The sequence below is a fragment of the Natronohydrobacter thiooxidans genome, from assembly GCF_001884735.1.
Taxonomy (GTDB): domain Bacteria; phylum Pseudomonadota; class Alphaproteobacteria; order Rhodobacterales; family Rhodobacteraceae; genus Roseinatronobacter; species Roseinatronobacter thiooxidans_A.
On sequence record NZ_MJAP01000034.1, the window covers coordinates 1 to 55,473 of the forward strand.

The following is a 55,473-nucleotide window of genomic DNA, read 5'->3' on the forward strand; positions in this document are numbered from 1 at the left end:
CTCAGGCTCAGGCTCAGGCTGTGCCGCGTCGAGCGCTGCTAGCTCGGAGATATCGTCGGGTGCCGCGACTTCTGAAGCAACGGCTTTCGCGCCATCAAGTGCCGCGAGATCCGCGATCTCGCCGTCGGGATCTGCGACCGGCTCGGCCACGGCCTCGATATCCCAGTCCGGCGCGTCATCGGTGATCGGTGCAAGCGCGGCGACATGGCGCACGCCTTGTTCCTGAATGAGCTTCTGCACGCCGCGGATGGTCATGCCACGGTCATGCAGCAGCAGCTTGATGCCGGACAGCAGGTCAATATCGGCAGGGCGGTAATAGCGCCGCCCGCCCGCGCGTTTCACGGGCTTGACCTGCGGAAACTTGCTTTCCCAGAAGCGCAGCACATGCGCCGGGGTCTGTAACGCATCCGCCGCCTCGCTGATGGTGCGGAACGCGTCAGGTGCCTTGCGCATGGCGATTCCTATCTGCGGTTGCCCTCGGCCACGCGTTCTTTCATCAGATGCGAGGGGCGGAAGGTCAGAACCCGGCGCGGCGAGATCGGCACTTCCTCGCCCGTCTTCGGGTTGCGTCCGACACGGGCATTCTTGTCGCGCACGGAGAATGTCCCGAAAGACGAGATCTTCACCTGCTCGCCGCTGACCAGCGCATCGGACACATGCTGCAGCACCGAATCGACCAGAGTCGCGGATTCATTCCGTGACAGCCCGACCTCGCGAAAAACCGCTTCGGTCAGGTCCATGCGCGTCAAGGTCTTGTTGGACATTGTTACCCCCTCATTTGCGGGGCAGCATGGGGGAAAGCGATTTTCGAGTCAATATCAGTGGGTTGTCAAGCGGCCTGAAAGCGCCGATCGCGCTACCAGCGCAGCGCCACGGCGCCCCAGCTCAACCCCCCGCCGATCGCTTCGGTCAGGATCAGGTCGCCCGGTTTGAAGCGCCCTTCGGCATTGGCAACCGACAGGGCCAGCGGAATCGAGGCCGCGGATGTGTTTCCGTGGTCCTGCACGGTCACGACCACACGCTCCATCGGCAGACCCAGCTTCTGGGCCGTGCCCTTGATGATGCGCAGATTGGCCTGATGCGGCACGATCCAGTCGACATCCGCCGCCGTCAATCCGGCCTTGTCGAGGGCGGTCATCGCCGTGGCCGCAAGCTTCTCGACAGCATGGCGGAATACCTCGCGCCCCTGCATCCGCAGATAGCCAGCCTGGCCCGTGCGCGAGACGCCGCCATCGACATAAAGCAGATCACGGTAGCGCCCGTCCGAGTTCAGATCGCAGGCCAGCACGCCGCGGTCGGTACTGGCCCCGGTGCCTTCCTGCGCTTCCAGCACCAGCGCGCCCGCGCCGTCGCCGAACAGAACCACCGTGCTGCGGTCGGTCGGATCCATGATGCGCGAGAAGGTCTCGGCGCCGATGACCAGCACGCGTTTTGCCTGACCGGCTAGGATCAGCCCGCTCGCATTGGCCAGCGCAAAGACAAAGCCCGCGCAGACTGCCTGAATGTCGAAAGCAAAGCCCGAGATGATGCCCAGATTGGCCTGAACCTGGGTTGCCACCGCCGGGAAGGTGTAATCCGGCGTCGAGGTCGCCACGATCACCGCGTCAATCGTGTCGGCGGTGACACCGGCATTCTCCAGTGCTGCGCGCGCCGCATATGTCGCCAGATCCGAGGTGTATTCATCCTCTGCCGCAAAATGGCGCCGCTTGATCCCCGAACGGGAGACAATCCAGTCATCGCTGGTATCCAGCGTCTTCGCAAATTCTGCGTTCTCGACCACGCGTTCTGGCAGGTAGTGGCCAGTGCCACGGATGACAGGACGGATCAGGCTCATGCTTGCCCCATGTCTTGCGTGTCTGCGGCGCTCTCTTCCGCAGGCAGGGCCGCTTCCTGGCGGCTCAGGACGCGCTCTTGCAGCGCATCGGCAACCGAGGCCAGACGATCGGCCATGCGGTCCTGAAAGCCCGATTGCGCCAGCCGGAAGGCGAGCTTGATTGCGGCGGAAACCCCGGTCGCATCGGCCGAGCCATGCGATTTCACCACGGTTCCGTTCAGGCCCAGAAACACCCCGCCATTCATGCGGCGCGGGTCCATGCGCTTTTGCAGCCGCTTGAGCGGGCCGTAAGCCGCAAGCCCGCCGACGCGCGACAATAGCGATGCTGTCAACTCGTCGCGCAGCGTATCGACGATGAGCCTTGCCGTGCCTTCGCCGGTTTTCAGCGCGACATTGCCGGTAAAGCCATCCGTCACGATCACATCGACATGCGCCGAGGCCAGATCCGTGCCTTCGACAAAACCCACGAAATCATAGCGCCCGATTTCTGCGGCATCTGCGATCAGTTGCGCGGCTTCCTTGATTTCGGCGCGGCCCTTGTGTTCTTCGGTGCCGACATTCAGCAAGCCCACGCGCGGGCGCGCTGTGTCAAAGGCATTGCGGTAATAGGCCGCCCCCATCAGCGCATATTGCAGCAGCGATTCCTCGTCGGCGCGCACATCCGCGCCAACATCCAGCATGGTGTTGAAACCGCTTTCGCCGCGCGAGGGCCAGAGGCAGGCTATCGCCGGTCGGTGCACGCCATGCAGCTTGCGCAGGCGCAGCATCGCCACGGCCATCAACGCACCGGTATTGCCGCAGGACACCGCCGCCTGCGCTTCGCCTTCGCGCAGCGCGGTCAGCGCGGACCACATCGAGGTCTCGCGCCCGCGCCGCATCACCTGGCTGGGCTTGTCGTGCATGCGCACAACATCGGGGCTGTGCTGGATGCGCGTGATGCCACGAAGCACAGGGTGACGGGCAACCAGCGGCGCAAGCTGGGCCTCGTCTCCGTGCAGAAGAAATCCGATCACGCCATTCTTTGCGGCGGATTGCGCGCAGCCTTCAACGACCGCAGAGGGGCCTTGATCGCCCCCCATGGCGTCGACGGAAATCGTGATTCTTCTGGATGGTGCTTCTTGCGTCATGCCGAGCGGCGCTTCTCAAGGCCGGCCCCGTTTCGGGGGCCGCTGGCCTCAGGCCGCGTCGTCTTCCAGATCGACCGCGCCGGTCTGGGCCACGACTTCGCGATCACCATAGTGGCCGCAGGACGGGCAGACATGATGCGGGCGCTTCAGCTCGCCGCAATTGGTGCACTCATTGGGATTGGCCGCAACCAGAGCGTCATGCGCGCGGCGCATGTTACGGCGGGAGCGGGTCACGCGGTTCTGTTGAACAGCCATGTCAAACCTCTGTTGTCAGAGCATCCGGACCATTCACCCAAGACCTGGGCCGTCCCGACGCGAAAGTGGGAAGATGCGATTTCGGCGGGGAATACACGGATTGCCCGTGGCTTCCAAGCCCTCAATTCACGAGCCGCGCAAAATAGTGATAAATCGTGTCTATGCAAGGCTCAATCGTCAGATTCCGGTGTCTTTCCGGCTTGTCCGGCGAGTTTGCCCTGTAGCGCGGCAAGCCCGGCAAAGGGTTTGGGGCGCGACTCAGGCAAGGGGGCAGCGCCGGGTGGCGCGATATTCAGCGCGCCCGAGGGGGACAGCGCGGCATCCGGGGCGCGCGGAAAGGCGGGCAGCGCCAAGGACAGCGCCTCGATGGCGATGGCCGAGATGTCGATCTGAGAGCCGAGCGGCTCTATCGTGTCATCCTCGGGCATCTCGACCTCCAGCCCTTCGGGTTCGGGCAGATCGGCCAGAAATGCGCGCGTCACAGTCTCGTCGATCCGGGTCGTGACGGGGGCGAGTGTGACCGCACAGGGCTGAACCACGGTTGCGCCAAGCTCCGCGACCAGTTCCCAGTCCGAGCGGCGCAGGGGGCGCAGGACCCCCTGAAAGCGGAATTTGCGCAATGCCTCCAGCCCAAGCGCCGCAGCGATCTGCTGGCGTTGCGCCGCATCGGGCTGCAGGTCGATGGTCACGGACTTGCGGCCGCCCAGACGGGCAACCCTGAGAGGGGCAAGCAGGGACACGGCGTCGATGGAATGGGGGATCTCGGTCACGGGTCCGGGTTCCTTAAAGGTTTCAGGTTTGCACAATCCCATAACGCATTGCGTTCCATTCTTGAATAGCAAGGCGTCCTTCTGTATCCCTGAGCGTGAAAGAAAGCGGTTTGCTGCGGATCGCGCAGGGAAACGCTCAAAAACACGTTATGCCGGAAGCAATTGGGGACGTTCGGACAAGATGATGCATCGCTGGTTTCTGATCGCCCTGACTGCTGTTTTCGCGCTCGCTTTGGCAGGGTGCAGCCCCGTCATGCGCTTTCACGGCTATGCCCCGGATGACGGGCTGCTGGCGGATATCGAGATCGGGCGTGACACGCGCGAGACCGTGGCCGAGAAGATTGGCCGTCCGGGCCTGACCGGGGTGATGGAAGGCTCGGCCTGGTATTATGTGCAAAGCGACTGGCGCCACGAAGGCTGGCGCCCGCCCGTCGAGGTGAAGCGTGAAGTGGTCACGATTTCCTTCGATGGCGGCGGGCGTGTCTCGAATATCGAGCGGTTCGGGCTTGAACAGGGCGAAGTGGTCGCGCTCTCGCGCCGCGTGACCTCGCCGGGCTTGACGAGCGGGACGATCCTGCGCCAGCTCTTCTCGAATATCGGGCAGTTCAACCCGGCGCAGATGCTGGGCGGACGCTGAGGCGCGACTGCACACCACGTCGCAATGGGGCGCCAAGGCAGGGGGCAGGCATGACCGGCGGACGCGACCCTGATCCTGTGCAGGATGCTGCGGTGGAGGCCCCGGACTGGGGTTTCGACCTCGGAATGCTGCATATCGGGCTGGCCCGCAGCGCCGAGGACATGAAAGCCGTGCAGCGTTTGCGCGACACGCGCTTTCGCGGCGCTCCGGGTGTCAGCGACATGGATCGTTTTGACCCGCTCTGCCGGCACCTTCTGATCCGCAAATCCACTGATCAAGAGGTTCTGGCCGCAGCGCGTCTTCGCGTTCTGCAGGGGGATAGCGCCCTTCGCGACTGCTATACGGCGCAATTCTACGATCTGGGCGAGTTGGGGCGCAGCGGGCAGAGTTGCATGGAGATCGGGCGTATCTGCATCGATGCGGCGCATGTTCATGACCCGGACCTGTTGCGCGCGCTTCTTGCCGGGCTGACGCGGTTGGCACAGGAAAGCGGCAGCGAATTGCTGATCGGCTGCGCCTCGTTTCGCGGGGCCGATCCCGCGCGTCATGCGGGCGCGCTGAAATACCTGGCGGCGAATCATATCGGCCCGGCACACCTGCGTCCCGCCCGTGCTGCGACGCAGGTGCTGGAACTGCCGGATGCGGGGGGCAGTGCAGAGATGACGGGTCTGCGTCAGGTGCCGGCGCTGTTGCGGCTCTATCTCGGATTGGGGGGCTGGGTGTCTGACCATGCGGTGATCGATCCGGAGCTTGACACGCTGCATGTCTTCACCGCCGTCGAGACCGCCTCCATTCCGCCCGCGCGGTTGCGTGCCCTGCAACTGCTGGCGCGCGGCTGAGAGCATCGGGAATATCGCTGCGCAAAGCGTTGCTTTTCGTGCTAGACTCCTTATGTGACCCTTCGTGCATGCGATGCACGATCTGACTGTCAGGAAGGATGACCATGCCCGCCCGCAAAGAACCGAGCTCGCAAGCGACAAACCGGATCGCCCGTCTTGATCCCGTCTGGGAAACCATCCGCGACGAAGCCCAGGCCTCGGTCGAACAGGAGCCGCTTCTGGGGGGAATGTTCCATTCCTCGATTCTGCATCACCGCACGCTGGAACAGGCGCTTGCCTTCCGCCTGTCGCAGAAGCTCGCGTCTGCCGAGATGTCAGAGCAGATTCTGCGCGAGATCATGGATGCGGCCCATGCCGATGATCCGTCACTGGGCGAGGCCGCCCGCGCCGATATCGTGGCAACCTATGAGCGTGATCCGGCCTGCAACCGCTTCCTGAAGCCGCTGCTGTATTTCAAGGGCTATCAGGCGGTTCAGGCTTACCGGATCGCGCATTGGCTGAGCAAGCAGGGCCGCACCGATTTCGCAAGCTTGATCCAGATGCGGGTGTCCGAGTGCTTTGGCGTCGATATTCACCCCGGCGCGCGGATCGGCAAGGGGATCATGATCGATCACGCGCATTCCATTGTCGTGGGGGAAACTGCGGTGGTGGGCGATAATGTCTCGATGCTGCATTCGGTGACGCTGGGCGGGACCGGCAAGGAAGATGGCGACCGCCATCCCAAGATCGGCAATGGCGTGCTGATCGGGGCCGGGGCCAAGGTTCTGGGCAATATCCATGTCGGCGATTGCGCCCGGATCGCAGCCGGGTCGGTGGTGCTCGAAGATGTGCCCACGCGCAAGACGGTTGCGGGCATCCCGGCGCGGATCGTTGGCGAAGCAGGCTGCGCGCAGCCCTCGCTGACGATGGACCAGCTTTTCGGCGGGCGCACGGATCTGGGCTGAGGCGGGGGCGCCGCCCGCACGGATGACGCGCGGAAGGTGGGTTTCCACCCGGCTTGCCTGTGACATGCCCCTATCGCTTCCATCATGAACGCGGGGCCGGTTGCGCTTGTCGTCTCAACCGGCCCCGTCACATCACCTGTCCCGCGATCCGCTCAGGCCAGCGCCATGGCCCTGCGCGCCGTTTGCCGCTTTTTCCGATGCCTCCCCGACCAGATCGCGCGGCAGGATCAGGTTCAGGACGATGGCAATGGCTGCGGCGGGCAGGATGCCCGAGGTCAGCAGCACGCGCGGCGTGTCCGACAGATGCTGCAGCGCCGAGGGTTCCAGTTGCAGCCCGAGCCCCAGCGAGAGCGCAATCGCGAAGATCACCATATTGCGCCGGTTCCACAGCACATCCGACAGCATCGAGATCCCCGCTGCGACGACCATGCCGAACATCACGATCACACCGCCGCCCAGAACCTCGATGGGTACGGTCGAGATCACGGCGCCGACTTTCGGGAACAGCCCCGCGATGATCAGGAATATGGCGCCGATGGTCACGACATGGCGGCTCATGACACCGGTCATGGCGATCAGGCCCACATTCTGGCTGAAGCTCGTATTCGGCAGCGCCCCGAACAGGCCCGAAACGGCGGTACCGATCCCGTCAGCATAGGTCGCACCTTCGATCTCGCGCTCGGTGGCTTCGCGCCCCGCGCCGCCTTTGGTGATCCCCGAGACATCGCCCACCGTCTCGACCGCAGAGACAAAGGCCATGGCACAGAAGCCGATGATCGCGGCAGCGGTGAATTCAATGCCGAAATGCAGCGGGTTGGGCAGGGCGAAGGGCGCTGCGGTGCCGATGGGGGCGAAACTGACCTTGCCCATCAACAGCGCCACGATATAGCCCGCAAACAGCCCAAGCAGCACGGCAGAGACCGAGAGCATGCCACGGGCAAAGAATTTCAGCCCCAGCGTGACGAAGATCACCACAAGCGCGATGGACCAGCTTTGCAGATTGCCGAACTGTTCCGTGCCCATCAGCGGCACACCGCCCGCAGCGTATTGGACACCTACACGCACCAGCGCGAGGCCGATCATGGTGACAACCAATCCGGTCACAAGCGGGGGCAGGGCAAAGCGGATGCGTCCGATCACAGTGCCAAGGGCAGCGTGAAACAGCCCGCCCACCAGAATGCCGCCCATGACCGCTGCCATGGCATCCACGCCCTTGCCTGCCACAAGCGGGATCATGATCGGGATGAAGGCGAAAGATGTGCCCTGCACGATGGGCAGCCGCGCGCCGACCGGGCCGAAGGTGATGGTCTGCAGCAGCGTCGCCACGCCTGCAAAGAACATCGACATCTGCAACATATAGATCAGATTCGGGAAATCGGGCGAGCCGGAGCCAAAGCCGAATCCCGCAGCCCCCGCCACGATGATCGCGGGCGTCACGTTCGAGACGAACATCGCCAGCACATGCTGAACGCCGAGCGGAATGGCCTTGTAGAGCGGCGGTGTGTAATCGGGGTCGCGCAATTGCGCGGCGGTCCCGAGCGATGAATCAGCCATGGTGAAGTCCTCCTCAGGAAAGCGGGAGCGGTCCCTGAAGGCCGGCCTGACCTTCAAGGCTGGATCGTGGCGCGGGGCTTCCTCCTCAAGCCGGGCCGCGCACCTCCCACGGGGTTGAAAACCAGTGTTCTTCAAGGTTCGGCGTCGGCCCGATCCGGTCGATCACGGCAAACCGGCCGGGCTGGCTGAGGGGGGTGAGCACCCCATGCCAGATATTGCGGTGAAAATTGATGCCCTGCGCGCCATTTGTGAGGAAGGCGCGGGGGGTGTCGGGGCTGCCGCCCAGATCCTGCGCAACAATCACCAGAAACGGCGCGTCATGCATCGGAATGAAGGCCTGACTGCCCTCCGGGTGACGCTCTACCATGTCGAGCCTATAGGGCAGGGCGCGCGGCTCTGCGTCGAAGATCGAAATCCCCGCACGCCCCCCCGCGCCGAAATCAAGCTGCGCCCGGTCATGAAAGCGCCCGCACAGACCCTGATTGATCAGCTTGTCCGGCGCGCCTGTGGTGTCGAGCACATCGCCGAAAGGGGCGAAAGCTGTCGGGGTCAGGGCTTCTGCGATGAGGATGCGCGTCATGTCCGGCCTCGGGCTAGGGCGTGAGGGAGTGGTGAGTATTTATGGCAAGATGAAACACTCAGGGCAGGATATCCTTCAGCCGCAGTTCCGCGATGCGTTCGACCTGACGGCAGGCGGTGGCGAATTCGGTGGCGCTGTCATTTTCGAGCCGGTCCTGAAAGGCTTGCTGGATGCTGGCCTTGCTGTTGTCGCGCACCGCGATGATGAAGGGGAAGCCATGTTTCTCGACATAGGCGGTGTTCATCTTCTGGAAGCTGTCGCGCTCCGCATCGGTCAGGGCGTCGAGCCCGGCACTTGCCTGTTCGTTGGTGGATTCCGCGGTCAGGCGCTTGGCAGCGGCGAGTTTTCCGGCAAGGTCCGGGTGGGCACGCAGAACGGCCATGCGCGCGTCATCACTGGCGCTGCGGAAGGCGCGCGCCATGGCATTGGCCAGACCCGCCGCGCTGTCATGGGCGGGGCCGAGTTCCAGCGCATGGGCGGCTTCGGCGACCCAGGGCGAGTGCTCATAGATGCCGCCGAACCTCGCCACGAAAGCCGCGCGGTCCATGGCGCTGGGCCGGTCGCGGCGCGCATGCGGGTGGGTGGCGGCCCAATGCTGCGCGATATCCTGACGGCGCGCGAACCAGACACCTTCATGCGCCATCGCGTGATCGAGGAAGCGCATCAGACCGGCGATCTTGCCGGGGCGCCCGATCAGGCGGCAATGCAGGCCGATGGACAGCATCTTCGGCGCGCCTGCCTCCCCTTCGGCATAGAGCACATCAAAAGCATCTTTCAGATACTCCTCGAAATCGCGCCCTGTGACCCAGCCGGGGGCCGTGGCAAAACGCATGTCATTGGCCTCTAGCGTATAGGGCAGGATCAGTTGATCGCGCGCGCCGAATTCCATCCAATGCGGCAGGTCATCATCATAAGTATCTGAAATCCAGTCGAACTGGCCGGTCTCTGCCGCAAGCCGGACGGTATTGACCGAACAGCGCCCGGTATACCAGCCGCGCGGGGCCTCGCCCACGACCTCGGTATGCAGGCGGATCGCGTCCCGGATCGCGGCGCGTTCCTCTTCTTCTGGCATGTCGCGGTGTTCGACCCATTTCAGCCCGTGGCTGGCGATTTCCCAATCCGCCGCTTTCATGGCTGCAACCTGTTCGGGATTGCGCGCCAGCGCCGAGGCCACACCGTAAATGGTCACCGGCAGCTCGCGCGCAGTGAACAGCCGGTGCAGACGCCAGAACCCGGCCCGCGCGCCGTAATCATAGATGGATTCCATGTTCCAGTGCCGCATGCCCGGCCAGGGCTGTGCACCGGGAATATCGGACAGAAAGCCCTCAGAGGCCGCGTCGCCATGCAGCAGGCTGTTCTCGCCGCCCTCCTCGTAGTTCAGCACGAGCGAGATCGCGATCTTTGCCCCGCCCGGCCACCCGGCCTTGGGGGGCGTGGCACCATATCCAGTCAGATTGCGCGGGTAGCGATGCACGGGGAAACCTCCAGATAGTCAGTTCATTTTGTTCTAAAGCAGAATAATCAATTCCGCTTTCTGGGAATTTTTGAAAGACCTCAAATCTGCGCCAGGAGCATGAGGCTGGAAGTTTATGCCCCGGCGCTGCAAGATCAGGCGAATCCGTATCAGCAGGGGGGCATCATGGCCGGTTTTCTGACAACGCATGTTCTGGACACGGCGCGCGGTCTGCCCGCCGAAGGACTGGAGATCACGCTCTATCGCCTGAGGGACGGCGCGCGGGATCTGGTGGTGACGATGCGCACCAATGATGACGGGCGCACGGACAGCCCGATCCTGCCCGCGGAGCGTTTCGAGACCGGCGTTTATGAGCTGGTCTTTGCGGCGGGCGACTATCTGCGGGCGACCGGGCAGGCCGGGGCCGACCCGCTGTTTCTGGACGAAGTGCCGATCCGTTTCGGCATCAGCGACCCCGACAGCCATTACCATGTACCGCTCCTGCTCTCGCCCTTCAGCTTTTCGACCTATCGCGGCAGCTGAGCCAGCGCTTTCTCGGCCTCGGCCAGCGCCGCCTTGATCCGCGCTGCGATGAAATCCGCAAAGATCGTCACTTTCGGGTCGCGCAGGCGGCGATGTGGCGTCAGCGCGGCCAGTGTGACGGGCAGGGGGGGCGTGGCTTCGGCCACAGGCACCAATGCACCGCTGACCAGATGCTCGGCCACCTCGAATACCGGTTTCATCACGATCCCGCGCCCGTCCAGCGCCCAGCCGGTCAGCACATCGCCATCATCCGATTCGTAGGGCCCTGCGATCTTGTAGCGCTGCGGACCGTCCGGCCCTTGCAGCGTCCATTGAAATTCGCGCGCACCGGGAAAGCGCAGGTTCAGGCAGTCATGCCGGTCGCGCACCAATGCCGCGCCATCCGCAGGCATGCCGCGTCGCGCGACATAATCCGGCGCCGCACAAAGTACGCGCGGACATTCCGCGATCACCCGCATTTTCAGCGTCGAATCCTCCAGCGTGCCCAGATGAAAGACCAGATCCAGCCCTTCGGCGGTCACATCAATGCTGCGGTCTGACAGGCGCAGGCGCAGTTCGATCTCGGGGTTTTCATCCTTGAACCCCGGCACATGCGGCGCGATCAGCCTTCGCCCGATGCCAAGCGGGGCCGCGACAAAGAGCGTTCCGCGCGGCTTGGCGGAAGCATGGGTCAATGCGCCCTCGGCCTCGGAAATCGCATCGAGGATCTTCAGCGCGCCTTCATAGAAGATCTGCCCGTTCGACGTGGGCTGCAGCGACCGGGTGGTGCGGTTGAACAGCCGCACCCCCAGATGCTTTTCCAGTTCCGCCACACGGGCCGAGGCGACGGCTGGCGAGGTGCGCTGATCGCGCGCGGCGGCGGACATGCTGCCCAATTCATAGACACGCACGAACATCTGGACATTGTTGAGATAGGCCATGGCGATTTTCAAGCTGCATTTGAAAGTGATCGGTGTTTTCTGGAATTAACAGAAAGCGGGCTGCCGGTATAGGGTCTGGGCTGACGCGAATAAATACTAGGAGGGCGCGATGCTTGATTTGGTTATCTTCGGCGCTTGGGCGGAATTCGCCATACGCTGGCTGCATGTGGTCACGGCGATTGCCTGGATCGGATCGAGTTTCTATTTCATCGCCCTCGATCTGGGCCTGCGCAAATCGCCATCGCTTGCGCCCGGCGCGCATGGCGAGGAATGGCAGGTCCATGGCGGTGGCTTCTACCATATCCAGAAATATCTGGTTGCCCCCGACAAGATGCCCGATCACCTGATCTGGCACAAATGGCAAAGCTATTCGACATGGCTTTCAGGCTTCGTGCTTCTGGCGCTGATCTATTATGTCGGTGCCGAATTCTACCTGATCGATGTCAATGTGGCCGATCTCGCGGTCTGGCAGGCGATCGCGATCTCGCTGGCCTCGCTGGGTCTGGGCTGGGTGATCTATGACCTGCTCTGCAAGTCGCGCTTCGGCGAGGACAATACGCGGCTGATGATCCTGCTTTTCGTTCTCCTGGTGATCATGGCCTGGGGCTACACGCAGGTTTTCACCGGTCGGGCGGCACTTCTGCATCTTGGTGCCTTCACCGCCACCATCATGTCGGCGAATGTGTTCTTCATCATCATCCCCAATCAGAAGATCGTGGTGGAAGACCTCAAGGCCGGGCGCACGCCGGATCCGAAATACGGCAAGATCGCCAAGCAGCGTTCGACCCATAACAACTATCTGACCCTGCCGGTCATTTTCCTGATGCTGTCCAATCACTACCCGCTGGCCTTCGCCTCCGAGTTCAACTGGCTCATTGCGGCGCTGGTCTTCCTGATGGGGGTGACGATCCGGCATTTCTTCAACACCCTGCATATGGGGGGCGGCTATAAATGGTGGACATGGGCGGCGACGACGGTGCTGTTTCTGACCATCATCATGCTCTCGACCCTCGGCCAGCCCCGCGCGGCCGAGGAGGAAGATCTCGCGGCACTCCCGGCATCTGTCGCCCGCTTCGTCGAGGATCCGCATTTCGAAGACGCCTATTGGGCCGTGGTTGGCCATTGCTCGATGTGCCATGCCGAAGATCCGGTCTGGCCGGGCCTCTACTGGGCGCCGAAAGGGATCATACTGGAAACCGAAGCACAGGTCGCCCGCGCCGCCCAGACCATCTATCTGCAATCCGGCATCAGCCATGCCATGCCACCGCGCAGCTCGGTTCAGATGGCGGACGAAGCCCGCGCCGAAATCGCCCGCTGGTATCGCAGCGCCACCGGCTCCTGATTGCTGTCTCGCAAGAATATTGGGGGGAGATGACCCCACGAAGCAGAAAGCCCCGCCTGAACAGGCGGGGCTTTCTCGATCAGATCGCAGAGTGGGCCGGATCAGCCGATGGCCGCCTGTTTCACTTCATCATCAATATAGGGCACATATTGCGCGAAATTCTCGGCGAACATCCCGACAAGTTTCGCGGCCTGGCGGTCATAGGCTGCGCCGTCTTCCCAGGTCCGGCGCGGGTCAAGCAGCACATCCGCGACACCGGGCACGGAAACCGGCACGTCAAAGCCGAAATTCGGATCGCGGCGGAACTCGACTTCGCGCAGGGATCCGTCCAGCGCGGCACTCAGAAGCGCGCGGGTGGCCTTGATCGGCATGCGTGACCCGGTGCCATAGGCGCCACCGGTCCAGCCGGTATTGACCAGCCAGCATTCCGCCCCGAAACGCGCGATCTTCTCCTGCAAGAGCTTGCCATAGACCTCGGGGCGGCGCGGCATGAAGGGGGCGCCGAAACAGGTCGAGAAAGTCGGCTGCGGTTCGGTCACGCCCTGTTCGGTCCCGGCCACTTTCGAGGTGAAGCCCGACAGGAAATGATACATCGCCTGCGCAGGCGTCAGCCGGGCGATGGGGGGCAGCACGCCGAAAGCATCGCAGGTCAGCATGATGATGTTCTTCGGCACCCCGCCCAGCGAGGTCTCGGATGCATTCGAGATTGCGTCCAGCGGATAGGCCACGCGGGTATTCGCGGTCAGGCTGTCATCGGTGAAATCCAGCTCCAGCGTGTCCGGGTCATAGACCATGTTCTCGACCACCGAGGCGAAGCGATGCGTCGTCGCATAGATTTCCGGCTCGGCCTCGGCATCGAGATTGATGGTCTTGGCGTAGCAGCCCCCCTCGAAATTGAAGATGCCAGTATCCGACCAGCCATGTTCGTCATCCCCGATCAGGATGCGCGCGGGATCGGCGGAAAGCGTGGTCTTGCCGGTGCCTGACAGGCCGAAGAACACCGCCGAATCCTGCGGATCATCCAGCGCATGATTGGCCGAGCAATGCATCGGCATCACACCCTTTTCCGGCAGGATGTAGTTCAGCAGCGTGAAGACCGATTTCTTGTTCTCGCCGGCATAGGCCGTGTTGGCGATCAGAATGATCTTGCGGCTCAGATCCAGCGCGATCACGGTTTCGGAGCGGCAGCCATGGCGGGCCGGGTCGGCCTTGAAGCTCGGGCAGTTGATGATGGTGAATTCCGGCTCGAATGTGGCCAGTTCCTCGGCGGCGGGGCGGCGCAGCAGATGGCGGATGAACAGCCCGTGCCAGGCCAGTTCCGTCACCACGCGCACATCCAGACGATGCGCCGGATCCGCTCCACCATAGAGATCCTGCACGAAAACCTCGCGCCCTTGCAGATGGGCCAGCATGTCGGCATGCAACTGATCAAAGGCCGCCTGCGCCATCGGAGCGTTGTTTTCCCACCAGATCTTGTTTTCGACCTCGGGGCTGCGCACCACGAATTTGTCTTTGGGCGAACGACCCGTATGCGTGCCGGTCGAGGCCAGAAACGCGCCCCCAAGCCCCAGCCGCCCCTCGCCGCGCTGGATCGCGGCTTCGACAAGGGCAGGCTCCAGCAGGTTGTAATAGGCCTTCGACACTCCGACAATACCTTGGTCTTCCAGGCGTTTGTTCGGGTTGACGCGGGGTGTGGTCATCGTGGCGGCTCCATTTGGCACGTGGTTCCAGAAACGGGTGCAATCACCTGGTCAAAAGAAAATTCGTCATCGGCACATCATGCTGCCCGGCTGCTGATTGCCCTATAACACCACGATTGTGGCAAAGCATAGGTCGATATCGTATGGTTAGCGCAATCAACCGGACGTTAGCGCAACATTAGGAAATTCAGCGCATACAGAGTGTTGCTGTTTCGCACGGTTGGTCGCGAATCAGCGATGAAAACCGGGGCTGTGCTGTTATTTTGTTGCGACAAACATGGGATTGGGCGACTATGTGGCAAAATTAAGGCGAAATCGCCATAAAAGCAGACGTAAAGGGCAGGCACATGTCGAAAATCGCACTGGTCGATGATGACCGCAATATCCTGACATCCGTATCAATCTGCCTTGAGGCCGAAGGGTTCGAGGTGGAAACCTATAATGACGGGCAGGCGGCGCTGGATGCCTTCAATCGCAAGATGCCCGATATGGCTGTTCTGGACATGAAGATGCCGCGCATGGACGGGATGGAATTGCTGCAGCGGCTGCGGCAGAAAACCCAGATGCCGATCATTTTCCTGACCTCCAAGGATGACGAGATCGACGAAGTGCTCGGGCTGCGCATGGGCGCGGATGACTATGTGAAAAAGCCCTTCTCCCAACGTCTGCTGGTCGAACGGATCCGCGCGCTGTTGCGCCGCAAGCAGGCGATCGAGGCGGGACCGGATGCCGGCGACGAGGCCAAGGTTCTGGTACGCGGCAATCTGGAAATGGATCCGCTGCGCCATCAGGTGAAATGGAAGGGCGAAGATGTCACCCTGACCGTGACAGAATTTCTGCTGTTGCAGGCCCTCGCCCAGCGTCCCGGTGTGGTAAAGTCGCGCGATCAGTTGATGGATGTGGCCTATGAGGATCAGGTCTATGTCGACGACCGCACGATCGACAGCCACATCAAGCGGTTGCGCAAGAAGATGCGCAGCGTTGACGAGGAATTCTCGTCCATCGAGACGCTGTACGGGATCGGTTACAAATATAACGAAGCGTGACACAAGGCCGGTCGGTGCGAAGCCTGACGGACAGAAAATCGGGTGCTGGAGTGCAGACGGAGGCAACTGCATCGAGAACGGATATCGTTCTTGGCGATGACTGGATAGGCCCCGGCGACGCGGTCGAGACCGAGGTACGCGCATCGCGCGCGCGCCGCGGAATGTTCAGCATTTCGAGTTCACCACTTGCCCGCAAGATCGCGCTGTTCAATCTTGTGGCGCTCGTCATCCTGATCGCGAGTATCCTGTTCACGAACCCGTTCCGGGATTCTCTTCTGCGCCAGCAGGAAGAAATGCTCGCAACGAATGTCCAGATCCTCGCCCGCATGCTCTCGGGCCCGGGCGACATGGATACCGCGCGCGCCGCCCTGCAGAACAGTTTCTCGATGGATCGGCGCTTTGAATTGCTGCTGATCGATGCCCAGGGCCAGATCGTTGGTCAGATTCAGGGCAATGAGGCGGTTCCCGGCAGCCAGATGGCGCGACGCGCGACGCCGATCAGTGATCTGTTGCGGGCAATCTGGACCGGCATGACCTCGATCACGCCGATTGACCGGGGCGGTCCCGAGGCAACGGATTTCCAATCCGTTGCGCGCTCGATGTTCGTGTCCAACCGGGCCGGGCAAAGCGCCAGCCATACCCAACGCGATGGCACGGATACGATGTGGCTGGCCGCAAGCGCCCCAGTCCTGCGCGAGGGTGATTTCGCCGGGGCCGTGTTCCTGCGCCGCGATTCCGCTGACACGGCGCAGTTGATGCGTCAGGAGCGCGAGCAGGTGTTCCAGTTTTTCCTGATCGCCGTGCTGGTCTCGATTGGCCTGAGTTTCGTGCTGGCCTCGACAATCGCCAACCCGCTGGCCGATCTTGCCATGGCGGCCGAGCTTGGCAAGCGCCGGGATGCGCGCAAGAACCAGCCCGGCGCGCGTGTGCGTATCCCCGATCTGTCCGGTCGCCCCGATGAAATCGGCGATCTGTCCCGTGCGATGCGCGGCATTGTCAGCGCGCTTTATGACCGGGTCGAGGCGAATGAACAATTTGCCGCCGATGTGGCGCATGAGATCAAGAACCCGCTGGCCTCGCTGCGCTCCGCTGTCGGCAGCCTGCGCATGGCCAAGCGCCCCGATCAGATCCAGCGCCTGCTGGAGGTGATCGAACATGATGTGCGCCGACTGGACCGGCTGGTCTCGGACACGTCCAATGCCTCGCGTCTGGATGCGGAACTGGTCAAGGAAGAGCAGGAGGAATTCGACCTTACCGTGCTGCTGAACAATCTGTGTCAGCACCTGTCGCAGGAAGCGCGCGAAAAAGGCGTCGAGTTCATCAAGATCCTGCCGCAGGAACCGATCCGCATCACCGGGCTGGAGGGGCGTCTGGCACAGGTCTTCGTCAATCTGATCACGAATGCGATTTCCTTCTGTGAAGAAGGAGATGCCGTGCGTGTCTGGGCACGGCAGCGGCATGACCGCGTGTTGGTGGTGGTGGAAGATACCGGGCCGGGCATTCCTGATAACGCCCTCAAGAAAGTTTTCAAGCGCTTCTATTCGGAACGCCCGGTCCAGCAATTCGGCAATCATTCAGGTCTGGGGCTCGCAATATCCAAGCAGATCATCGAAGCGCATCAGGGCGTGATCTGGGCCGAGAATATTCGTGCAAACGGGGCAGATCCTGAAAGCCCGCCGCTTGGCGCGCGTTTCGTGGTCGGCCTGCCGCTTTGAGCGCGCCTGCCGTGCCGGACATGATCCATGGCTCTGCTGTTGCATTTGATCTCGATGGATCCTGGGCAGGTCTGCTGATCACCGGCCGCTCCGGCAGCGGCAAATCCGAACTGGCGCTGGAACTGATCGGCCACGGGGCCCGGCTGATCGCTGATGACCAGACCGAACTGCGCCGGGAGGGCGGAGAAATCCGCCTCTCGTCCCCGCCCGCGCTGCATGGCCTGATCGAGTTGCGCCGGGTCGGTATCCTGCGCCTTGATCCCGTTGACAGCGCGGTGCTGGCGGTTGTGGTCGATCTTGATGAGGACGAGACCGAGCGCTTGCCGCAGCGCCATGTGACAGATATTCAGGGTGTGACAGTGCCGCGCCTGCGCCATGCTTCTGGCAGGGTTTTTGCAGTGGCGCTGAAACACTATGTGCTGTCACGCCACTGGCAGGACGAGGAGCATTAGCATGTCCCTGCAGTCCAGCGCGCTGAGCAAGTCAGATCGTCTGGTCCTTCTGACCGGGCCCTCCGGGGCGGGCCGCAGTACGGCGCTGCGCGCGCTGGAGGATCTGGGCTATGAAGCGATTGACAACATGCCGATCAGTCTGGTGTCGCGACTGGTCGCCGCGCCCCTGGACCGACCGCTTGCGCTGGTCCTCGATCCCCGCAATCGCGATTTCGCGGTCAATGCGCTGCTGGCGCTGGTCGAGGAATTCTCCGCCTCGCCGCGTTTCGATTTCGATCTGGTCTATCTTGATTGCCCTGTGACAACCCTGATCCAGCGCTATTCCGAGACTCGCCGCCGCCATCCCCTCAGTCCCGACAGAACAGCGCGCGAGGGGATCGAGCTTGAAGCGCGGCTGATGCAGCCGGTTCGCATGCGCGCAGACGTTCTGGTCGAGACCGAAAGCATGACACCGCATGATCTGCGCGCGCATATGCAGCGGCTCTTTGGTCAGCCCGGAGCGCAAAACATGCAGGTGCATGTTGAGTCCTTCTCCTACAAGCGCGGCATTCCCGCCGGTGTGGATCTGGTCTTTGACTGCCGGTTTCTGAACAATCCGCATTGGCAACCCGGTCTGCGACTGCGCGACGGACGCGACCCGGCGGTTGTGGATTTCATCCTGTCCGATACCCGGTTCTCCGGCTTCTTCCGGCGAATTCACGATCTGGTTGAGTATCTTCTGCCAGAATACACGCAGGAGGGGAAAACCCAGCTTTCTATCGGCTTTGGCTGTACAGGGGGGCAACACAGGTCCGTGGCGATTGCCGAAAAGCTGTCAAATGCCCTTGCACAGGCCGGGTGGCAGGTGTCTAAACGGCACAGGGAACTGGAACGCATCGCGGCGCATGCCGCAGCAGATAAGAGCGAATAGGTCGCCTCGTGATCGGGATCGTGATCGTTGCCCATGGTGGTCTGGCCCGCGAATACCTCGCGGCGATCGAGCATGTGATCGGCAAACAGACCGGTATCGTGGCAATCTCCATCGAATATGACCACGACCGCGCGGCCAAACAGGCCGAGATCGCCGCCGCCGCCGCTGCGGTGGATGCCGGTTCCGGCGTGGTGGTCGTCACCGACATGTTCGGCGGATCACCGTCCAACCTGTCGATGCCTGCCTGCACCGGCCCCGAGCGGCGAATCCTCTACGGGGCGAATCTGCCCATGCTCATCAAGCTTGCGAAATCACGCGACATGGGGTTGCAGGCAGCGACCTCCGCCGCTCTGGAAGCTGGCCGCAAATACATTAATTCTATGGAAATCGGCCGCTAGGCTTTTGCAACTCAGGACAGGTGACGGCAGGGCATGACGAAAATCGAGTTGGAAATCATCAACGAAAAGGGCCTGCACGCCCGCGCTTCGGCGAAATTCGTTGAGGTGGTCGAGGCGCATGATGCGGCTGCCGAAGTGATGAAGGACGGCATGAGCGTGCCGGGGGATTCGATCATGGGGCTGCTCATGCTGGCGGCGTCACGCGGCACTTCGATTCAGGTCAAGACCTCGGGCGCGCAGCATGCAGAACTCGCCCATGCGCTTCAGGAACTGGTCGCAAATCGTTTTGGTGAGGGGATGTGAGTCGCCATAGCGGGTAGGCGGAAAATTGCCGCTAATTTTTTCTCGAATAAACAGCATCTTACCATTATTGTCGCGCGCTCAGCTTATCGTGATTGCGAAATGGGTTATGCTACTGTGTTCCTTCGATTACACCTCATGCGTGTGTGGATGGAACCGACTGGTTTTTTACCGGTTAATCTGACACGATGGAAACAGTAATCTAGTCGAATGGCTTGGAACAGGAGTAACAACAAATGGCAAGAATTCTGGCTTATGCAGCAGCCGCCGCACTGGTCGCGACGGGCGCAAGCGCAGGCGGCCTCTCGAAAACAGCCCCGGCAGCAGAGCCTGTAGTCCATCAGCCCGCCGCGCCGGTCGCAGCGCCGCGTTTTGACTGGACGGGTGGCTATGCAGGTGCGGCCCTTGGCTATGGCCGTATGAAAACCAGCGCCGGTGAGCGCGGCAGCACCGCAGTCGGCTTTCTGTTTGCTGGCTATCGCTGGGATATGGGTGATGCGGTGATCGGGGCAGAAGCGCAGGTTGCGCCGGTGGCATTCGGATCGCCGACGCTCGCAAGCGGTGACCGTTTGCGCGCCGGCGCGTCGCTGCTGTTGTCGGCGGGTATGCCCGTGACGGCAGATGCGCGCACCTTGGCCTATGTCGGTGCGGGCCCGGCCGTGCTTCGCACAAGCGGCCCGACTGGCTCCGGCACCTCGACCGGCCTTCAGGGCCAGTTGGGTGTGGATCACATGCTGACCGACACCATCATGGTGCGCGGCTCGGTGAACTACACAGCGATCAACCGGGTTGGTTCGGCAAATGACCGTACGCGTACCGTCGGTGCCGGTGTCGGTCTGGCCTTCCGCTTCTGATACGGTCAAGGCCCACTGAACGAAGCCCCCTGCAGTGTTCTGCAGGGGGCTTTTTCATGCCCGGCCACTACCCAATGAGGCAGAACGCGAGGCCGGTGTCAGTCATCCTCGCCAAGCATCGGGGCGGGGCGCCCCTGCACCAGCGGATGGCGTGAAAAGCGGAAAGGCGCGCGCACCCCTTTCAACCCGTCCATATCAAGCATCAGATCACGGGCAATGACCTGCGGGTCGGCAAAGACTGCATCCATGGTCTGGATCGGCCCGGCAGGTATCCCTTCGCGCTCGCATGCCGCCAGCAAAGCGGCGCTGTCCCAATGCTCTGTCGCCGCACTTATCCTGTCCGACAGGGCTTCACGATTGCGCACCCGCGCGGCATTGGTCACGAAATCGGGTTCGGTCACAAGCTCGTCCAGCCCGAGCACTCCACAAAGCCGCTGATATTGTCCGTCATTGCCGGTGGCGATGATGATATGACCATCAGCGCATGGCACCGTCTGATAGGGGGCGAGATTGGGATGAAAATTGCCCAGCCGCTTCGGGGCCTCTCCGGTCGCAAGATAATTCATCGCCTGATTGGCCATCAGCGCCACAGCCGAATCCATCAATGCCATGTCGATATGCTGCCCCAGACCGCTGCGCGCGCGCTCATGCAGCGCCGCAAGAATCGCAGTGCTGGCATAGATGCCGGTCACGATATCCGTGACCGCCACCCCCACCTTATGCGGTGCACCATCCGCCGGGCCAGTGACCGACATCAGCCCGGACATGCCCTGAATGATATAGTCATAACCGGCGCGATGGGCATAGGGACCGGTCTGTCCGAACCCCGTGATCGAGCAATAGACCAGCCGCGGGTTCAGCGCGGCGAGGCTCTCATAGTCCAGCCCGTATTTCGCCAGCCCCCCCAGCTTGAAATTCTCGATCAGCACATCGGCATCCGCGACCAGCGCCCGGACCTTTTCCTGCCCCTCGGGCGTGCGGAAATCGGCTGTCACCGAGGCCTTGCCGCGATTGGTCGAATGGAAATAGGCCGCATCCTGCGAACCATCGGCGCGGCCGATGAACGGTGGCCCCCAACGGCGCGTATCATCGCCCTCGGGGGATTCGACCTTGATCACCTCGGCGCCCAGATCGGCCAAGGTCTGACCGGCCCAGGGGCCAGCCAGAATCCGCGCCAGTTCGATGACGCGGACACCTTCCAGCGGCCCCGGCACGCGCCTCAGCCCCCCAGTTTTTCGGTCAGGATGCGTTCGAACTCGGCATAGGGCATGTTCGAATACAGCTCGCCATTGATCACGAAACTGGGCGTCGAGCGAATGCCATAGGTTTCTGCATTGGCCTGATAGAACTCGGTCAGTTCCAGCGCCTTGTCGGCATCTTCCAGACAGGCCGTGACCTCGGCATCACTCATCCCTGCCTGACGGCCAAGACGGCGCAGGTTCTCGGCCACGACGGCGGGATCATTGGACCCCGCCCAGTTGCTCTGGGTCTGATAGATCAGCTCGACCATGCCATGATAGCGCGTGCCGCCCCCGCAACGCGCGACCATCCCGGCCCAGAGCCCGTAGCGGTCGAAATAGACTTCCCGCTTCAGAAACAGGATCTGGTCGGTATCGATGAAGTTTTCCTTGATCTGCTGATAGGCGCCCTGATTGAAATTCGCGCAATGCGGACAGGTGAAAGACGAATATTCCACCACCACGACCGGTGAGTCGGGATTGCCCAGCGGAAAATCAAGCGCATGAATTTCGGTGCTCTGGCCTGTTGTTGTGCTGATCGCGGCGGCGGGTTGCTGCTGGTTTTGCGACATATACCACCAGCCCCCGGCGCCAGCGGCCACGGCAACAGCCAGCGCAGGCAGGATCAACTTGTTCATCTCGGATTTCCTTTGTTCTGTTGTGCCTTGGATAGGACATTGCAGGCCAGACGTTCAAGGGCCGCGCGCAGGCCCTCATCCTGTACCGGGGCCGCCGTTTCATGGGCCTTGGCCTGGATTTCGGGTGCCGGGGCGCGCGGCGGGGCTTTTGGCGCCGGGTCAAACTGGGCCTGACCTTCGGCAAAGCCCATCGGGGCCGTCTGGGTCAGGGTGATGCGCGCAATGGCATTATAGCCATAGCAGGCATTGACCCGCTCGCGCAGCGCAGGCAGTTGCATCTGCAGCATCGGCCCGGCCGCGCCTGTGGTCAGCAGCGTCAGCGTGCCGCCAAGCCCGCCCTTGCTGTAGCCGATCTTCACCGGGCGGCATTGTGCCGCGATATCCGGTCCAGCGATCTCGGCCCAATGCGTCAGCAGGCGCGAAATCGCAAAGCCGCGCGCCTCGCCCGCCTTGCGGATACGCGATTCGACCAGCCGTGACGCTGCCTCGAAGCCGCGCATCCGGCGTGTCGGGGGGGCAGGGGCTTTTGCCATCGCGGTTACATTCTTCCTTGCAGTGCGCGGGGCAGAGTTTACCTTCTGGCGCGCGCTTGGCCAGAGGGCAGGGCGGATTTTCGTGGTAAGAGGGCATAACACATGCGTGACGCGGCGGCACAGTCAATCGCTCCGGTGTTGCTGGATTGGTATGATCGCCACGCCCGCATTCTGCCCTGGCGCGTGCCGCCCGGCTGCGCTGAGAGGCCGGACCCCTATCGCATCTGGCTGTCCGAGGTGATGCTGCAGCAAACGACTGTGGCTGCGGTAACGGAATATTTCCACCGTTTCACCGCGCGCTGGCCTACGGTCGAGGCGCTGGCCGCCGCCGAAGATGCCGATGTCATGGCGGAATGGGCCGGGCTTGGCTATTACGCCCGCGCGCGCAATCTGCTGAAATGCGCGCGCGCGGTTGCGGCACGGGGCGGGTTTCCGCGCGACCGGGCCGGGCTGCAGGCATTGCCGGGGATCGGCCCCTATACCTCGGCAGCGATTGCCGCGATTGCCTTTGACCAGCCCGAGACCGTGGTCGATGGCAATGTCGAGCGCGTCATGGCACGGCTTTTCGACGAGCATATGCCCTTGCCCGCCGCCAAGCCTGTGCTGACCGAACTGGCCGCAGAGCTGACGCCCGCGCAGCGCCCCGGCGATTACGCGCAGGCGGTGATGGATCTGGGGGCCACGATCTGCACCCCGCGCAGCCCCGCCTGCGGGATCTGCCCGCTGATGGCGGTTTGCGCGGCGCGCGCGACCGGAACTGCCGCCAGCCTGCCGCGCAAGTCCCCCAAGCCCACCAAACCGGTGCGCTTGGGGATCGCCTATCTGGGGCAGCGTATTGATGGCGCATGGCTGATGGAACGCCGCCCTGATCGCGGCCTCTTGGGCGGGATGCTCGGCTGGCCCGGCAGCGACTGGCGCGAGAATAGCCCGACCGAGGCCCCGCCCGTCGACGCTCTCTGGCACGACGTCCCCGGCGAGGTGCGCCACACCTTCACCCATTTCCACCTGCGCCTTGCCCTGCGGGTGGCCCGTCTGCCGATGGACGCACCCGGCACCTATGTCGCGCCGCAATCCTTCGACCCCCGCGCCCTTGCCACAGTGATGCGCAAGGCCCATGCTCTCGGCGCCGACTATCTGAAAACCCTGGAGGCCCCATGACCGATGACCTGAGCGCAACCGACCAATATGTGCTGACCCACACGATGCTGCGCATCAAGGAGCCAGCGCGCGCCCTCAAGTTCTATTGCGAGGTGCTGGGCTTCCGTCTGGTCACGCAGCTTGATTTCGCCGAAGCCAGGTTCTCCCTCTACTTCCTGCAGCCGCGCGGGCATGGCGATTGCGCTGATGGCACGGTCTATCAGAGCTTCAGCCGCGCGGGGCTTCTGGAACTGACCCATAACTGGGGCAGCGAGGAGGACGATACCGAAATGCACTCGGGCAATTCAGAACCCAAGGGCTTTGGCCATATCTGCATCGCCGTGCCCGACATCGCAGCCGCCTGCGCGCGGTTCGATGCAATGGGCGTGCGCTTCCAGAAGCGGCTGGGCGAGGGCGGCATGAGGGAAATCGCCTTCATCCTCGATCCCGATGGCTATTGGATCGAAGTGGTGCAGCCTTCCTTGATGGAGGGGCTTGTGGGCAAGAACCGGGTGTAACTCTGTCGCAGCCCTGCGGGGCTGTCAGCGCGCCGATTTTGCGCTATACTCCGCGCGTGCCCTTTAGATCGAGTAAGCCCCTGTGACACCGGAACAATTTCGCCGTTTCAGTTCTGCCGTACCCTTCTGGGTCAGCCTCGGCTTCGTGCCGCTGGTCTGGATTTCGGCGCTCTGGGGGGGCTGGTGGTTCATGCTGGCCGTGGCCTATGGCTGGTGGGCCTTCACATTGATCGATTTCATCACCGGCCTGAATGTCGAGAACCCGGATACCGAAACCCCCGTCACCGATCTCTTCTGGTATCGCCTGATCACCCTGATCTGGTTTCCGGTCCAGTTCATCACCATCTTCGGCGTGATCTGGCTGCTGGTGTCGGGCGGGCTGCCCTGGTGGGAACAGATGGGCGTGGCCTTCGGGCTTGGGGTGATGACCGGGGTGATCGGTATCGTCTATGCGCATGAGCTTTTGCACCAGAAAACCCCGCATGAGCGCTGGCTGGCCGATCTGCTTCTGGCCTCGGTTCTCTATTCGCATTTCCGCTCGGAGCATCTTTTGGTGCATCACCGCTATGTCGGCACGCCGCGCGACCCGGTGACAGCCCGCTATAACGAGGGCTTTATCAGCTATTTCTTCCGCGTGCTGCGCGACTGCCCGCCTTCGGCCTTCCGCGCCGAGGCCGCGATGCTCGCGCGCAAGGGCCTGCCCAGGTGGCACCGCTCCAATCCGTTCTGGCGTTTCGCCCTGCTGCAGGGCTCGATGCTTGTCCTCGCCGCGCTGATCGGGGGCTGGTGGGGGCTCGTTCTCTTCGTCTTTCAGGCCGCGACCGCCTTCTGGCATCTGGAACTGACCAACTATATCGAACATTACGGCCTGACCCGCCGCTATCTGGGCGAGGGGAAATACGAACCCGTGCGCCCGCATCACAGCTGGAATGCCTCACATGCCGCCTCGAACTGGCTGATGATCAACCTGCAGCGCCATTCCGACCATCATTACAAGCCCGACCGTCGCTTTCCGCTGCTGCAGACCTATGATGAAACCGCCGCGCCGCAACTGCCCTTCGGCTATCCGGCCCTGACTACGCTGGCGATGGTGCCGCCCCTGTTCCGGCGCTACATGAACCCGCGCGTCAAGTCATGGCGGCGCCAGTTCTACCCCGATATCGAGGACTGGACCGACTACAGCAATCATGCCACGCCCATGCCAAAGGGCGCGTCTTAAGGGGCGCGTTCAACAAGTATTCTGCCGGACCTCCGGGGCCGCCAAGTGGCGCCAGGCTCCCGCCACGCGCCTAGACGAATTGTTCCCGGATCAGACGTTCATCCAGCCCATGCCCCGGATCGAAGAGAAGCTTATGCGCGATGTCGCGGACCGACTGGATTTCGACCCGGACCACATTGCGCACGGACCGGCTGTCCGCATCCGCCATGACCGGGCGGCGCTCGGGATCGACAACCTCGAAGCGCACGCGCGAGTCCTTGGGCAGGATCGCCCCGCGCCAGCGCCGGGGGCGGAATGCCGCGACCGGGGTCAGCGCCAGTACATCCGATCCGATGGGCAGGATCGGGCCATGCGCGGAATAGTTATAGGCGGTCGATCCCGCAGGGGTGCTGACCATTGCGCCATCGCAGACCAGCTCATCCAGCCGCTGCTTGCCATCGACGATGATGCGCAGTTTCGCCGCCTGCGCGCCTTGGCGCAGGAGCGAGACCTCATTGATCGCCAGCGCCTCGAACACCGACCCGTCGCTGCGCGTGGCCTGCATCCGGAGCGGGTTCAGCACCGCCATCTCTGCCGCATCCAGCCGCTCGCGCAGCCCCTCGGCCTGCCAGCCATTCATCAGAAACCCGACCGTGCCCCGGTTCATGCCATAGACGGGCGTATCCAGATGCTGCGTGGCATGCAGGGTCTGCAGCATGAACCCGTCGCCCCCCAGCGCGATGATGATATCCGCCTCTTCCACCGGCACAGTTTCGTACCGCCTCGCCAGAAGCGCGAGCGCTTCCTGCGCGTCGGGGGCAGCGCTGGCCAGCAAAGCGAGTTTGGGCGGCATGGCAGGACTCCGGTTCCGTTCCGCCCTTTCTGGCCTCCTGCTCCTGCCTTGGCAAGCGCGTTCCGATGGGCGTCAGCTGGTGCGGATCGGCGAAACTGTTGCCGCTCAGGTCGCAGCACGACGCAAATGCGGCGTAATGAAGCCTTTGCCTGTCCTGAACGATAGGCTAAATGGGGCGCAACCTTAACCTGCACACTGGGGGCCCGAGATGGATCAGACTGCGCGCGACACTGGCTTCTTCACTGAAACGGTCGAGGACCGTGATCCCGAACTTTTCGCGGCCATCCGCTCCGAACTCGGTCGCCAGCGCGACGAGATCGAGCTGATCGCGTCGGAAAACATCGTCTCCAAGGCGGTGATGGAAGCGCAAGGCTCCGTGCTGACCAACAAATATGCCGAAGGCTATCCGGGCCGCCGCTATTATGGTGGCTGCCAATATGTCGATGTGGCGGAAAACCTCGCGATTGCGCGCGCCTGTGAATTGTTCAAATGCGATTTCGCCAATGTGCAGCCCAATTCCGGCTCTCAGGCCAATCAGGGCGTGTTCACAGCACTTCTGCAGCCCGGCGACACCATCCTTGGCATGTCGCTCGATGCGGGCGGCCACCTGACCCATGGCGCAAAACCCAACCAGTCGGGCAAATGGTTCAATGCCGTGCAATACGGTGTGCGCCGCGACACGCTGGATCTGGATTACGACCAGATTGCCGCGCTGGCCACCGAGCATCAGCCCAAGATGATCATCGCCGGTGGCTCGGCCATCCCGCGCGTCATCGATTTCGCCCGCATGCGCGAGATTGCCGATTCCGTCGGGGCTTATCTGCTGGTCGATATGGCGCATTTCGCCGGGCTCGTGGCGGCGGAACTCTATCCCTCGCCCTTCCCGCACGCACATGTCGCGACCACCACCACCCACAAGACCCTGCGCGGCCCGCGCGGCGGCATGATCGTCACCAATGACGAGGCGATCGCGAAAAAGGTCAATTCCGCGATCTTCCCCGGTATTCAGGGTGGCCCGCTGATGCATGTCATCGCGGCCAAGGCCGTGGCCTTTGGCGAGGCGCTGCGCCCCGGTTTCCGCGACTATCAGAAGCAGGTCATCGCCAATGCCAAGGCGCTGGCCGATCAACTGGAAAAGGGCGGGCTGGCGACTGTCACCGGCGGCACGGACACGCATCTTCTGCTGGTCGATCTGCGCCCCAAGGGGGTGAAGGGCAATGCGACCGAGAAAGCACTGGGTCGTGCGCATATCACCTGCAACAAGAACGGCATCCCCTTTGACACGGAAAGCCCGACCATCACCAGCGGCATCCGGCTGGGCACGCCCGCCGGCACCACCCGCGGCTTTGGCGAGATCGAGTTCCGTCAGATCGCCGACTGGATCGTGGCGGTAGTTGACGGGCTTGCCGCGCATGGCGAAGACGGCAATGCCGAGGTCGAAGAGCAGGTGAAGGCGGAAGTGGCAGAGCTTTGCGCGCGCTTCCCCATCTATCCCGAACTCTGAACCCTGAACCGTTGCGCCCCGTGGCGCCGAAGAGAGGGGGCCATCTGCCCCCTCTTGCCCTTTCAGGGCAATTCACCCCCGAGAGTATTTGCGGCAAGATGAAGCGATAGGGGCCGGGCAGGGGGATAATGCCGCGATGGAAAGCGAGGCGAGATGCTGAATATCCTGCGCTATGGCGAAATCTCCGGGCTGCCCAGACTTCTGATCGTGCATGGGCTGTTCGGCTCTGCCCGCAACTGGGGCGCCATCGCCAAGCGTCTGTCCGACAGCCGGGAAGTGATCAGCGTCGATATGCGCAACCATGGCGATAGCCGCTGGTTTGACAGCCATAGCTATGCTGATCTCGCAGATGACCTTGCAGAAGTGATCCGTGCAGAAGGCGGCGCGCTGGATGTTCTGGGCCATTCGATGGGCGGCAAGGCGGCGATGATGCTGGCGCTTGCACAGCCCGATCTGGTGAACCGGCTGCTGGTCGCGGATATCGCGCCAGTGACCTATGCGCATAGCCAGTCGCATCTGATCAGGGCCATGCGCGCCCTGCCACTGGCCCAGTTGCACAGCCGCGCCGAGGCCGATGCCGCCCTCGCCCGCTCCGTGGACGAGCCCGGGGTCCGGGCCTTTCTGTTGCAGTCGCTGGATCTGCGGGCGTCACCGCCGCGCTGGCGGTTGAATCTGGATGTGCTGGAGGCCGAGATGGACCGGATCATGGGCTGGCCAGAGGTCACGGGCGCGTTTTCGGGACCAACCCTTTTCCTGAGCGGCGCGCGCTCGGATTATGTGCTGCCAGAGCACCGCCCTGCGATCCGCAACCTCTTTCCGGCTGCGCGATTCGCCAAACTGCCCGGCGTGGGCCATTGGCTGCATGCCGAAGCCCCGCGTCCCTTCGAAGCGACCGCCCGCATGTGGTTTGACTGACGCGCCGTCAGATCTCTGCCAGCTTGCGCGCGATGATCCAGCTTGCCAGCAGCCCCACAAGCGTCCCGGCCGCGACCCATGTCAGGATCGGCTGCAATGTATCCTGTCCCAGCGTCAGGGCAATGACCATCGCAATCCCGGCGCAGGTGACACCGGCGATACTGAAGATCAGCGGAAACAGTTTTGGCATGTCTTGCTCCTTCGGACAGCTTGCAGTGGCGGTATCTGAGCGCGAGAGGCCATCGCTGTCCTTGATCCAGAACAAGTGCCGCGCATCGGATGATCCTTCCGCGCCGGTTTCGCGGGTTGAAACAGCTGCAATATCAGGGCTGGCCAACTGCCGCGACTGGCTGTCCGGGACAGACATCAGGCGCGATTTCCGTCATTCGGGCACGGTTCGGGATCATCTGCCGAAGACACATAGGTGACGTCTTGAACGTGCCCGTGAAAGCGACTACAAGCCAGCGCGAGGGTGATTAGCTCAGTTGGTAGAGCGCTTCGTTTACACCGAAGATGTCGGGAGTTCGAGTCTCTCATCACCCACCATTTCCAACCTTCAAAGTGATCTGGCCACGGCTATGACAAGACGGCGAAGCCCGTTGTCTTGCAAGGTCTCAGTCAGGGTTTCCTCCATCTTCCGACGGTGCGCGGGCAAGCATCGCCTGCAACCGCGCCCGCAAATCCTGACTCTCATCCAGCGCGCTCCTTGCTTGTGTCAGAAGTCCGGGATCCGGGGCGCGATGTGACAGATCGGACGCAGTGGGCTGCGCTCCTTCTCCCGCCATCAGAATGCTGGCCCCGTGTTCCACCGGGTCCGGCAGGATCGCCTGCTCGGGGTCTGATGGATCGCTGCCGCTCTGCACTGTCGCCGCGCTAGCTGCCGTGTCCGGCCCGCGCGCGGTGCCTGCTCTTTCAGCCTGCAACTGCGCCTGCGCGGCTCTCGCCCGGCTGACGAGATCCGTTGTCTGATCTGGCGCATCGGCAGCGCTGTCAGCTCCGGGCGATGCGCTGCCCTGCGCCTCCCCCGGAGCGCTGTCATCGGGCGGCGGCCCCTCGCGCAGCAGGGCCGCCTGATCGGCGAAGCCGAGACGCTCCAGCCGCGCCGCAAGGGCCGCACGCAAGTCCCGGGGCAGATCCGCATCCAGCCAGGGGCGCTGGCTGAAGACCGACACGACGAATACCGTATCATCCGGGGTCGCGGCCAACTGGTTCAACAGCCAGTGATGCAGCTCTCGTGCCTCGGCGCCGGTCAAGCCATTGTGACGCGCATGCGCCAGCGCGAATGCCGCATCAAATGCCGCATCGCGCGCATAGGCCCGCGCCAGCAATCCTGATATCCGCGCACCAAGCGGATCCCCGCGCAGGGCCAGAAGCCGGTTTTCGGCGAGCGCCGCCAATTCCGCATCCACGGGCTCCTCGTGCTGATCGCGCCGCGCCAACAGGAAAACCAGCGCCTCATCCGAGAGTTCGGGCGATAGCGTGGCCTCCAGCGACCGGTCCTGCGCCAGGCCGGACCCGGCCAGCGCAACCGCGACCGATGCGAGTTGCAATTCGGGTGTCACGGTCTGCGTCACTCTGCTTATCGCCGCCTGAACACGCTGCGCCGCGCTGACATGCCCGCGCGAGATCAGACGCTGCACGAGGGTCGGGCCCAGATGCACGCGCAAGAGGGCAGGCAGGGCCTCGCTCGCCTGCACCAGCATGTTCAGAGCTGCATCCGTATCGACAGGATAGGCCGGATCCAGCAGGAATGCCCAAAGCAGGCCCGCTGGGCCGCATGAGGCGATGCCGTCTGGTGCCATCCCTTCCACGCGCGGGTCAAGATCGACGGCATGGCTGATTGCCAGGACGATCCCGCGCAAAGGATCATCCGGGGCGAGCAGCGCCGCGCCAAGCCGGGCCTCGGCGCCAAAGCCGATGCTCAGATAGTGCCGGATGAGCTCGATCAGACGCTCGCGATCAGGCTGATCGAACTCGCCGAAAATTGTCGTCAGCGTCGGCAGTCCCGGTGGCAGGCTGGCAGTTGGCCCCCCGTTTTGAACATCCACCAGCGCGAGCAGGCGGCATGTTTCCATCCCGGCAGACGGCAAGCCCCTGTTCCCACCGTGCGGCACGGAAACATGCGCGTCGAGCGCGCCGCCGATGCCGGATGCATACCTGATCGGAGGGGCTGAACTGAAATCTTCCTCCGCCTGCAATCTGCCCTGCGCGATTGACGCCGAGACCGCGCGCCCCAGCTCGCGCGCAATCGCGTCGCGCGCCGCCTGATCAGCGGTTTGGCTGTCAGATCCCGGCAGGGGCACAGAGCCTGTCGGCGCGGGTAGAAGAGCAGGATGCAGGGAGAGCGGGGGCCATCTTTCGGCAGGTTCCGGGTCGCCACGCAACTGCCGCGCGAGATCGCGGCCAGCGCGGTCCAGCTCGGGGGCGCGCGCGCCGTCGCGCGGCACCAGCCCTTCCGGGCGGGGCGCGGGGCGCGGGATCGCCAGGCTGTCGCCGGGGGGCTCTGCCTGCCCCAGAATATCGATGACCAGGAATTGCGGGATATCCTCATTGGCGCGCAGCGCACAGTCGCAGGCCAGATCAAAGGCAAGGCCATCCGCTGTCACCCGCATTGCCCGAAGGCGCGTTCTCGGAATTTTCGAGAAGGTCTGGGTCAGGTCGAATTGCAGTTCGGGCCCGTCGACAATCAGATGCGCGACTCTCCCCTCTGCGGTGACACGCCAGCCATTGTCCTGCGGCATCCGGATCACCAGCCGCGTGAATTGCGCATGTTCGCCCGCCCGCACCGGCACGGTGGTGATCTGCGCATCGGCCGCCGCCCCGGTCAGAACAATCGCACATAGAAGGAAGAGCCAGCGCAGGACAGCCATCATCATGCCGCGTTCTTCTTGAGATCGCGCAGCGCGGATTCCAGATCGGCGAAATCCGGTCGCTGGTGATGCGGCGTGTTCTGGCGCCCGACCTCGATGCAGATATTCGCCGGATGCGCGTGCAGATTGGCGACAAGCACCTCGCGGATCAACTGGTTGAAATGATCATCTTCTTCGACAATCGCCCGCATGCGGACCGCGATGGGCCCGACGAACCCGTAGGACAGAAACACCCCCAGAAAAGTGCCGGTCAGCGCGCCACCGATCATTTTTCCAAGAATATCAGGTGGCTGATCGATTGCGCCCATGGTCTTGATAATGCCCAGAACCGCAGCCACGATCCCAAGCGCCGGGAGCGCGTCGGCAACCACCTGAACCGCATGGCTGGTATGCAGCGCATGGTGTTTATGCGCGATCAGGCGTTTTTCCAGCACATCTTCCACCTGAACGGGGTCGTCATAGTTCATCGAGGCCGCGCGCATCGTGTCGCAGATCAGTTCCACCGCATCGTGATCGGCCTGAATCTTCGGATAGCGGCCGAAAATATGCGAGCTGTCGGGGGCCTCGATATGCGCTTCCACGGCAACAGGGTTCTGCCGCGCGAGCCAGATCAGTTCAAAAAGCAGGCAAAGGACATCCCGGTAATCCGCGGGCTGCCATTTGGGGCCTTTGAAAACACGCGCAATATCGCGTCCGGCGCGCTTGATCGTGTCGCTATCATTGCCCAGAACAAACCCCCCGGTCGCGGCACCACCGATCATGATCATCTCGAAGGGAAGCGCCTTGAGGATAATGCCCATCGTGCCGCCAGAGCCGACATAGCCGCCGAAAACCATGACGAGAACGATCAGAATTCCAACTACTGCGATCACGTCAAACCTCGGTCCTTGTCATGCCGCGCGCCCGGATCCGCGCCTCCGAGTCACCTTCGCAAAGCGGTGTTAACAAACCGCTTCCGCGCGGTGATCTGCGCTTCCTGCGGGTCAGTTCCGGGGTGTTCGGGCGTGCCGTCCGGCGAGCACTGCGCTGATCGCATAGGCGATGACCGGTTCCAGCCCCGCCATGACCTCTCCGGCAAAATCGGGCCGCAAGCGCGCCATGAACCCGGCTGCGAATTCGGTATCCATCTGTGAAAACAATTCGGCGGCCTGTGCGGGCTTCATATGCTCGAAGACCGTGGTCAGGCGTTGCAGGTCATCCTCCGCCGCCGATTCGGTCAGCCGCAAGGTTGCCGCGAGCCGTGTTTCCGTGGCGATCAATGTCTCGATCTGACGTTCGAGCTCTGCCTCTGCCGCGCGCAGAGCCTCACTGCGCGCCTGCAATTCGGCCTCAGTCTGCTCTATGCGGGCTTCGCGGGCGCGCAGCGCGGCCAGCAGATCCCCCGGATCCGGGGCAAGCGGCGGGGGGGCAGCCGCGATCCCGTCTGGTTCCGGCTCGGCGGCGATCACTTCCACCACACCCAGGCCCAGACGCGACATGCCCGCCCCGAGAAACAGGAGCGCGAGCAGGACAAGCAGCCAGGATGTGGCGGGCCGGTATGTCGCTTTTCTGCTCATCGCGCGGCGCGCGCCGGGTCGCGCTGACGCAAGACCTTTGAGCGTCCTTCACCATTGCGCATTCCGGCGCGTCCGAACGGGGCGAACTCCGCAGATGGCTCTGCGGGGTCAGCACGCGGCGCGGGCGCAACGGGGGCCGTATCGGTCACGGGCGGCGCTGTTGCATGGCCCTGATGCGCGGCCATCATCAGTTCCAGACGCCGCGCGGTCGCATCCGCGCGCGCAATCTGCGCGTCGAGCGCCGAGCTTGCCTGCGCATTGGTCTTCTCGGCCTGATGCAGCGCCCGGCTCAGCGCGTCGACCTGCTGTGACAGGATGGCGATGGCCTTGCCCACATCCCCGTCAAGCCGCGTGAAGGCGCGCAGGCGGCGTGACAGGACCATGCAATAGGCCGCGGCCAGCAAGGCGGCGAGTGCAATCGCCATGTCTATCACCAGTCCCATGTCATCCTCGTCAGTTGAGTATGAATTCAGTAATCAGAAAGTCGCGGATATGGCCCTCTCCCGCGACGATCTGCAGCCGTCGCAGAATCTGTCCCCGGATCCGGATCAGCGCCGCAGGTTCGGACAGATCCTGCGGGTCGATGGCGCGCAGATAGGTGTTCACGACATCCAGAAACCGCGGTTGCAGGCGTGCCATGTCCGATTCGGACCGCGCGGCCACCTCGATCTGGCCAGAGAATCGCAGCAAACGCCCGCTCGACGGCGCCGCCAGAGAAATGGTGATGTTTTCCAGCGGGATATAGGCGAAATCCATGTCAATTTGGGGGGGGGCCTGCCTTTGCGGCTGCGCGCCGAGCACCAGTCCCGAAAAAACTGCATAGAAGCTGCCCCCGCCCAGAAGAATCGCGCCGAGTAGCCCTGCGATCAGCGGGAAAAAGGCGCGTTTCTTCGGTTGCGGGGGCGTTTCGATGGCGGACATGCGGTCTTCCGGATGAAGGGACTGACTGTCTTTTTCGCACAAGCACACTAACCGAATGTTAAACGATCTGGGTGAGAACTCTCTCAGACGGCAGAAGGCCGGATGAAGGAGAATCGTTTTGCAGCAGCTTCAGTCCATGTGGAACGCGCTGGAGACGCGGCGGCGGCTGGTGGTGATCGCGGCAACCCTTGCCATGTTTGCTGCAATGATCGGGCTTGCGCGGCTGGCCACGGCGCCGGGCATGTCCCTGCTCTATGCGGGGCTGGAAGATGCCGCTGCGGGCGAGGTGATTCAGGCGCTCGAATCGCGCTCCGTGCCCTATGACGTGCGCGGCGATGCGATTTTTGTCGCCTCGCGGCAGCGTGACGAGATGCGGCTGATGCTGGCGGCCAGCGGATTGCCCACGAACAGCCATGCGGGCTATGAACTGCTCGAATCGCTCAGTGGCTTCGGCACCACATCGCAGATGTTCGACGCGGCCTATTGGCGCGCGAAAGAGGGCGAGCTTGCCCGCACCATCGTTGCAAGCCCCTATATCCGCTCGGCGCGGGTGCATATCTCGCAAGGCAGCACCAGCGCGTTCCGCCGCGAGATCGTGCCGACAGCCTCGGTGACGGTCACAACGACAGGCGGTGCGCTGAGCGCCGCGCAGGCGCGGGCTTTGCGGTTTCTGGTGGCCTCGGCCGTGGCGGGCATGACGCCCGAGGAGGTGTCGGTCATCGACGGCTCCGGGGGGCTTGTCTATGGACCAGAGGGCGAAACCACCGCCGCGGCACAGGGCGAGGAACGCGTTCAGGCATTGCGGCGCAATGTGGAGCGCCTGCTTGAAGCGCATGTCGGCCATGGCCGCGCGGTGGTGGAACTGAGCATCGACACAGTGACGGATCGCGAGGTGATCCATGAACGCAGGCTTGACCCTGAAACGCGGGTGGCGATCAGCAGCGAAACCGAGGAAAACACGCAAAGCAGCACCGACAGCCGCGCGCAGGGCGTCACCGTGGCCAGCAACCTGCCCGATGGCGACGCAGCCGCGAGCGATGGCCGGGCTGAATCGCGCGAGAATCAGACCCGCCAGCGCATGAACTTTGAGATGTCCGAAACCCGGCGCGAGATCGAACGCCAGCCCGGCGCGATCCGGCGCATGACCGTTGCGGTTCTGATCGATGGCCTGCGCGAGCCGGGACCGGATGGTGCATTGGTCTGGCGCCCGCGCGCCGATGCCGAACTGGACGCGCTGCGCGATCTGGTCGCCTCTGCCGTCGGTTTTGACGAAGCGCGCGGCGATGTGATCACCCTGCGATCCCTGCCATTCGAGCCTGCGGCGGCACTCGGCACCGAGTCCAGCACGGGTTTCCTGTCCTCCGGGGCGCTGGATCTGGCGAGCCTGCTGAAATGGGCCTTGCTGCTGGTCACGCTTGTCGTACTGGCGCTTTTCGTGATCCGCCCGATCCTTGCCGCCGCGCGCAACCGCGAGGACCAGCCGCAATTGTCGGGGCCGGAGGATAGCTTTCTGCCCGCGACCTTCGATGCCGAGGCGCTGTTGCAGAATTTCGGGGCGGACGGACCGCTTGGCGAGAGCAATGATCCGGTCGCAAGACTGCGCAGGCTGATCGACGAGCGCGGCGCGGAGTCGGTGCATGTCCTGCGGCACTGGATGGATGACCGCAAGGAGCAGCGATGAGACAGGCCATGCTGAAACTGGAAGTGTTCGAGACGGCGCCGGACGAGTCTGAGACCGTGGTTCTGGATGCCAAACAGGCGGAAAAGCTGCGCGAAACTGCCTTTGAACAGGGCTATGCCGCTGGCTGGCAGGATGCGCTGGAATATATGCGCAACGAGGATGCAATGCGCCGCATCGCCGCCGAGGAAGCCCTGCAGCGCATCAGCTTCACCTATACCGAAGCGCATGCGGGGCTGCAGGGCAGCTTTCTGGCCCTGACCGAGGCCATGCTGGCGCGCGTGTTGCCAGAGGCGATGCGTCATGCCTTGCCCGCCTGCCTGCGCGACGAACTGGTGGAACTGGTCGCGCAGAATACGCGGCTGCCGGTCCGTCTGCGCTGCGCTCCCGATGCCCGCGCGACGCTGGAGCCGGTTCTGGCCTCACTGCCGGACCTGGCGGTCGAACTCGTTCCAGAGCCAAGTTTCACGGATGCGCAGGTCGCACTGGCGCTGGGCGCGCAGGAACGCATGATTGACCTCGATGGCCTGCTGGCCCGGATGCGCGAGATTTTCGCCGAAGCGGTGCAACGACAGTCAGATAAGGAGACAGCGCATGGATGACAGCGATCTGGCCAGCGGGATTCTCAATCAGGTGCCGATCGAGATCAGCATTTCGGTGGGCCGCGCCCGCCCGCTGGTGCGCGATCTGGTCAGGCTGAAGCGCGACTCGGTGCTGGCTCTGGACCGCCGCGTCGAGGATCCGGTGGAACTCTTCATCGGCGACAAGCTGATCGCACGCGGCCAGTTGCAGGAGCTGGAGGGCGAACAGGCCGGATATCTTGGCGTGCGCCTGACCGAGATCATTGATCTGCGCGAAGCGCTCTGAGACATGATGCGGCGCGCGGCGGTTCTGGCCCTGTTCATCCTGCTGACCGGCGCGCTGGGCGCGCAGGCGCAGGAGATCACGCTGGATTTCGGCGATCAGGGCGCGCTGAGCGTCCGCACGGTCCAGCTGCTGATCCTGTTCACGCTCCTCAGCCTTGTACCGGGCCTGCTGGTCATGGTCACTTGCTTTCCCTTCATCGTGACCGTGCTTGCGATCCTGCGTCAGGCCATGGGGCTGATGCAGTCGCCGCCCAATATGCTGATCGTGTCGCTCGCGCTGTTCCTGACCTATTTTGTCATGGAACCGGTCTTTGTCGCCGCCTGGGAAAACGGCGTCGCGCCGCTCAATGACGGCACGCTCGGGATTGACGCGGCTTTCGTGCAGATCATGGACCCGTTCCGCCATTTCATGGCTGCGCGCATCGATCCCGCAACCTATGAGAGCCTGTCGGCCCTGCGCCCGGGCGTGGAGCCGGTCCTGTCGCCCGAGGCACCGCTGTCGGTGCTGGTCCCGTCCTTCATGCTCAGCGAAGTGACCCGCGCCTTCCAGATCGGGTTTCTGATCTTCCTTCCCTTCCTGATCATCGATCTGGTGGTGGCGGCTGTGCTCATGTCGATGGGCATGATGATGGTGCCACCCGCCATCGTCTCGCTGCCCTTCAAGCTGTCGTTCTTCGTCATCGCCGATGGCTGGCGGCTGGTCTCGGAAGCGCTGGTGCGCAGCTATTTCTGACAGAACGGGTAAAGCGGCTAGCAGCGTCGGCGCAGGGGGGCGATGCCCCCTGCGCCGGCCCTTCCCTCAGCTTTCCAGCTCGATCAGCAGATCTTTGGCCTCGATCTGCGCGCCGGGCTGGACATGCACCGCCTTCACCACCGCCGCGCGCTCGGCATGCAGGCCGGTTTCCATCTTCATCGCCTCGATGGTCAAGAGCAGATCGCCCGGATTGACCTTCGCGCCCACAGAGACCGCGACCGAGGCCACCGAGCCCGGCATCGGTGCTCCCAGATGATCGGGATTCGCGGCATCCGCTTTCGCCCGCTGCGCGGTCTTGGCCTTGACCTGACGATTGGGCACGCGGATCGTGCGCGGCTGGCCGTTCAGCTCGAAAAACACTTTCACATCGCCCTCATCCGTGGTCTCGCCCACAGTGATCATGCGGATTTCCAGTGTCTTGCCGGGGTCGATCTCGGCGGAAATCTCCTCGCCCGGCTCCATCCCGTAAAAGAAGGTGCGCGTGGGCAGGGTGCGGACCGGACCATAGACCCGGTGGCGGCCCATATAGTCCAGAAACACTTTCGGATACATCAGATAGCCGTTCAGATCCTCGTCATCGACCTTGAACCCGTCCAGATCCGCGATCAGTTTCACCCGAGTCGCCTCCAGATCGACCGGCTCCAGATGCTTGCCGGGGCGCTCGGTCAGCGGCGTCTCGCCTTTCAGCACCTTGCGCAGCAGACCCTCGGGCCAGCCCCCCGGCGGTTGACCAAGATTGCCGCGCAGCATGTCGATCACGCTGTCGGGAAAGCTTACCTCGCGCTCCGGGTTCTCGACATCGGCGCGGCTCAGCCCCTGACTGACCATCATCAGCGCCATGTCGCCCACCACTTTCGACGAGGGCGTGACCTTCACGATATCGCCGAACATCATGTTCACATCGGCATAGGTCCGCGCGATCTCGGGCCAGCGATCCTCCAGCCCCATCGAACGCGCCTGCGCCTTCAGGTTGGTGAACTGCCCGCCCGGCATCTCATGCAGATAGACCTCCGAGGACGGCGCCTGCTGCGCCGATTCAAAGGCGGCATAATGCTGGCGCACTTCCTCCCAATAATCCGAAATCTTGCGGATCGCGGCCATATCAAGCCCGGTATCGCGCTCGGTGAACCGCAGCGCCTCGACGATGGATCCCAGCGTCGGCTGCGAGGTATTGCCCGAAAGCGCATCCATCGCCGCATCCGCCGCATCCACCCCGGCCTCTGCCGCAGCAAGGATCGTGGCCCCGGCAATCCCGCCAGTGTCATGCGTGTGGAAATGGATCGGCAGGCCGACCTCTTCCTTCAGCGCCTTGATCAGCAGCCGTGCAGAGGCAGGCTTGAGCAGCCCCGCCATATCCTTCAGACCCAGCACATGCGCACCGGCATCGCGCAGAGCCTTGCCCATCTCGACATAGTATTTCAGGTCGTATTTCGCCCGATCCGGGTTCAGGATGTCGCCGGTATAGCAGATCGTCCCCTCGCAGACCTTGTTCGCCTCGATCACCGCATCCATGGCGACGCGCATGTTCTCGACCCAGTTCAGACTGTCAAAGACGCGGAAGACATCGACCCCGGTCTCGGCGGCCTGACGCACGAAGAACTGCACCACATTGTCGGGGTAATTCGTATAGCCCACCCCGTTTGACGCGCGCAGCAGCATCTGCGTCATCAGATTGGGCATGCGCGCGCGCAGGTCGCGCAAACGCTGCCAGGGGCATTCCTGCAAGAAGCGGTAGGCCACATCAAATGTGGCCCCGCCCCAGCATTCGACGCTGAAGAGTTGCGGCAACATCTGCGCATAGGCAGGTGCCACGCGGATCATGTCCACCGAACGCATCCGTGTCGCCAGCAGCGACTGATGCGCATCGCGCATGGTCGTGTCGGTCAGGAGCAGCCGTTTTTCGGCCGCCATCCAGTCCGCCACGGCCTGCGGTCCCTGCTCATCAAGGATCTGCTTGGCCCCGCGCGGCACTTCGCCCGAAACCTTGGGCGCAACGGGGGTGCGGATCCCGGCAGGCGGCAGCGCGCGACCGGCGGTTTCCGGATGCCCGTTCACCGTGATATCCGCGATATAGGTCAGGATCTTCGTCGCCCGGTCCCGCCGTTTGCGGAAATTGAACAGCTCTTCGGTCGTGTCGATGAACTTGGTCGAATAGCTCATATCCCGGAAGGTCGGGTGCTTGAGCAGGTTGATCACGAAATCCAGATTCGTGCTGACCCCGCGAATACGGAATTCGCGCAGCGCCCGGTCCATACGGGTGATCGATTCCTCGGCAGTGGGGGCCCAGGCCGTCACCTTGACCAGAAGCGAGTCATAATAGCGCGTGATCACCCCGCCCGCATAGGCCGTGCCGCCGTCCAGCCGGATACCCATGCCGGTCGCCGAGCGATAGGCGGTCAGCCGCCCGTAATCGGGGATGAAATTGTTCAGCGGATCCTCGGTCGTCACCCGGCATTGCACCGCATGGCCGGTTAGCGTGACATCGCCCTGACTTGGCGTGCCGGTGGCCTGCGACAGCAGCGCCCCTTCGGCAATGCGGATCTGCGCCTTGACGATATCAATACCGGTCACTTCCTCGGTGACCGTATGTTCCACCTGAACCCGTGGATTGACCTCGATGAAGTAGAATTTCTCTTCATCCATATCCATCAGGAACTCGACCGTTCCGGCATTCTGATAACCGACCGAGCGCCCGATTTTCAGCGCCAGTTCGCAGACCTCTGCGCGCTGCTCCGGGCTCAGATAGGGGGCGGGCGCGCGCTCGACGACTTTCTGGTTGCGCCGCTGCACAGTGCAATCGCGCTCATAGAGATGATAGAGATTGCCATGGGTATCGCCCAGAAGCTGCACCTCGACATGGCGCGCGCGCTGGATCATCTTCTCCAGATAGCCCTCGCCATTGCCAAACGCCGCCTCGGCCTCGCGCCGACCCTCGCGCACCTTGGTTTCCAGCTCTTCCGGGCCTAGGATCGGGCGCATGCCGCGCCCGCCGCCGCCATGGCTGGCTTTCAGCATCAGCGGATAGCCGATCTCCCCGGCCATCCTGCGGGCGGCATCCATATCCTCGCCCAGCACCTCGGTCGCGGGAATAACCGGAACGCCCGCCTCGATGGCGACCTGCCGTGCGCTGGCCTTGTCGCCAAGTGCGCGCATGGTCTCGGCCTTGGGGCCGATAAAGGTGATCCCGTTCGCCACACAGGCATCCACCAGTGCGGGGTTTTCCGACAACAGCCCATAGCCCGGATGGATCGCATCCGCGCCCGAGGCTTTGGCGACACGAATGATCTCGTCAATCGACAGATAGGCCGCCACCGGTCCCAGCCCTTCGCCGATGCGGTAAGCCTCGTCTGCCTTGAACCGGTGCAGACCGAGCTTGTCCTCTTCCGCATAGACCGCGACGGTGCGTTTTCCGAGTTCATTGGCAGCACGCATGATGCGGATGGCGATCTCGCCACGGTTCGCAACAAGGATCTTCTTGAAGTCGGCCATTCAGTTCCCCCGGTCTGGATTCGGCGTATATTGGTCAGTTTTCTAGGCCGATTTCTGCACTGCAGTAAAGTGCTTGTTAGATTTCGTTAGAATTGGGCCCCAGTTTGCCGCCATCCAACAGCCGCGTTCCTGCCTGCGCAAGCCGGTTCACGCCCAACTGGACCATATTCGCGACAAGGTCATCGCGCAGCAACCGCGCCAGATGGGTTGCGCCGGTTTCTCCAAGCGCGCCAAGGGCATGATGCCATCCCCGCCCCAGCATCGTGAAATCCGCGCCACAGGCCAGCGCCCGCAAGACATCGAGGCCCGATTCGATACCACCATCATAGATCAGCGGCATATCCGGCCCCAGTGCCGCGCGGATTTGTCTCAGGGCCGACAGCCCGTCCGGGGCCCCGTCGAACTGCCGCCCGCCATGGTTTGACACCCAAAGCGCATCTGCCCCGGCGTCGCGCAGCCGCGTAGCATCCTGCGCATCCAGCACGCCCTTGATCACCAATGGCCCGTCCCACAGATCGCGCACCGCGCGCAGATAGTCCCAGTCCGGCGCCGCGCGCAGCAGATAGCCCGGATGCGCGGTCGAGGGCGCATTGCCGTCGAGCCTGAGATAGTCCTCCATCAGCCGCAGGCGCGGCGTGCCATGGCGCAATGTCCCCAATGCCCAGGACGGGCGGCGCGCGATCTGCCACAGCATGGAGGGCGTCAGTTTCGGCGGGATCGACAATTGCGCGCGCAACTGCCGCTCGCGGCGCGACGGGCCCGGCAGATCGACCGTCAGCACCAGCACCCCGAACCCGGCCTTGCGCGCGCGTGACAGGATATCGGCACGGATGGCCGGGTCTTTCGGCGGGTAGAGCTGGAACCAGCCCATATCGCCTGCAATCGGGCCGATCTCTTCGGGCAGGCGGGTGGCGACCGTGCTCAGGCAATAGGGCAGGCGGGTGGCCTGCGCCATGCGCGCCAGCGCCGCCTCTGCCCCCGGCCAGATCAGCCCCGACATGCCCACAGGCGCGATGCCAATGGGCATCGCATAATCCCGCCCCAGAAAATGCGTGGTCAGATCGGGCGTGACCGGGCCGCGCAGGATCGACGGACAGAACAGCACCGCATCCAGCGCCGCCCGGTTGCGGCGCATGACCGACTCGGTCCCGGTGGCGCTGTCCAGATATTCCCAGACAAACCACGGCAGGCGCCGCTTGCAGGCGGTTTTCAGATCTGACAGGGCAGGGTAGCGCAGATCAGGGGTCATGCAGCGACTATACCGGGGGTGCTGCGCTTGCCAATGCGTGTTTCTCGCGGGAACTTTTGCGGAACACCGCTTTCCCTTGCGCGATGCCCGCGTTAGGATGCGGCGCATGAGTGATTTCAACACCGATCTGCCGCTTTCCGCCCGCGCCATGGCCGCGCGTCCCGCGCCCTATCTTGACGGGCTGAACCCCGCCCAGCGACAGGCGGTCGAGACGCTGGATGGCCCTGTGCTGATGCTGGCAGGCGCGGGCACGGGCAAGACCAAGGCGCTGACCGCGCGTATCGCGCATCTGCTGACGACCGGCCGCGCCTATCCGTCGGGCATCCTTGCCGTGACCTTTACCAACAAGGCCGCGCGCGAGATGAAATTGCGCGTGGGCGCCTATCTGGGCGAGGCGGTCGAGGGCATGCCATGGCTGGGCACTTTCCATTCGATCAGCGCGAAACTGCTGCGCCGCCATGCCGAACTGGTCGGGCTGAAATCAAGTTTCACCATTCTCGACACAGACGACCAGATCCGCCTGCTCAAGCAACTGATCGCGGCCTCCAATATCGACGAAAAACGCTGGCCCGCGCGGCTTCTCGCCTCGATCATCGACCAGTGGAAGAACCGCGCATGGCGGCCCGATCAGGTGCCCTCGTCCGAAGCCAGCGCCTTCAACAATCGCGGCACCGAGCTTTATGCGCAGTATCAGGACCGGCTGAAAACCCTGAACGCCTGCGATTTCGGCGATCTGCTGCTGCATTGCGTGACGATCTTCCGAGAGCATCCCGACATTCTGGAAAGCTATCAGCAACGTTTTCGCTATATTCTGGTGGACGAGTATCAGGACACTAATGTCGCGCAATATCTCTGGCTGCGGCTGCTGGCCGATGGCCACAAGAATATCTGCTGCGTCGGCGATGATGACCAGTCGATCTATGGCTGGCGCGGCGCGGAAGTGGGCAATATCCTGCGCTTTGAACGCGATTTTCCCGGCGCGACCGTGGTGCGGCTGGAACAGAATTACCGCTCCACCCCGCATATTCTGGCCGCCGCCTCGCAGGTGATCGCGGGCAATGAGGACCGGCTGGGCAAGACGCTCTGGACCGAGGCGCGCGAGGGCGAAAAGGTCCGGCTGATCGGCCATTGGGATGGCGAGGAAGAAGCGCGCTGGATCGGCGAGCAGATCGAGGATCTGCAACGCGGCACACGCGGCTTGCAGCCCTTCAGTCTGGACCAGATGGCAATTCTGGTGCGCGCCAGCCACCAGATGCGCGCGTTTGAGGACCGGTTTCTGACCATCGGCCTGCCCTATCGCGTCATCGGTGGCCCGCGTTTCTATGAACGGATGGAGATTCGCGACGCGCTCGCCTATTTCCGCCTTGCCGTCAGCCCGGGCGATGATCTGGCCTTTGAGCGGATCGTGAACACCCCCAAACGCGGCCTTGGCGACAAGGCCCAGCAGACGATCCAGCGCATCGCCCGCGCCAATGACCTGCCGCTTGTCGCAGGCGCGGCCTTGGCACTGGAACAGGGCGAGATCAAGGGCAAGGGCGCAGGCCAGTTGCGCGCGCTGATCGAGGGCATCGCCCGCTGGCACAGCCAGATCGGCACGACCGGCCCGGCCGAGGCCGAGGATGACCTGATCGAAGTGATCCGCCCCGAGGGCGCGGCCACCAACCATATCGAACTGGCCGAGCAGATTCTCGAAGAGTCGGGCTATACCGAGATGTGGCTGAACGACAAGACACCCGAAGCGCCGGGGCGGCTCGACAACCTCAAGGAACTGATCAAGGCGCTGGAATCCTTCGAGAACCTGCAAGGGTTTCTCGAACATATCGCGCTGATCATGGACAATGATTCTGATGCGGGCGAGGCCAAGGTCAGCATCATGACCCTGCATGGCGCCAAGGGTCTGGAATTTCCCGCAGTCTTTCTGCCGGGATGGGAGGACGGGCTGTTCCCCTCGCAGCGCTCGATGGACGAATCTGGCCTCAAGGGGCTGGAGGAAGAGCGCCGCCTTGCCTATGTCGGCATCACCCGAGCCGAGCAGCTTTGCACCATCAGCTTCGCCGCGAATCGCCGCGTCTACGGGCAATGGCAGTCGCAAATGCCCTCGCGTTTCGTCGATGAACTGCCGGGGCAGCATGTCGAGGTGCTGACGCCGCCGGGCCTCTATGGCGGCGGAATTCCGGCGGCCAGTACCGTCGAGACCCGCGCCGAGCGCGCCGATGTCTATAATTCCCCCGGCTGGCGTCGTCTGCAGGCCGCCAATGCCCGCCCGGCCAGCGCGCCGCGCGAAAAGGTCATAGAGGGCAGCGCCGCCCCGGCATTCGAGATCGGCGCGCGGGTGTTCCACCAGAAATTCGGCTATGGCAGCGTGTCCGCAGTCGAAGGCGACAAGCTGTTCATCGAATTCGAGAAATCGGGATCACGTCATATCGTGGCGAAATTCGTCGTGCCCGCCGCGCAGGCCGATGACGTGCCGTTCTGACCCGGCGTCATCAACGCAACATCTGAAAAAGAAAAAGGCGACAGTCCCAGGGAGGAGGAGGGGACTGCCGCCGATTTTGCAAGACCCCAGGGAGGAGGAGGGGGCCTTTGCAACTGTGAAGGGCCCTGTGGACCCTTTATTCTCGGAACCTCGGGCCAGGGAGGAGGAGGGCCCGATGGTTCCAACGTGCGCTCTCAGGGAGGAGGAGGAGAGCGACGTTTCCTGACCGGCTTCCAGCACTTTCGCGCGCCTTGCCCGGAATTTTGTGACGGTGAGCCCAGGGAGGAGGAGGGGCCCACCGTCATATTCGACCCCCAGGGAGGAGGAGGGGGGACGAAAACCTTATTTCTCGTATGCGGCCTCGTAAGCGAGACGCGAGATCATCGAGCGCGAGATGCCCAGATCATCCAGTTCGCGTGTGCTCAGCTGGCTCAGTTCCGCGTATGTCCGTTTGTACACCTGACGGCGTTGCCAGCCATCACGAAGCTCTGCGAAGAAGGCACTGATCAGGCCAGAGGGCCGACCGATGCTGATGTTTTCTGCATAATGCGCCATGTTTACGCTACCTTTGTCTCAGCGCAGGTTGCCCTGCTGTTGAGGTGAAGATAGTCGATTGCTGCGGATGCACAATGGATATTGCTGCATTGCGGCTATGCACTAAGTGCAAGTTTCCGCTGGGGAAGCTTTATTCCGCTTATCAAATGATCAAAAAATCAGGGAAGCGCCCGGATATCGTGCAATACATGTACGCGCGTAAAATTTCGTTCATCTAGAGGTTGTTTTTCAGATCCTGCGCAATCTGCATCATCTCTGACTCGGCCAGTTTCGGCGGTGTGCTGAACTGATCCGCGCCATCCCGCAGATAGGCCGCCGATGTCACGTCATGCATGTGGAACATGGGAACGACATGAGCATGGGCATGCGGCACATGGATGCCGGTATAGAACATCGACACGCGCTCGACCGGATATAGCCGCTTCATCGCGCGCGCGATCTTCTGGGCGCAACTGGTGATGTGCGTCGCCAGATCTTCGGGCAAATCCTCGAACCAGACATGATGCGCTTTCGGGATGACCAGCGCATGGCCCTTGCGGATTGGATGGAGATCCAGAAAGGCAAGAATATGCGCATCCTCGTACAGCTTGTATGCGGGCAGATCTCCCGCCGCGATCTTGCAGAAAAGGCAGTCAGTCATGCGTGGTCTCCAGCCGCTTGCTGCACCATGTCACAGGGTCTGGGCATGGGCAATTGCGTCGCTGAGATTGCACAGACCTTGCCGCGCCCCTAAAACTGCCCATGTGCTGCATGCATGACGCCACCAACGGGAACCATAGAATGACCATCACCAGAGAAGATGTCCTTGCCGCCCTTGACTGTGTGGCCCTGCCGGATGGCGGAACGCTGGTCTCGCGCGATCTGGTGCGGGCGCTGGTGGTCGAAGACAGTGCCGTGCGTTTCGTGATCGAGGCCGAAACGCCCGAGGCCGCGCAGGCGCTCGGTCCGGTCCGTCAACAGGCAGAGGCGGCGGTCTCGGCGCTCGATGGCGTGGCACGGGTCTCTGTGGCGCTGACCGCGCATGGCCCTGCCGCCAAGGCCAAGGGTCCGGCCCCGTCGCTGAAGCTGGGCCGCCATCCGACTGCGCAGCCGGACAAGCAAGCGATTCAAGGCGTGTCAAACATCATTGCCGTGGGCTCCGGCAAGGGCGGTGTGGGCAAATCCACCGTGGCCTCGAACCTCGCCGTGGCGCTTGCGCGGCACGGGCTGCGCGTGGGCCTGCTCGATGCAGATATCTACGGCCCCAGCCAGCCGCGCATGATGGGTGTCGGGCGCCGCCCGGCCTCGCCCGATGGCAAGACCATCATCCCGCTCAAGGCGCATGGCGTCACCATGATCTCGATCGGGCTGATGCTGAAGGAAGACGAGGCCGTGATCTGGCGCGGGCCGATGCTGATGGGCGCATTACAGCAACTCTTGACCCAGGTCGAATGGGGTGTGCTGGATGTGCTGATCGTCGACATGCCGCCGGGGACGGGCGATATTCAATTGACGCTCTGCTCGAAATTCGATGTGCGCGGCGCGGTCGTGGTCTCGACCCCGCAGGATGTGGCGCTCCTTGATGCGCGCAAGGCGCTCCGGGCGTTCCAGACCTTGAAAACCCCGATCCTCGGGCTGGTCGAGAACATGTCGACCTTCATCTGCCCCAAATGCGGCCATGAAGAGCATATCTTCGGCGAAGGCGGCGTCCGGGCCGAGGCTGAAAAGCAGGGACTGACCTTTCTGGGGGAATTGCCGCTCAGCGTGGAGGTGCGCCTTGCGAGCGATGGCGGTGTGCCGGTGGCTGCGACCGACAGCCCCGTGGCCAAAGCCTATGAACGGATGGCCGGACGCCTGATCGAACTGCTTTAGCGCCACAGCGCGCTTTCACGCCCCCCACCTTCATCTTGCCGAAAAATACTCTCACTGAGTGGCCACGGGCCGCAAGGCCCGTCCCTTCAGCAGCGCATGCGGCGCAGCCGACCCAAGCTGGTCGAAATGCACTCTGGCTTCCGCCGCACCCTCTACCGGGATTTCATGGAACGCGCCCCGATGGACGCCATGGAATCTCATGGAAGCGGCCCAATCTCCGGTCACGAACCTGTCGCGCGCGAATCACCCGACCGTGATTCGGCGTGTTTCCGGGCTCACGCAATGGTCAGGCGCGATATTCTCGATGCGAAGCCGGATCAATCAGCGCAATTTTGTTGCGAAACTGCAACGCAATCCGGGCCCGCGAGGATTTAATGGAATCTTGTGGTACTGCATGGCTTGCAGAAGTTCGGCCTATCGCGCAGCGGATATGTCGCGCAGTTCCGCAAAAGTTCTCACCACATATAGATAAGTTCGCGGCGAGACTACATCATTCAGTCCCATATTCCGCAAGCGCGAAATTTCTCAAGCGGCGCCGGGTTCCATGTTTTCCCTTGATGACCATAAAGTTCCATGCCATTCCATGTATCACGATAAGCGAGCAGCAAGGGGCACCAAGACCCCACCGAGGCAAAGAGTTTCATACAGGCAACTCGCTCATCAAAAAACAGATCCGGCGCGCTCGCGAGCAGCATCCCCCTCCCCCAAGGAGCGAGCGCCAACCGGGCACCCAGCGATGGGACAGTCGGCGGATCGAGCAGTGGCAGCAGCTCGATCCGCCGTTTTCATTTCTGCCCGACTCATACGGGCGCGACAAGAAAAAAGGACCGCCGGGCCGTGGCACGCAGGTTCAGAAGCACATACCACCAGAAGGTGGATGGAAAGGGTCGCGTGTCGGTCCCGGCTTCGTTCCGCCGTGTGATCGAGGAAGGTGACCCCGACTGGTCGGCAGGGCAGCGCCCGAATTTCATCATCGTCTTCGGCCTGAAATACCAGAAGCGTCTGGATTGCTTCACCATGAATGCGATGGAAGAGATCGACCGGCGCATCGATGCGATGGAGCCGGGAACCGACGCGCGCAGGACGCTGGAACGCATCTATCACGCCCATTCCATCGAGGCCCAGATCGACGAGGATGGCCGCATCATCCTGCCGCAGAACCTGCGCGACAAGCTGGTGCTCGTGCCCGATGAGAAAGCGCGTTTCGTGGGTCTGAATGACCATTTCCAGGTCTGGAAGAACGAGACTTACGAATCCGTCTATGGCCCCGATGACGATGATTTCGCCGAGGATCAGCCGCCCGATTATGATCCGCGCATCCTGTTTTCCAAGGCCGCACCGGAGGCATGATGCAGGACGCGGCCCCATCTGCGCATATCCCTGTCCTGCTGCGCCCGATCCTGCACCATCTGGCCCCGATCTCGGGCATCTGGCTTGACGGGACACTGGGCGCGGGCGGCTATGCGCGCGCGCTCCTCGATGCCGGGGCGGATCAACTGATCGGTGTCGATCAGGATCCGCTGGCGCTGGAAATGGCGCAGGGCTGGGGGGCGGCCTATGGCGACCGGTTGCGGCTGGTGCAGGGCAATTTTGCGCAGCTCGACCAGCATGCAGGCGGATTGCTCGACGGGGTGGTGCTCGATCTCGGGGTTTCCTCGATGCAGCTTGACCGCGCCGAACGCGGCTTTTCCTTCGCCAAGGACGGCCCGCTGGACATGCGCATGTCGCAATTGGGTCTCTCCGCGCGCGATCTGGTCAATGAGGCCAGCGAAGAAACGCTGGCCGATATCCTGTTTCACTATGGCGAGGAACGCGCCGCCCGCCGCATCGCGCGCGCGATCACCCGCGCGCGCAGCGAGACGCCCATCGACACCACGCTGCAGCTTGCCGCCATCGTCTCGGGCTGCCTGCCGCGCCCGAAACCCGGCCAGAGCCATCCCGCCACGCGCAGCTTTCAGGCGCTGCGCATCGCGGTGAATGCCGAATTTGACGCGCTTGTCGCCGGGCTGGAGGCCGCAGAGCGCGCCTTGCGCCCCGGTGGCAAACTCGCCGTGGTCAGCTTTCACTCGATGGAAGATCGCGTGGTGAAGCGCTTTCTCGCGGCGCGAGCCGGGCAGGGGGGGCGTGCCAACCGCTATGCGCCCGAAGCCCCGTCCGAGGCCCCGCGCTTCACCCTGATCGCGCGCAGCGGCGTGACGGCCGATGCCGAGGAACTGGCGCAGAACCCGCGCGCGCGTTCGGCCCGGCTGCGGATGGCACTGCGCAGCGATGCGCCTGCGGGCGCTGTCGCGCGCGACGCGCTCGGGCTTCCGGCACTGGCTCTGGATACGGAAAGGTAAAGTGGAATGAAAAGTCTGCTCTATCTCTGCACAGCCCTGGGGGTGATCGCGCTTGCGGCCTGGGCTTACCGCGAAAACCACCTGACACAGCAGGCGATGAACGAGCGCCGCGCGCTGGAGCGCGAGATCGCGCTTCTGAACGAGACCATCAGCATCCAGCGCGCCGAATGGGCCTATCTGAACCGCCCCGACCGGCTGCGCGAACTGGTGGATGTGAATTTCGAACAGTTGCGACTGGTCCCGGTCACTGGCGCGCATTTCGGCGAGATCGGCCAGATCGTCTATCCGCTGCCCGCCCCGCAGACCGAAATCTCTGATGCGATAGAGGTGTTCGGGGCTGTCGAGCATCTTTTCGCGCCCTCCGAGACCGTGGAGCAGACGCCATGATCCGCACCCCCCTGCGCCCGCTGGCGCGCGTCCTCAAAGCCCGCGCCTCAGGGCAGGATCCCGATCAGATCGAACAGGAAAACCTGCGCCTGCGCCGCGAGGTTGCCCGCGACACCGCGCGCATCCGCGCCGAAGGCCGCCTATTGGCTCTGGCCCTGCTGTTTCTGTCGGCTTTCGTCGTGCTGGGCGCGCGCATGGGGCTTCTCGCGGCCACCACGCCCTTGGAACTGTCGCGCGGGGTGCTGGAAGACATCTCGGGCGCGCGCGCCGATATCGTTGACCGCCACGGGCGGGTTCTGGCCACCAATCTGGCGACCCATGCGCTCTATGCCGAAACCCGGCGGATGGTGGATCCGGTGCGCGCCGCGCAGGAACTGGCGCGGATCTTCCCCGATATCGACGGCGCGCGCATGGCCGAGCGCTTCACCGACAAAAATCGCCGCTTCATCTGGATCCGCACGCGGCTGTCGCCCGAACAGATGCAGGCCGTCCATGATATCGGCGAGCCGGGCCTTCTGTTCGGCCCGCGCGAGATGCGTCTCTATCCCAATGGCCGCATGGCCGCGCATGTTCTGGGCGGCGCCAGTTTCGGCCAGCAAGGCGTGCGCGCCGCCGAAGTGATCGGCGTGGCCGGTGTCGAGCTTTTCTTCGAGGACCGCCTGCGCGATCTGGCGCAGGTGGACCAACCACTGCAACTCTCGCTCGATCTGACCGTGCAATCGGCTGTGACCGAAGTGCTTGAGGGCGGCAAACGCATGCTGAACGCACGCGGCGCCACGGCCGTTCTGATGGATGTGCATACGGGCGAAGTGATCAGCCTCGTCTCGCTGCCCGATTTCGACCCCAATAACCGCCCGCCGCCGCCCACCGAGGGCGAACCGGCAGACAGCCCCCTCTTCAACCGCGCGGTGCAGGGCTATTACGAGCTTGGCTCGGTCATGAAGACCTTTGCCGTGGCGCAAGGGCTCGACAGCGGGCGCGTGACGCCCGGCTCTATCATCGACACGCGCGGGCCGCTGACCTTCGGGCGGTTCCGTATCCGGGATTTCCGCAACTACGGCCCGCAGCTTTCGGTCAAGGATGTGATGGTCAAATCCTCTAATATCGGCACAGCGCGGATCATGCAGCCGATCGGGGCCACAGCGCAGCGCGAATTTCTGGATCGTTTCGGCTTCCTCGAACCCATGCCGCTGGAACTGGCCGAGGCCGCGCGCGCCCGCCCGCTCCTGCCCGCGCGCTGGTCCGAACTGTCGGTGATGACCATTTCCTACGGCCATGGCCTCTCCACCAGCCCGCTGGCGCTTGCCGCAGGCTATGCGACGCTGGTCAATGGCGGGCGCAGGGTCACGCCCACGCTCCTGCGGCAGGATCAGGTGCAGCCGGGCGAGCAGGTGATCGCCCCGCGCACATCCGATCAGATCCGGCTGATGCTGCATCAGGTGGTGCAGGAAGGCACGGCCTCTTTCGCGCGCATTCCCGGCTATCCGGTGGGCGGCAAGACCGGCTCTGCCGACAAGCCCAACCCGCGCGGGGGCGGCTACAAGAAAGATGCCGTGCTTGCGACCTTTGCCAGCGTCTTTCCCGCGCATGAGCCGCGTTTCGTGCTGGTGGTCACACTGGACGAGCCGGTGGACACGACCGGGCCAGAGCCGCGCCGGACCGCTGGCTGGACGGCTGTGCCGGTTTCCGCCGAAATCACCCGGCGCGTGGCCCCGCTGCTGGGGCTGCGCCCGGTCTCTCTGGATATTGCCAATGCCAGCTTCCAACAGGGGCATTGAAGCGGGTTGCAGTTCCGGGGTAACAGGCTCAGCAACTGACCTGCCCGCAAGGAGTGCCTGCGCGTGACCGATTTGCCCCCCCGTCCGCTCTCGGCGCTCGGCCTCAGCCCGTCACGGGGCGCGAATGTGACTGTCACCGGCATCGCCATCGACAGCCGCCAGGTGCGCGAGGGCGCGCTTTTTGCCGCCCTTCCGGGCTCGCGCGTGCATGGGGGCGAATTCATCCAATACGCCCTGCGCATGGGGGCGGCAGCGATCCTGACCGACCGCGAAGGGGCAGAGATCGCCTCGGAGGTGCTGACCGGCGCCTCTGCCGCGCTGGTCCTCGCCGAAGATCCGCGCGCGGCCCTTGCCGGGGCGGCGGCGCTCTGGTTCGGGGCGCAGCCTGCGACCATGGTTGCGGTGACGGGCACCAATGGCAAGACTTCGGTGGCGAGTTTCACCCGCCAGATCTGGGCGCAACTGGGCCATGAGGCCGCCAATATCGGCACGACCGGGATCGAAGGCGCGTTTTCCGCGCCGCTGGCCCATACCACGCCCGACCAGATCACCCTGCATCGTCTGCTGGCCGAAATGGCACAGGCGGGCGTGACCCATGCCGCGATGGAAGCCTCTTCCCACGGGCTCGATCAGCGGCGGCTGGACGGGGTGCGGCTGAAAGCGGCGGCATTCACCAATCTCAGTCAGGATCATCTGGACTATCACCTGACCATGGAGGCCTATCTCGCCGCCAAGGCGCAGCTTTTCGACCGCATTCTGCCCGATGACGGCGTGGCGGTGGTGAATATGGATGACCCGGCCGGGGCCGAGATCCTCGATATCGCCGAAGATCGCGGGCAGGGGACGCTGACCATCGGGCGGGATGAAGACTGCGACCTGCGCATTCTCAACCAGCGCTATGATGCGGCGGGCCAGACCCTGCGCTTTGCCTATGATGGACGGATCTATCAGGAACATCTGCCCCTGATCGGCGGGTTTCAGGCAGAGAATGTGCTCGCAGCCGTCGGGCTGGTTCTGGCCTGCGGCGAAGAGATGCGCGAAATCGCCATGCGCCTGCCGCGCCTCGAAGGGGTGCGCGGACGCATGCAGCTTGCCGGCACCCGCGCGAATGGCGCTCCGGTTTTCGTCGATTACGCCCATACCCCCGCCGCGCTGGAAGTGGCGCTTCAGGCGCTGCGCCCGCATGTCATGGGCCGCCTGATCGTGGTCTTCGGGGCCGGGGGCGACCGGGACAAGGGCAAGCGCCCCTTGATGGGCAAAGCAGCGGCAGAACACGCCGATGTTGTATATGTGACAGACGACAACCCGAGAACCGAGGATCCTGCCCGGATCCGTGTTGAAATATTGAAAGCCTGCCCCGGTGCCAACGAGGTTGCGGACCGCGCCGAGGCGATCCTGCGCGCGGTCGATGCGCTGGGGCCGGGGGATGCGCTCCTGATCGCGGGCAAGGGGCATGAGACCGGGCAGATCGTAGGCGATACAGTCTATCCGTTTGACGATGTGGAACAGGCCTCGGTTGCCATTGCCGCGCTGGAGGCCCGCGCATGACGCTCTGGACCGCCACCGACGCCGCCCGCGCCACAGGCGGCCAGTCCACCCGCGACTGGACCGCCAGCGGCATTTCCATCGACACCCGCAGCCTGCAGCCCGGTGATCTCTTCATCGCGCTCAAGGCCGCCCGCGACGGGCATGATTTCGTCGCGCAGGCCCTGGCGAAAGGGGCCGCTGCGGCGCTGGTCAGCCACCACCCCGATGATGTGGCCCCGGATGCGCCGCTGCTGATCGTGCCCGATGTGATGGACGCCCTGACCGCGCTCGGGGCGGCAGGCCGGGCACGGGCGGCCGCGCGTGTCGTCGCGGTGACAGGCTCGGTCGGCAAGACCTCGACCAAGGAAATGCTGCGCGAGATGCTGGCGGATTTCGGCACCACCCATGCCGCCGAGGCCAGTTTCAACAATCACTGGGGCGTGCCGGTCACATTGGCGCGGCTGGACCCGAAGGCCGATTTCGCCGTGATCGAGATCGGCATGAACCATCCCGGCGAGATCGAGCCGCTGGCCCGTCTCGCCCGCCCGCATGTCGCCCTGATCACGACCATCGCCCCCGCGCATCTCGAAGCCTTCGCGAATATCGAAGGCATCGCATATGAGAAAGCCAGCATCTTCAAGGGACTGGAGCGCGATGCTCATGCGATTTACCCCTGTGACCTGCCTACAAGCCCGATCCTGGCAGAGGCCGCGCAGGCCAGCGGCGCGACCTGCCTTGCCTTTGGCGAAACGGCAGAGGGCGTGCGCCTGCATGACATGACGCAATCCGACCTCGCGCTGGTGATGCGCGCGCAGATCGGCCAGACCCGCCTTGCCGTGCGCCTGCGCGACGCAGGCGCGCATTTCGGCATGAACGCGCTGGGCTGCCTTGCCGTGGCCGAGGCGCTGGGCCTTGATCTGCCGCGCGCGGCCCTCGCGCTGGGGCGCTGGCAGCCACCTGCCGGGCGCGGCATGCGCCAGACCATCACCCTCGATCCGGTCGAGGACCATCAGTTCACCCTGATCGACGACGCGTTCAACGCCAATCCCGCCTCGCTCAAGGCGGCGCTGGACATGCTTGCGCGCATGACACCGGGGCGCACCCAGGCGGCGCGCTCCGGGCGGCGCGTGGCGATCCTTGGCGATATGCTGGAACTCGGGCCAGAGGAGCTTGCCCTGCACGCCGCCATCGCGGATGACCCGGCGCTGGCCTCGGTCGATCTGGTCCATTGCGTCGGGCCCCGCATGGCCGCACTTCACGCGCGCCTGCCCCAGCGCAAGAAAGGGCGGCAGGTCGAGACCGCGGATGATCTGGCCACCATCGCGCATCAACTGGTCGCGCCGGGCGATATCGTGCTGGTCAAAGGGTCGAAATCAAGTTTCGTGTCGCGCATTGTCGACGGGTTGCGCAATCTCGACGCCGTGCAACCCCAGATCGAGGGAAAGTAACCTATGCTGTTCTGGCTAACCGAGCTCGCGGATGTCGTGCCGGGCTTCAATCTGTTTCGCTACATCACCTTCCGCGCCGGAGCAGCGTTTTTCACGGCGCTGATCTTCGGCTTCTATTTCGGGAAGCCGCTGATCAACCTGCTGCGCCGCCGCCAGACCAATGGCCAGCCGATTCGCGAGGACGGACCCGAAAGCCATCTGCTGACCAAGACCGGCACCCCGACCATGGGCGGGCTGCTGATCCTTTCGGCCCTGACGGTCGCGACATTGCTCTGGGCGCGGCTCGACAATGCCTATGTCTGGATCGTGCTCCTGGTGACAGTCGGCTTCGGCCTGATCGGTTTCGCGGATGATCTGGCCAAGGTCTCGAAGGGCAATGTCAAGGGCGTCTCGGCGCGGATGCGGCTTGCACTCGGCGCGGTGATCGGGCTCTGCGCCTCGGCGGCGGCCATGTATCTGCACCCGCCCACGCTGACCGGGCAGCTTGCGGTGCCCGTGTTCAAGGAAGTTCTGATCTATCTGGGTTGGTTCTTCATCCCGTTTGGGGCCTTCGTGATCCTTGGCGCGGCCAATTCCGTCAACCTGACCGATGGTCTGGACGGGCTGGCAATCATGCCGGTGATGATCGCGGCCAGCACTCTGGGGGTGATTGCCTATGCGGTCGGACGTGTGGATTTCACCTCTTATCTCGATGTGCATTACGTACCGGGGGCAGGGGAGCTTTTGATCTTCACCGCCGCGCTGGCAGGCGGGGGCTTGGGCTTCCTGTGGTATAACGCCCCGCCTGCGGCGGTGTTCATGGGCGATACCGGCTCGCTGGCGCTGGGCGGCGCGCTGGGGGCGATTGCGGTCGTGATCAAGCACGAGATCGTCCTGGCCATTGTCGGCGGCATCTTCGTGGTCGAGACGCTCTCGGTCGTGATTCAGGTGCTCTATTACAAGCGCACCGGAAAACGGGTCTTTCTGATGGCCCCGATCCATCATCATTTCGAGAAGAAGGGCTGGGCAGAGCCGCAGATCGT

At 63.5% G+C, this 55,473-nt stretch carries 57 protein-coding genes and 1 tRNA gene (1 of these 58 only partly in view); 31 read left to right on the top strand and 27 right to left on the bottom strand.

Translation table 11 applies throughout. The annotated features are described in order from the left end of the window. From BG457_RS20025 to BG457_RS14750, 6 genes are all read right to left on the bottom strand, one after another. On the bottom strand, positions 1-453 hold a 453-nt coding region (locus BG457_RS20025), incomplete at its 3' end, for a MerR family transcriptional regulator (RefSeq protein WP_175546809.1). 8 nt (positions 454-461) lie between these two features. After that, positions 462-764, bottom strand: a complete 303-nt coding sequence (gene ihfA / locus BG457_RS14730) for an integration host factor subunit alpha (RefSeq protein ID WP_071798036.1) — start codon at positions 762-764, stop codon at positions 462-464. Positions 765-856: 92 nt separating this feature from the next. Beyond that, positions 857-1,834 carry a beta-ketoacyl-ACP synthase III gene (locus BG457_RS14735; RefSeq protein ID WP_071798038.1) on the bottom strand — a complete coding sequence of 326 codons (978 nt, stop codon included), beginning with the start codon at positions 1,832-1,834 and terminating at the stop codon, positions 857-859. Continuing rightward, positions 1,831-2,961 carry a phosphate acyltransferase PlsX gene (plsX, locus tag BG457_RS14740; protein ID WP_071798040.1) on the bottom strand — a complete coding sequence of 377 codons (1,131 nt, stop codon included), beginning with the start codon at positions 2,959-2,961 and terminating at the stop codon, positions 1,831-1,833. The genes BG457_RS14735 and plsX overlap by 4 nt, the downstream gene beginning before the upstream one ends. Before the next feature lie 48 nt (positions 2,962-3,009). Further along, positions 3,010-3,216: a 50S ribosomal protein L32 gene (gene rpmF, locus BG457_RS14745; protein WP_071798042.1), complete on the bottom strand. Its 207-nt coding sequence runs from the start codon at positions 3,214-3,216 to the stop codon at positions 3,010-3,012. Positions 3,217-3,386: 170 nt separating this feature from the next. Next, positions 3,387-3,986: a YceD family protein gene (locus tag BG457_RS14750; protein WP_245771015.1), complete on the bottom strand. Its 600-nt coding sequence runs from the start codon at positions 3,984-3,986 to the stop codon at positions 3,387-3,389. Positions 3,987-4,170: 184 nt separating this feature from the next. On the opposite strand from BG457_RS14750, the gene BG457_RS14755 reads away from it, so the two are divergent. From BG457_RS14755 to cysE, 3 genes are all read left to right on the top strand, one after another. After that, positions 4,171-4,623: an outer membrane protein assembly factor BamE gene (locus BG457_RS14755; protein ID WP_139257780.1), complete on the top strand. Its 453-nt coding sequence runs from the start codon at positions 4,171-4,173 to the stop codon at positions 4,621-4,623. A 50-nt stretch (positions 4,624-4,673) separates the two neighbouring features. Next, positions 4,674-5,462: a GNAT family N-acetyltransferase gene (locus BG457_RS14760; RefSeq protein ID WP_084657663.1), complete on the top strand. Its 789-nt coding sequence runs from the start codon at positions 4,674-4,676 to the stop codon at positions 5,460-5,462. 104 nt (positions 5,463-5,566) lie between these two features. Further along, complete coding sequence (gene cysE / locus BG457_RS14765; protein WP_139257782.1) at positions 5,567-6,406, top strand: serine O-acetyltransferase; 840 nt, start codon at positions 5,567-5,569, stop codon at positions 6,404-6,406. Between the two features lie 132 nt (positions 6,407-6,538). Here the strand turns inward: cysE and BG457_RS14770 are convergent, their stop codons facing one another. The 3 genes from BG457_RS14770 to puuE form a co-directional block, all read right to left on the bottom strand. Further along, the gene (locus BG457_RS14770) at positions 6,539-7,960 is read right to left on the bottom strand and encodes a uracil-xanthine permease family protein (RefSeq protein ID WP_071798047.1); all 1,422 of its coding nucleotides are present in this window, start codon (positions 7,958-7,960) and stop codon (positions 6,539-6,541) included. Positions 7,961-8,045: 85 nt separating this feature from the next. Further along, complete coding sequence (locus BG457_RS14775) at positions 8,046-8,540, bottom strand: ureidoglycolate lyase (RefSeq protein ID WP_071798050.1); 495 nt, start codon at positions 8,538-8,540, stop codon at positions 8,046-8,048. A 58-nt stretch (positions 8,541-8,598) separates the two neighbouring features. Then, entirely contained in the window at positions 8,599-10,014 is a 1,416-nt protein-coding gene (gene puuE, locus BG457_RS14780; RefSeq protein ID WP_071798051.1) for an allantoinase PuuE, read from the bottom strand. A 165-nt stretch (positions 10,015-10,179) separates the two neighbouring features. Here puuE and uraH point away from each other — a divergent pair, with 165 nt between their 5' ends. Further along, the gene (gene uraH / locus BG457_RS14785; protein WP_071799200.1) at positions 10,180-10,536 is read left to right on the top strand and encodes a hydroxyisourate hydrolase; all 357 of its coding nucleotides are present in this window, start codon (positions 10,180-10,182) and stop codon (positions 10,534-10,536) included. Here the strand turns inward: uraH and BG457_RS14790 are convergent. Next, a complete protein-coding gene (locus BG457_RS14790; RefSeq protein WP_071798053.1) occupies positions 10,521-11,456 on the bottom strand; it encodes a LysR family transcriptional regulator in 936 nt (311 codons plus the stop codon). The two genes, uraH and BG457_RS14790, sit on opposite strands and share 16 nt — an antisense overlap. Before the next feature lie 109 nt (positions 11,457-11,565). On the opposite strand from BG457_RS14790, the gene BG457_RS14795 reads away from it, so the two are divergent. Continuing rightward, positions 11,566-12,798, top strand: coding sequence for a urate hydroxylase PuuD (locus BG457_RS14795; protein ID WP_071798055.1), 1,233 nt, complete (start codon positions 11,566-11,568; stop codon positions 12,796-12,798). Positions 12,799-12,899: 101 nt separating this feature from the next. Here BG457_RS14795 and BG457_RS14800 read toward each other — a convergent pair whose 3' ends face one another. Then, positions 12,900-14,498, bottom strand: coding sequence for a phosphoenolpyruvate carboxykinase (locus BG457_RS14800; protein ID WP_071798058.1), 1,599 nt, complete (start codon positions 14,496-14,498; stop codon positions 12,900-12,902). A gap of 347 nt (positions 14,499-14,845) precedes the next feature. Here BG457_RS14800 and BG457_RS14805 point away from each other — a divergent pair, with 347 nt between their 5' ends. From BG457_RS14805 to BG457_RS14835, 7 genes are all read left to right on the top strand, one after another. Beyond that, positions 14,846-15,544, top strand: coding sequence for a response regulator transcription factor (locus tag BG457_RS14805; RefSeq protein ID WP_071798060.1), 699 nt, complete (start codon positions 14,846-14,848; stop codon positions 15,542-15,544). A 50-nt stretch (positions 15,545-15,594) separates the two neighbouring features. Continuing rightward, positions 15,595-17,259, top strand: coding sequence for a sensor histidine kinase (locus tag BG457_RS14810; RefSeq protein WP_071798061.1), 1,665 nt, complete (start codon positions 15,595-15,597; stop codon positions 17,257-17,259). Continuing rightward, positions 17,256-17,711 (top strand): HPr kinase/phosphorylase, encoded by a 456-nt coding sequence (locus tag BG457_RS14815; RefSeq protein WP_175546810.1) that lies wholly within the window; start codon positions 17,256-17,258, stop codon positions 17,709-17,711. Before BG457_RS14810 ends, BG457_RS14815 begins: the two co-directional genes overlap by 4 nt. A gap of 1 nt (position 17,712) precedes the next feature. Then, positions 17,713-18,621: an RNase adapter RapZ gene (gene rapZ, locus BG457_RS14820; protein ID WP_071798065.1), complete on the top strand. Its 909-nt coding sequence runs from the start codon at positions 17,713-17,715 to the stop codon at positions 18,619-18,621. A gap of 8 nt (positions 18,622-18,629) precedes the next feature. Beyond that, a complete protein-coding gene (locus tag BG457_RS14825; protein WP_071798067.1) occupies positions 18,630-19,019 on the top strand; it encodes a PTS sugar transporter subunit IIA in 390 nt (129 codons plus the stop codon). Positions 19,020-19,052: 33 nt separating this feature from the next. Next, a complete protein-coding gene (locus BG457_RS14830; RefSeq protein WP_071798069.1) occupies positions 19,053-19,322 on the top strand; it encodes an HPr family phosphocarrier protein in 270 nt (89 codons plus the stop codon). A gap of 233 nt (positions 19,323-19,555) precedes the next feature. Next, on the top strand, positions 19,556-20,173 hold the full coding sequence (locus tag BG457_RS14835) for an outer membrane protein (RefSeq protein WP_071798071.1): 618 nt from the start codon (positions 19,556-19,558) through the stop codon (positions 20,171-20,173). A 98-nt stretch (positions 20,174-20,271) separates the two neighbouring features. Here BG457_RS14835 and BG457_RS14840 read toward each other — a convergent pair whose 3' ends face one another. The 3 genes from BG457_RS14840 to BG457_RS14850 are packed head-to-tail and all read right to left on the bottom strand — an operon-like array spanning position 20,272 to position 22,582. Further along, complete coding sequence (locus BG457_RS14840) at positions 20,272-21,387, bottom strand: CaiB/BaiF CoA transferase family protein (protein ID WP_071798074.1); 1,116 nt, start codon at positions 21,385-21,387, stop codon at positions 20,272-20,274. A 5-nt stretch (positions 21,388-21,392) separates the two neighbouring features. Beyond that, a complete protein-coding gene (locus BG457_RS14845) occupies positions 21,393-22,049 on the bottom strand; it encodes a DsbA family protein (RefSeq protein WP_071798076.1) in 657 nt (218 codons plus the stop codon). After that, on the bottom strand, positions 22,046-22,582 hold the full coding sequence (locus BG457_RS14850) for a DUF721 domain-containing protein (protein ID WP_071798078.1): 537 nt from the start codon (positions 22,580-22,582) through the stop codon (positions 22,046-22,048). The genes BG457_RS14845 and BG457_RS14850 overlap by 4 nt, the downstream gene beginning before the upstream one ends. 102 nt (positions 22,583-22,684) lie before the next feature. On the opposite strand from BG457_RS14850, the gene mutY reads away from it, so the two are divergent. From mutY to BG457_RS14865, 3 genes are all read left to right on the top strand, one after another. After that, on the top strand, positions 22,685-23,740 hold the full coding sequence (mutY, locus tag BG457_RS14855; protein WP_071798079.1) for an A/G-specific adenine glycosylase: 1,056 nt from the start codon (positions 22,685-22,687) through the stop codon (positions 23,738-23,740). Next, positions 23,737-24,237, top strand: coding sequence for a lactoylglutathione lyase (gene gloA, locus BG457_RS14860; RefSeq protein ID WP_071798081.1), 501 nt, complete (start codon positions 23,737-23,739; stop codon positions 24,235-24,237). The genes mutY and gloA overlap by 4 nt, the downstream gene beginning before the upstream one ends. An 82-nt stretch (positions 24,238-24,319) precedes the next feature. Further along, entirely contained in the window at positions 24,320-25,456 is a 1,137-nt protein-coding gene (locus BG457_RS14865; protein WP_071798083.1) for an alkane 1-monooxygenase, read from the top strand. 70 nt (positions 25,457-25,526) lie between these two features. Here BG457_RS14865 and BG457_RS14870 read toward each other — a convergent pair whose 3' ends face one another. Continuing rightward, positions 25,527-26,288: an NAD kinase gene (locus tag BG457_RS14870; protein WP_071798086.1), complete on the bottom strand. Its 762-nt coding sequence runs from the start codon at positions 26,286-26,288 to the stop codon at positions 25,527-25,529. Positions 26,289-26,496: 208 nt separating this feature from the next. Between BG457_RS14870 and glyA the strand changes: the two genes are divergently transcribed. Then, positions 26,497-27,792, top strand: coding sequence for a serine hydroxymethyltransferase (glyA, locus tag BG457_RS14875; RefSeq protein WP_071798088.1), 1,296 nt, complete (start codon positions 26,497-26,499; stop codon positions 27,790-27,792). A gap of 153 nt (positions 27,793-27,945) precedes the next feature. Next, positions 27,946-28,707, top strand: coding sequence for an alpha/beta fold hydrolase (locus BG457_RS14880; RefSeq protein WP_071798090.1), 762 nt, complete (start codon positions 27,946-27,948; stop codon positions 28,705-28,707). Positions 28,708-28,714: 7 nt separating this feature from the next. Here BG457_RS14880 and BG457_RS14885 read toward each other — a convergent pair whose 3' ends face one another. After that, positions 28,715-28,897, bottom strand: coding sequence for a hypothetical protein (locus BG457_RS14885; RefSeq protein ID WP_071799201.1), 183 nt, complete (start codon positions 28,895-28,897; stop codon positions 28,715-28,717). Between the two features lie 280 nt (positions 28,898-29,177). Between BG457_RS14885 and BG457_RS14890 the strand changes: the two genes are divergently transcribed. Continuing rightward, positions 29,178-29,253, top strand: a tRNA-Val gene (locus tag BG457_RS14890). Between the two features lie 68 nt (positions 29,254-29,321). Here BG457_RS14890 and BG457_RS14895 read toward each other — a convergent pair. The 5 genes from BG457_RS14895 to BG457_RS14915 form a co-directional block, all read right to left on the bottom strand. Beyond that, positions 29,322-31,583: a hypothetical protein gene (locus BG457_RS14895; RefSeq protein WP_071798092.1), complete on the bottom strand. Its 2,262-nt coding sequence runs from the start codon at positions 31,581-31,583 to the stop codon at positions 29,322-29,324. Then, positions 31,580-32,449, bottom strand: a complete 870-nt coding sequence (gene motA, locus BG457_RS14900; RefSeq protein WP_071798094.1) for a flagellar motor stator protein MotA — start codon at positions 32,447-32,449, stop codon at positions 31,580-31,582. The genes BG457_RS14895 and motA overlap by 4 nt, the downstream gene beginning before the upstream one ends. 111 nt (positions 32,450-32,560) lie before the next feature. Then, positions 32,561-33,133, bottom strand: coding sequence for a MotE family protein (locus BG457_RS14905; RefSeq protein WP_071798096.1), 573 nt, complete (start codon positions 33,131-33,133; stop codon positions 32,561-32,563). After that, the gene (locus BG457_RS14910) at positions 33,130-33,576 is read right to left on the bottom strand and encodes a hypothetical protein (protein WP_071798098.1); all 447 of its coding nucleotides are present in this window, start codon (positions 33,574-33,576) and stop codon (positions 33,130-33,132) included. Before BG457_RS14910 ends, BG457_RS14905 begins: the two co-directional genes overlap by 4 nt. A 10-nt stretch (positions 33,577-33,586) precedes the next feature. Beyond that, complete coding sequence (locus tag BG457_RS14915) at positions 33,587-34,054, bottom strand: flagellar basal body-associated FliL family protein (RefSeq protein WP_071798100.1); 468 nt, start codon at positions 34,052-34,054, stop codon at positions 33,587-33,589. Between the two features lie 136 nt (positions 34,055-34,190). Here BG457_RS14915 and fliF point away from each other — a divergent pair, with 136 nt between their 5' ends. From fliF to fliP, 4 genes are read left to right on the top strand one after another with little or no spacing between them, the layout of a single operon-like run. After that, positions 34,191-35,735 (top strand): flagellar basal-body MS-ring/collar protein FliF, encoded by a 1,545-nt coding sequence (fliF, locus tag BG457_RS14920; RefSeq protein ID WP_071798102.1) that lies wholly within the window; start codon positions 34,191-34,193, stop codon positions 35,733-35,735. Further along, positions 35,732-36,334 (top strand): FliH/SctL family protein, encoded by a 603-nt coding sequence (locus tag BG457_RS14925; RefSeq protein WP_139257786.1) that lies wholly within the window; start codon positions 35,732-35,734, stop codon positions 36,332-36,334. Before fliF ends, BG457_RS14925 begins: the two co-directional genes overlap by 4 nt. Further along, the gene (locus BG457_RS14930; protein WP_071798106.1) at positions 36,327-36,599 is read left to right on the top strand and encodes a FliM/FliN family flagellar motor switch protein; all 273 of its coding nucleotides are present in this window, start codon (positions 36,327-36,329) and stop codon (positions 36,597-36,599) included. Before BG457_RS14925 ends, BG457_RS14930 begins: the two co-directional genes overlap by 8 nt. Positions 36,600-36,605: 6 nt before the next feature. Next, on the top strand, positions 36,606-37,331 hold the full coding sequence (gene fliP / locus BG457_RS14935) for a flagellar type III secretion system pore protein FliP (RefSeq protein ID WP_084657719.1): 726 nt from the start codon (positions 36,606-36,608) through the stop codon (positions 37,329-37,331). A 66-nt stretch (positions 37,332-37,397) separates the two neighbouring features. Here fliP and BG457_RS14940 read toward each other — a convergent pair whose 3' ends face one another. Then, entirely contained in the window at positions 37,398-40,841 is a 3,444-nt protein-coding gene (locus BG457_RS14940; protein ID WP_071798110.1) for a pyruvate carboxylase, read from the bottom strand. Between the two features lie 76 nt (positions 40,842-40,917). Next, positions 40,918-42,090 (bottom strand): alpha-hydroxy acid oxidase, encoded by a 1,173-nt coding sequence (locus BG457_RS14945; protein ID WP_071798111.1) that lies wholly within the window; start codon positions 42,088-42,090, stop codon positions 40,918-40,920. A 106-nt stretch (positions 42,091-42,196) separates the two neighbouring features. Between BG457_RS14945 and BG457_RS14950 the strand changes: the two genes are divergently transcribed. Beyond that, positions 42,197-44,566, top strand: a complete 2,370-nt coding sequence (locus tag BG457_RS14950; protein ID WP_245771016.1) for an ATP-dependent helicase — start codon at positions 42,197-42,199, stop codon at positions 44,564-44,566. Positions 44,567-44,908: 342 nt separating this feature from the next. Here BG457_RS14950 and BG457_RS14955 read toward each other — a convergent pair whose 3' ends face one another. Then, complete coding sequence (locus BG457_RS14955) at positions 44,909-45,121, bottom strand: DUF1127 domain-containing protein (RefSeq protein WP_071798116.1); 213 nt, start codon at positions 45,119-45,121, stop codon at positions 44,909-44,911. Positions 45,122-45,335: 214 nt separating this feature from the next. After that, on the bottom strand, positions 45,336-45,761 hold the full coding sequence (locus BG457_RS14960; RefSeq protein ID WP_071798117.1) for an HIT family protein: 426 nt from the start codon (positions 45,759-45,761) through the stop codon (positions 45,336-45,338). Between the two features lie 140 nt (positions 45,762-45,901). On the opposite strand from BG457_RS14960, the gene BG457_RS14965 reads away from it, so the two are divergent. Continuing rightward, positions 45,902-46,972 carry an Mrp/NBP35 family ATP-binding protein gene (locus BG457_RS14965; protein WP_071798120.1) on the top strand — a complete coding sequence of 357 codons (1,071 nt, stop codon included), beginning with the start codon at positions 45,902-45,904 and terminating at the stop codon, positions 46,970-46,972. 51 nt (positions 46,973-47,023) lie between these two features. On the opposite strand, the gene BG457_RS20320 is transcribed toward BG457_RS14965, so the two are convergent. Then, on the bottom strand, positions 47,024-47,173 hold the full coding sequence (locus BG457_RS20320; RefSeq protein ID WP_175546811.1) for a hypothetical protein: 150 nt from the start codon (positions 47,171-47,173) through the stop codon (positions 47,024-47,026). Between the two features lie 293 nt (positions 47,174-47,466). Beyond that, positions 47,467-47,667, bottom strand: coding sequence for a hypothetical protein (locus BG457_RS20030; protein ID WP_139257788.1), 201 nt, complete (start codon positions 47,665-47,667; stop codon positions 47,467-47,469). A gap of 196 nt (positions 47,668-47,863) precedes the next feature. Between BG457_RS20030 and BG457_RS20440 the strand changes: the two genes are divergently transcribed. The 7 genes from BG457_RS20440 to mraY all read left to right on the top strand — a co-directional run. Next, positions 47,864-48,322, top strand: a complete 459-nt coding sequence (locus BG457_RS20440; RefSeq protein ID WP_139257790.1) for a cell division/cell wall cluster transcriptional repressor MraZ — start codon at positions 47,864-47,866, stop codon at positions 48,320-48,322. Then, on the top strand, positions 48,319-49,311 hold the full coding sequence (rsmH, locus tag BG457_RS14975; protein ID WP_071798124.1) for a 16S rRNA (cytosine(1402)-N(4))-methyltransferase RsmH: 993 nt from the start codon (positions 48,319-48,321) through the stop codon (positions 49,309-49,311). Before BG457_RS20440 ends, rsmH begins: the two co-directional genes overlap by 4 nt. A 6-nt stretch (positions 49,312-49,317) precedes the next feature. After that, positions 49,318-49,698: a cell division protein FtsL gene (gene ftsL, locus BG457_RS14980; protein WP_071798127.1), complete on the top strand. Its 381-nt coding sequence runs from the start codon at positions 49,318-49,320 to the stop codon at positions 49,696-49,698. Then, complete coding sequence (locus BG457_RS14985; RefSeq protein WP_071798130.1) at positions 49,695-51,476, top strand: peptidoglycan D,D-transpeptidase FtsI family protein; 1,782 nt, start codon at positions 49,695-49,697, stop codon at positions 51,474-51,476. The genes ftsL and BG457_RS14985 overlap by 4 nt, the downstream gene beginning before the upstream one ends. Before the next feature lie 72 nt (positions 51,477-51,548). After that, positions 51,549-53,024, top strand: a complete 1,476-nt coding sequence (locus tag BG457_RS14990; RefSeq protein WP_071799202.1) for a UDP-N-acetylmuramoyl-L-alanyl-D-glutamate--2,6-diaminopimelate ligase — start codon at positions 51,549-51,551, stop codon at positions 53,022-53,024. After that, entirely contained in the window at positions 53,021-54,451 is a 1,431-nt protein-coding gene (locus BG457_RS14995; protein WP_071798132.1) for a UDP-N-acetylmuramoyl-tripeptide--D-alanyl-D-alanine ligase, read from the top strand. Before BG457_RS14990 ends, BG457_RS14995 begins: the two co-directional genes overlap by 4 nt. A gap of 3 nt (positions 54,452-54,454) precedes the next feature. After that, on the top strand, positions 54,455-55,473 hold the 5' portion of the coding sequence (mraY, locus tag BG457_RS15000; RefSeq protein ID WP_071798135.1) for a phospho-N-acetylmuramoyl-pentapeptide-transferase. The gene runs 67 nt beyond the window's last position; only the first 1,019 of its 1,086 coding nucleotides appear in the window; its start codon is at positions 54,455-54,457; its stop codon lies off the right edge, out of view.

Bases quoted from the DNA above. Each gene is read 5' to 3' on its own strand.
- ihfA (WP_071798036.1), bottom strand. From the start codon at position 764: ATGTCCAACAAGACCTTGACGCGCATGGACCTGACCGAAGCGGTTTTT.
- BG457_RS14735 (WP_071798038.1), bottom strand. From the start codon at position 1,834: ATGAGCCTGATCCGTCCTGTCATCCGTGGCACTGGCCACTACCTGCCA.
- plsX (WP_071798040.1), bottom strand. From the start codon at position 2,961: ATGACGCAAGAAGCACCATCCAGAAGAATCACGATTTCCGTCGACGCC.
- rpmF (WP_071798042.1), bottom strand. From the start codon at position 3,216: ATGGCTGTTCAACAGAACCGCGTGACCCGCTCCCGCCGTAACATGCGC.
- BG457_RS14755 (WP_139257780.1), top strand. From the start codon at position 4,171: ATGCATCGCTGGTTTCTGATCGCCCTGACTGCTGTTTTCGCGCTCGCT.
- BG457_RS14760 (WP_084657663.1), top strand. From the start codon at position 4,674: ATGACCGGCGGACGCGACCCTGATCCTGTGCAGGATGCTGCGGTGGAG.
- cysE (WP_139257782.1), top strand. From the start codon at position 5,567: ATGCCCGCCCGCAAAGAACCGAGCTCGCAAGCGACAAACCGGATCGCC.
- BG457_RS14770 (WP_071798047.1), bottom strand. From the start codon at position 7,960: ATGGCTGATTCATCGCTCGGGACCGCCGCGCAATTGCGCGACCCCGAT.
- BG457_RS14775 (WP_071798050.1), bottom strand. From the start codon at position 8,540: ATGACGCGCATCCTCATCGCAGAAGCCCTGACCCCGACAGCTTTCGCC.
- uraH (WP_071799200.1), top strand. From the start codon at position 10,180: ATGGCCGGTTTTCTGACAACGCATGTTCTGGACACGGCGCGCGGTCTG.
- BG457_RS14790 (WP_071798053.1), bottom strand. From the start codon at position 11,456: ATGGCCTATCTCAACAATGTCCAGATGTTCGTGCGTGTCTATGAATTG.
- BG457_RS14795 (WP_071798055.1), top strand. From the start codon at position 11,566: ATGCTTGATTTGGTTATCTTCGGCGCTTGGGCGGAATTCGCCATACGC.
- BG457_RS14800 (WP_071798058.1), bottom strand. From the start codon at position 14,498: ATGACCACACCCCGCGTCAACCCGAACAAACGCCTGGAAGACCAAGGT.
- BG457_RS14805 (WP_071798060.1), top strand. From the start codon at position 14,846: ATGTCGAAAATCGCACTGGTCGATGATGACCGCAATATCCTGACATCC.
- rapZ (WP_071798065.1), top strand. From the start codon at position 17,713: ATGTCCCTGCAGTCCAGCGCGCTGAGCAAGTCAGATCGTCTGGTCCTT.
- BG457_RS14830 (WP_071798069.1), top strand. From the start codon at position 19,053: ATGACGAAAATCGAGTTGGAAATCATCAACGAAAAGGGCCTGCACGCC.
- BG457_RS14835 (WP_071798071.1), top strand. From the start codon at position 19,556: ATGGCAAGAATTCTGGCTTATGCAGCAGCCGCCGCACTGGTCGCGACG.
- BG457_RS14845 (WP_071798076.1), bottom strand. From the start codon at position 22,049: ATGAACAAGTTGATCCTGCCTGCGCTGGCTGTTGCCGTGGCCGCTGGC.
- BG457_RS14850 (WP_071798078.1), bottom strand. From the start codon at position 22,582: ATGGCAAAAGCCCCTGCCCCCCCGACACGCCGGATGCGCGGCTTCGAG.
- mutY (WP_071798079.1), top strand. From the start codon at position 22,685: ATGCGTGACGCGGCGGCACAGTCAATCGCTCCGGTGTTGCTGGATTGG.
- gloA (WP_071798081.1), top strand. From the start codon at position 23,737: ATGACCGATGACCTGAGCGCAACCGACCAATATGTGCTGACCCACACG.
- BG457_RS14870 (WP_071798086.1), bottom strand. From the start codon at position 26,288: ATGCCGCCCAAACTCGCTTTGCTGGCCAGCGCTGCCCCCGACGCGCAG.
- glyA (WP_071798088.1), top strand. From the start codon at position 26,497: ATGGATCAGACTGCGCGCGACACTGGCTTCTTCACTGAAACGGTCGAG.
- BG457_RS14880 (WP_071798090.1), top strand. From the start codon at position 27,946: ATGCTGAATATCCTGCGCTATGGCGAAATCTCCGGGCTGCCCAGACTT.
- BG457_RS14885 (WP_071799201.1), bottom strand. From the start codon at position 28,897: ATGCCAAAACTGTTTCCGCTGATCTTCAGTATCGCCGGTGTCACCTGC.
- BG457_RS14895 (WP_071798092.1), bottom strand. From the start codon at position 31,583: ATGATGATGGCTGTCCTGCGCTGGCTCTTCCTTCTATGTGCGATTGTT.
- BG457_RS14905 (WP_071798096.1), bottom strand. From the start codon at position 33,133: ATGAGCAGAAAAGCGACATACCGGCCCGCCACATCCTGGCTGCTTGTC.
- BG457_RS14910 (WP_071798098.1), bottom strand. From the start codon at position 33,576: ATGGGACTGGTGATAGACATGGCGATTGCACTCGCCGCCTTGCTGGCC.
- BG457_RS14915 (WP_071798100.1), bottom strand. From the start codon at position 34,054: ATGTCCGCCATCGAAACGCCCCCGCAACCGAAGAAACGCGCCTTTTTC.
- fliF (WP_071798102.1), top strand. From the start codon at position 34,191: ATGTGGAACGCGCTGGAGACGCGGCGGCGGCTGGTGGTGATCGCGGCA.
- BG457_RS14925 (WP_139257786.1), top strand. From the start codon at position 35,732: ATGAGACAGGCCATGCTGAAACTGGAAGTGTTCGAGACGGCGCCGGAC.
- BG457_RS14930 (WP_071798106.1), top strand. From the start codon at position 36,327: ATGGATGACAGCGATCTGGCCAGCGGGATTCTCAATCAGGTGCCGATC.
- fliP (WP_084657719.1), top strand. From the start codon at position 36,606: ATGCGGCGCGCGGCGGTTCTGGCCCTGTTCATCCTGCTGACCGGCGCG.
- BG457_RS14940 (WP_071798110.1), bottom strand. From the start codon at position 40,841: ATGGCCGACTTCAAGAAGATCCTTGTTGCGAACCGTGGCGAGATCGCC.
- BG457_RS14945 (WP_071798111.1), bottom strand. From the start codon at position 42,090: ATGACCCCTGATCTGCGCTACCCTGCCCTGTCAGATCTGAAAACCGCC.
- BG457_RS14950 (WP_245771016.1), top strand. From the start codon at position 42,197: ATGAGTGATTTCAACACCGATCTGCCGCTTTCCGCCCGCGCCATGGCC.
- BG457_RS14955 (WP_071798116.1), bottom strand. From the start codon at position 45,121: ATGGCGCATTATGCAGAAAACATCAGCATCGGTCGGCCCTCTGGCCTG.
- BG457_RS14960 (WP_071798117.1), bottom strand. From the start codon at position 45,761: ATGACTGACTGCCTTTTCTGCAAGATCGCGGCGGGAGATCTGCCCGCA.
- BG457_RS14965 (WP_071798120.1), top strand. From the start codon at position 45,902: ATGACCATCACCAGAGAAGATGTCCTTGCCGCCCTTGACTGTGTGGCC.
- BG457_RS20320 (WP_175546811.1), bottom strand. From the start codon at position 47,173: ATGAGATTCCATGGCGTCCATCGGGGCGCGTTCCATGAAATCCCGGTA.
- BG457_RS20030 (WP_139257788.1), bottom strand. From the start codon at position 47,667: ATGCTGCTCGCGAGCGCGCCGGATCTGTTTTTTGATGAGCGAGTTGCC.
- rsmH (WP_071798124.1), top strand. From the start codon at position 48,319: ATGATGCAGGACGCGGCCCCATCTGCGCATATCCCTGTCCTGCTGCGC.
- ftsL (WP_071798127.1), top strand. From the start codon at position 49,318: ATGAAAAGTCTGCTCTATCTCTGCACAGCCCTGGGGGTGATCGCGCTT.
- BG457_RS14985 (WP_071798130.1), top strand. From the start codon at position 49,695: ATGATCCGCACCCCCCTGCGCCCGCTGGCGCGCGTCCTCAAAGCCCGC.
- BG457_RS14995 (WP_071798132.1), top strand. From the start codon at position 53,021: ATGACGCTCTGGACCGCCACCGACGCCGCCCGCGCCACAGGCGGCCAG.